Below are 57,671 nucleotides of genomic sequence, written 5' to 3'. Positions count from 1 at the left end.
AGGCGCTGGCGTTCAAGGCGATCCGGCGCCTGTATCCCGATTATGATCTGTGGCGCGACTTTCCCTATGAATACGAGTTCGACCGGCTGGCGATCGACGTGATCAATGGCGGCCCGGACTTGCGCGAATGGGTCGACGATCCTGACGCGACGCCCGCCGACCTCGACGCCATCGCGTCGCGGGACGAGGCGGCATGGCGGGACGAAATCGCGCCGCTGCTCCTTTATTGAACTAGCCGCGCTTTCGGCTCAACTCGCGCATCGCATCCTCCAGCCCCTCCATCGTGAGGGGGTACATGCGGTCGTTCATGATGTCGCGGATCATGCGGTTCGATTGCGTATGATCCCATGCGCGTCGCTCCTCCGGATTGAGCCACACCGCCGCGGGATAGGTATCGACCACGCGTTTGAGCCACACGCCGCCGGCCTCGGGGTTCATATGTTCGACCGAACCGCCCGGATGCGCGATTTCGTAGGGGGACATGGCCGCATCGCCGACGAACACGATCTTGTAATCGTGGCCATATTTGTGAAGCACGTCCCATGTCGGCGTGCGATCGGTCCAGCGGCGGCGGTTTTCCTTCCACACCCCCTCGTACAGGCAATTGTGGAAGTAGAAGAATTCAAGGTTCTTGAACTCCGCAGTGGCCGCGCTGAACAATTCCTCCACGTCGCGGATATGCGGGTCCATCGAGCCGCCCACGTCGAGGAACAGCAGCAATTTCACCGCATTGCGCCGTTCCGGACGCATCTTGAGGTCGAGATACCCTTGTCGCGCGGTGCCGCGAATTGTCGCATCGAGGTCGAGCTCGTCCGCCGCGCCCTCCCGCGCGAACCGGCGCAGGCGGCGCAGTGCCATCTTGATGTTGCGCGTGCCAAGCTCGTGCGAATTGTCGAGATCGGCGAACTCCCGCTTTTCCCAGACCTTGATCGCGCGGCGGTGCCGGCTCTTGCCGCCGATGCGGATGCCGGCGGGGTTGTAACCCGAATGGCCGAATGGCGAGGTGCCGCCCGTGCCGATCCACTTGTTGCCGCCCTCGTGACGCCCTTCCTGTTCCTCGAGTCGTTTCTTCAACGTCTCCATGATCTCGTCCCAGTCGCCGAGCGCCTCAATCTTCTCCATTTCTTCGGGCGACAGATATTTTTCCGCAATCGCGCGCAGCCAGTCCTCGGGAATGTCCACCGCGTCCTGTCCCATGTCGGCCAGAACCCCTTCGAACACCTTGTGAAACACCTGGTCGAAGCGGTCGAGAAGGCCTTCGTCCTTCACATAGATCGCGCGGGACAGGTAATAGAACGCCTCGGGCGTGCGGTCGATCACATCGCGGTCGAGCGCTTCGAGAAGAAGCAGATGCTCCTTCAGGCTGGCCTTGATTCCTGCTGCGCGCAATTCGTCGAGAAAGCCCAGAAACACGTTTTCACCGCTCCCGCCGGGCGAGGAAGGCCAGCCTTTCGAGCAGCATCACATCCTGCTCGTTCTTGAGCAGGGCACCGTGCAGGGGAGGGATCGCCTTTGCAGAGTCGCGGCTTTGCAACACGTCCATCGGCATGTCCTCGACCAGAAGCAGTTTCAGCCAGTCGAGCAGTTCCGACGTGCTGGGCTTCTTCTTCAGGCCCGGAACCTCCCGCAATTCGTAGAAGATTTCGAGCGCCTCGCTCACCAGGCGGTTCTGAATATCCGGGAAGTGGACGGCGATGATCGCCTCCATCGTCTCCCGGTCCGGAAACTTGATGTAGTGGAAGAAGCAGCGGCGAAGGAACGCGTCGGGCAGTTCCTTCTCATTGTTCGAGGTGATGACCACGATGGGGCGTTCCTTCGCCTCGACCCGCTCGCCGGTTTCGTAAACGTCGAAGCTCATCCGGTCGAGTTCCTGAAGAAGGTCGTTCGGAAACTCGATATCCGCCTTGTCGATCTCGTCGATGAGCAGCACGGGGAGGTCCGGGCTGGTGAACGCCTCCCACAGCTTGCCCTTGCGGATGTAATTGCCGATGTCGTGCACGCGCTCGTCGCCAAGCTGTCCATCGCGAAGGCGGGCGACGGCATCATATTCATAAAGCCCCTGCTGCGCCTTCGTCGTGGATTTGACGTTCCATTCGATGAGCGGCGCACCGGTAGCCTTGCTTATTTCATGGGCGAGCACGGTCTTGCCCGTGCCCGGTTCCCCCTTGATGAGCAGCGGGCGGCGCAGCGTCACCGCGGCGTTGACCGCGACCTTGAGATCGTCGGTCGCCACATAGTTGCTGGTGCCTTCGAAACGTTCTTTCATTGCCTGTCCTGCCGATCGTGTGTTCGTGTTCGCGTGCCTTCGTGCCACGGTCCCGGCCATTGGGACAAGCCCCGCCGTATCTTGGGGCCCGCGATCAGGCGTCGATCATGTCGCGGTCGAGTTCGCCGGCGCGGTTCTGAATGAAGTTGAAGCGATGCTCGGGATTGCGGCCCATGAGCTGATCGACAAGCTCCTTGACCGCGGCGCGCTGCTCGAATTCGGGGGGCAGGGTGATGCGGATCAGGCTGCGGCTTTCGGGGGCCATCGTGGTTTCGCGCAATTGCTGCGGATTCATCTCGCCAAGGCCCTTGAACCGGCCGACATCGACCTTCCTGCCCTTGAACACCGTCGCCTCCAACTCGGCCCGATGGGCATCGTCGTGGGCATAGCGGCTCTCCTTGCCCGCGGTGAGCCGGTAAAGCGGCGGCTGCGCCAGATAAAGGTGACCGCCGCGCACGATGTCGGGCATTTCTTGAAAGAAGAATGTCATCAGCAGCGTCGCGATATGCGCGCCGTCGACATCGGCGTCGGTCATGATGATGATGCGGTCGTAACGCAGATTGTCCGGGTCGCAATCCTTGCGCACCCCGCAACCGATGGCGAGCATCAGGTCCGCGATTTCCGAATTGGCGCGGATCTTGTCGAGGCTGGCCGAGGCGACATTCAGGATCTTACCGCGAATGGGCAGAATCGCCTGCGTCTTGCGGTCGCGCGCCTGCTTTGCGCTGCCGCCGGCGGAGTCGCCTTCGACAATGAACAATTCGGTGTCGCGGCCGGGTTCGCCCGAACAATCGGTCAGCTTGCCGGGAAGGCGCAGTTTTCGCGCATTGGTGGCAGTCTTGCGCTTGACCTCGCGCTCCTGCTTGCGGCGCAGGCGTTCGTCCATGCGCTCCATCACCTGGGACAGCAGCGCCTTGCCCCTGTCCATGTTCGCGGTGAGGAAATGGTCGAAATGGTCGCGCATCGCGTTTTCGACCAGCCGCGCAGCCTCCGGCGAGGTCAGGCGGTCCTTCGTCTGCGACTGAAACTGCGGGTCGCGGATGAAGAGCGAGAGCATGATCTCGCTGCCATTGGTGACATCGTCGGGGGTGATGTCCTTGGCCTTCTTCACGCCGGTCAGTTCGGCAAAGGCGCGCAATCCCTTGGTCAGCGCGGCGCGAAGACCCTGCTCATGCGTGCCGCCGTCGGGCGTCGGGATGGTGTTGCAATACCAGCTGTAGGAACCATCGGAATAGAGCGGCCAGGCGATCGCCCATTCGACGCGCCCCTGATCCGAACCGTCCTCGCCCTTCGGAAAATCCTGACTTCCGGCAAAGAAATCGGTCGTGGCGCATTCGCGGCTGCCGATCTGTTCGCGCAGATGGTCGGCAAGCCCGCCGGGAAACTGAAACACCGCCTCCTGCGGTACATCGTCGCTCGCCAGCGAAGCCGCGCATTTCCAGCGGATTTCGACCCCTGCGAACAGATACGCCTTCGACCGGGTCAGGCGGAACAGGCGCGCGGGCCTGAACTGCTGCTTGCCGAAAATCTCGGTGTCGGGGGTAAAGCTGACCGTGGTGCCGCGGCGGTTGGGGGCGGCGCCGATCTTTTCAAGCTTGCCCTGCGGCAGCCCGCGCGAAAATTCCTGTGCGAACAGCTCCTTGTTGCGCGCGACCTCGACCCGCGTCAGGCTGCTGAGCGCGTTGACGACCGACACGCCGACACCGTGGAGGCCGCCGCTCGTCGCGTAGGCCTTGCCCGAAAACTTGCCGCCGGAATGCAGCGTGGTCAGGATCACCTCGAGCGCGGATTGCCCCGGATATTTGGGGTGTTCGTCGACCGGAATGCCGCGACCGTTGTCGCTCACCGTCAGGCGGTTGCCTTCCTCAAGCGTGACCTCGATCCGGTTGGCGTGGCCGGCGACCGCCTCGTCCATGGCGTTGTCGATGACTTCGGCGGCGAGATGGTGCAGCGCGCGTTCGTCGGTGCCGCCGATGTACATGCCGGGGCGCCGGCGCACCGGTTCCAGCCCTTCGAGCACCTCGATCGAGGAGCCGTCGTAGTTTTCCCCCGAGGGCGAGGGCGCGTTTTCGAAAAGATCGTCGTCTGACATGGCCATCAGACTAGCGGCCCGAACGGCGCACTGGCAAGCGCGCCGTTCGGCTTATGTCCCGTTTTGGCCGCGGTCCGTCGGACGCCGCATCGCATCAAAAGGCGGTGGGTGCCTCCGACACGACGCGCATGCCGTTCGCGGTGACTTCGCGCACTTCGAACATGCGTTCGATCTCGCCGTCGCGATCGAAACGGAACGCCCCGTCAAGCCCGATGAAACCGCCTTCGTCCTCCAGCTTTTCAAGCGGGAAGCGCGTGCCGACGGGCCAATCCTGCGCGATATTGATGGCGAGCAGCACCGCATCGTAGCCCAGCGTCGCCACGCGATAGGGCGCACTGCCGAAGCGGGAGCGATAGCTGTCGCTGAACCGGCGATAGCGTCCGTCCGAAATGGCGGAGAACCACGCACCGCGCAGCGCCCTGCTTTCGGCGATGTCCGCCTCTCCGCTCCACAATTCGGTGCCGAGGAACCGGGCCGAGGCGTTCCGGTCGCGCAGCAGGGGCGCCGCGCGCACCGCGACACGCGCACCATCGGCGATCAGCACCGCGCCGAACCCGCCCTGCGCCGAAAGGCGATCGGCAGCCGCCGTGATGGAGCTCGCGCTGCGGTCGTAGGTTTCGACGCCGGCGATCCGCACGTCGAGATCGCGCGCGGTGCGTACCATCGCCTCCGACGCGCGGCGGCCATATTCCCCTTCGGGAACCAGCGCCGCGAAATCGCGCACGCCTTGCCCCGCGGCATAGCGCATCGTGCGGTCGATCGACTGTTCCGGCACCTGTCCCATGATATAGACGCCGCGGCCCGAAGCCTGGCTGTCGTTGGAGAAGCTGATGATCGGCACGCGCGCGGGGCCGGCGACGCGGGCGATATTGTCGATATTGTCCGAAAGAAGCGGGCCAAGGATGAGCCGGTTGCCATCCGCGATCGCACGCTCCGCCGCAATGCCGGGCTGGCTCGCCGTGTCGTAGGTTGTGATGCGGATGTTGGACGTATTGGTGTCGAGCAGCGCCATCGTGGTCGCATTGGCGATGGATTGGCCCACCGCCGCATTGTCGCCGGACAATGGCACGAGCAGGGCGACGCGGTGCCGATCCTCGTCCGCGTCGGGGAGGCGTTCGGCGGTCGGCCCCGTATCGCTTGGCGGCGGGGGCGGGGGCGGGGCGCGGTCGCTGCCCGGAATGATGCCCGCGCACCCGGCGAGCGAAAGCGCAAGCGCGCCCGTCAGCCCGCGGCGAAGGAACGCCCCGCGCGTGAGCGTGCCGGGGCGTTCCCCTGCCGCCGGCTTGTCCGCCAGATTGGCTGCGGCCCGTTCAAACATTGCTTGCAACTCCTCGATATACACGTGCATCACGATGCCATGACCGAAAATGCCGTTCCCGGCCAGCATGATGGCAGGCCCCTTTCTCCGGGTCTTTATATTGTCGCCACGCCGATTGGCAATCTTGGCGACATGACAATTCGCGCCGCCGATGTGCTCTCCCGCTGCGACGCTGTCGCGTGCGAGGATACGCGCGTCGCGGGAAAACTGCTCCACCATATCGGGGTGAAGAAGCGGCTGTTGCGTTATGACGATCATGCGAGCGGGGACACGCGCGACTATCTGCTCGGGCTGATGACGGACAATGCCGTCGCGCTGGTGTCGGACGCGGGAACGCCGCTGATCTCCGACCCGGGATACAGGCTGGTGCGGGCGGCGCGCGAGGCGGGTCTTCCCATCACCAGCCTGCCGGGGCCGAGCGCGGCGGTGGTCGCGCTCACCCTGTCGGGCCTGCCGACGGACCGGTTCCTGTTCGCTGGGTTCTTTCCGGCGAAGGACAAGGCGCGCGCCGACGTGCTCGCCGAACTGGGCGCGGTGGAAGCGACGCTGGTGTTCTACGAAACCGGGCCGCGGCTGGTTTCGGCGTTGGGTGCGATCGCGGCCACCTGCCCGGAGCGGGAAGTCTCCGTCGCGCGCGAACTGACCAAGAAGTTCGAGGAATGCCGCACGGCATCGGCCGCCGCGCTGGCCGATCACTACACCGCGCACCCGCCCAAGGGGGAGATCGTCTTGATGATCGGCCCGCCGGTGGCGACGGCGGCGCAGGATATCGACGTCGATGCGGCCCTTCGCGCCGAAATGGCGCAGCGCAAGCCGAGCCAGGCCGCCGCCCATGTCGCCAAGGCGCACGGCCTCGATCGCAAGGCGCTCTATGCCCGCGCCATGGAATTGAAATCATCATGAAGCGGCAAATCGCCGAAAAGCGTGGCCGCACCGCCGAACGCAGCGCCGCGCAATATCTGCAATCGAAGGGGTATCGCATCCTTGCCGAGCGGGTCCGAAATGCGGGCGGCGAAATCGACATCGTCGCCCGGCGCGAAACCATGGTCGTGTTCGTGGAAGTGAAATGGCGTGCCCGCGCCGCCGATCTCGACACCGCCATCGATGCACGGCGCCTTTCACGGGTCAGCGCCGCCGCCGCGATCGCCATGCACGACTATATGCAGGACGGCGACGATTGCCGGATCGACGTGCTGCTCCTTGCGCCCGGCCACATGCCGCGCCATCTGGAAAACGCGGGGCAGTTCTGATCTGCCGAAAACGCCCGAAGCTTTGCGGAGAATTGCCCAGTGTCCGAACAATTGCGCGTCGCCGTCCAGATGGACCCGATGGATTCGATCAACATCGCAGGCGACAGCAGCTTTGCATTGATGATGGCGGCGCAGGGCCGGGGCCATACGCTGTTCCATTATGACGTGCGTTCGTTGAGCTGGCAGGACGGGCGCGTCACCGCCTTTGCCGCGCCGGTGACGGTTCGCGATGTTGCCGGCGCTCATTTCGACATGGGCGATCATCGCACGATCGACCTTGGCCGCGATGTCGATGTCGTGCTGATGCGACAGGATCCGCCGTTCGACATCGGCTATCTCACCGGCACCTGGCTGCTGGAGCGGATTGCGGGTGAGACGCTGGTGGTGAACGACCCGGTTTCGGTGCGCAATGCGCCGGAAAAGGTCTATGTTCTCGATTACGCGCGCTTCATGCCGCCCACGCTCATCACCCGGCGGATCGAGGAGGTGCGGCGTTTTCAGGAAAAGCACGGCGCGATCGTGCTCAAACCCCTGCACGGCAATGGGGGGAAGGCGGTGTTCCGCGTCGATGCCGATGGCGCGAACCTTTCCGCATTGATGGAAATGTTCAATCAGACCTGGCCCGAACCGCACATGGTGCAGCCCTTCCTTCCCGAAGTGGCGAAGGGCGACAAGCGCATCGTGCTGATCGACGGGGAGGTGGCCGGCGCCATCAATCGCAAGCCGGGCGAGGGGGAGTTCCGATCCAACCTGGCGCAGGGCGGTTTTGCCGAGGCGGCGGATCTGACCCCGCGTGAGCGTGAGATCTGCGATGCGATGGGGCCGGACCTGCGTGAAAAGGGGCTGACGTTCGTGGGCATCGACGTGATCGGCGGCGAATGGCTGACCGAGATCAACGTGACCTCGCCCACCGGCATCGTCGCCATCGACCGTTTCAATAACAGCGATTGCGCCGGCATGATCTGGACCGCGATTGAGCGCCGGATCGCCGCGCGGGCGCGATCCTGATTTCCGCACGAGCCGGGTGTCGGAGCTTTTGCCGGTTCCAGGGGTTGGGGTACCGTTATGGACCAACAGGCATGAATGACGCTTCGGCATCGGCGATCGCGGGATGAGCGACTGGATCGTCTCGATCATCGAGGGTGGCGGCTATGTCGGCATCGCGTTCCTGATGGCGCTGGAAAATATTTTCCCGCCCTTGCCGAGCGAGGTCATCATGGGCGTCGCGGGCGTCGCCGTGGCGGAGGGGCGGATGGCGTTCTGGCCCCTGCTCGTGTGGAGCACATTGGGTGCGACGCTCGGCAATTATGCGTGGTTCCTGCTCGGCGACAGGTTGGGATATGAACGCATGCGCCCGTTCGTCGACCGGCACGGACGCTGGCTCACCATGGACTGGCGGCAGGTGGAGGCGACGAGCCGATTTTTCCGCCGCTGGGGCCAGTGGGTGGTGTTCTTCCTGCGGTTTTCGCCCTTGATGCGCACGATCATCTCGCTGCCGGCCGGTCTTGCGCATATGGGGCACTGGAAATTCCTGATCTACACGCTGGCGGGGACGGCAATCTGGAATGCGGCGCTCATCTGGGGTGCGGGGTTGATGGCGCGCTGGTTCCGGGAATTCGAACATTACATGGGCGATGCGGTTCTCGTGCTCGTCGTGGTGATGACCGTGTTCTACATCTACCGCGTGATGACGTGGAAGGCCGTGAACCACGATCCACGCGATCCGCCGACGTGATCGGGTTGATATGGCTCACCGCCCGGCGTATCGAGGCGACATGATCCCCGATATCCTCGCCGTGAATACGCAGATCGCCTCCGACCTCGTGTCTCGCACCGCCAGCACGGCGCGGGTCCAGCAGATCCTGCAACTGTCGCTGGCGCCGGCGTTCCTGCTGGCCGCGGTGGCGGCGATGCTGAACGTCATGAATCAGCGGCTGACATGGATCGTCGACCGGGTCGAACGGCTCGAACGCAGGGCAGAACGCGGCGGGCTCGACCGGGAGGTGCAGGAATTGCCGGCCCTTCTGCGGCGGCAGAAATTCGCGCATGTCGCCATTAATTTCAGCACCGGGTCCGCGCTGATGATCTGTATCGTGGTCAGCCTGATGTTCGTGTCGGCCTTCATCCGCCCGCCGCTCGGCACATGGGTTGCGGCGGCGTGGATCGCGGCGATGATGGGCGTGTTCGTAAGCCTGCTCTATTTCCTGCTCGAAACACAGCTTGCGACCCGCTCGTCCCGCGACCGGCGCCGCATCTCGCGCGAATTGCGCCGCCGGGAGGATGATTAGCCGCCCTCGCGCGCCTGTCCCTCGGCGGTGCGTTCGCGCTGGTGCGCCTCGCGATAGATGTCGAGCATGGTCGCTGCGTCCACCTTGGTATAGATCTGCGTCGAGCCAAGGCTCGCATGGCCGAGCAATTCCTGCAGACTGCGCAGATCGGCCCCCGCGGCGAGCAAGTGCGTGGCGAAGCTGTGGCGCAGCGCATGGGGCGTGGCCGATGACGGCAGGCCCAGCATTTGCCGCGCAGCCGCCACCGTCTTCTGCACGACGCCCTGCGACAATCGCCCCCCTTTCGCCCCGCGGAACAGCGGATCGCGGGGCCGCGCCGGCCATGGGGAGCGGGCGAGGTAATCCCCGACCGCGTCGCGCACAATGGGTATAATGGGCACGACCCGCTGTTTCCGCCCCTTGCCCATGACGGTCAGCGTGTCCCCCGGCGGCCATGCCCCGCAATCGAGCGCGAGCGCCTCGCCAATGCGCAGCCCAGCGCCATAGAGCAGCAACAGCACCGCACGGTCGCGCGCCCCGATCCAGTCTTCGTCAGACGCCTGCGCGACCATGTGCGACAGGTTCACCGCCTCGTCCGGGGTGACGGCGCGGGGAATACCTTTCTTTACCCGCGGCGCCCTGAGGCGAGGCGGCGTTTCATGCTCGATTCCAATGCGTTGACGGGCAAAGGTGATAAACGCCTTCAGCGCGGAAATTTCCCGCGCCGCCGATGCATTGGACAAGCCGTCACCGCGCCGCCGCGCCATATGCCCGCGCAGGGTCGTCGCATCGCATCGGGCCAGCCGTTCCCATCCCACATCGCGGCCGAGATAATCGAGCAGGCGCTTTGCCGCGGCCTGATACGCGCGTACGGTGTGCGCGGAACGGCGCAGATTATGCGTTTGGTGCGCGTGCCATTCGGCGAGCAGATCGGCCGAATGCGTCACGACAGCAGCAATTCAGGCTGCACCAGCTCGCCCAGCAGGCCGTCGAGCAGCACCATCCCCCGCGCCGTCACGGTGAGCCGCGACCCATCGAGCGTGACGAAACCGAGATCGCGGTACAGCGCCACTTGCCGCATTGCCACTAGCCCATCCATCGGCATGCCGAACCGCGCCGAAAGCCGGTCGAGATCAACGCCTTCATCCAGGCGCAGCCCCATCATCAGCGCCTCTGCCGCCTGCTCTCCGCGCGGGAGGTCGTGCGTTTCGCAAATGCCATGGCCTGCCGCAGGACGGCGGCGAGGTAATTCTACGGCTTTCGATGCCGCTGCGTCGCGGTGGCGCAGCGCCGGCCATGCGCGCCGGGACCGACGCCCGCATAATCGCCATAGCGCCAGTAGGTGAGATTGTGGCGGCTTTCCTGCCCCGGCCGCGCATGATTGCTCACCTCATATGCGGGCAGCCCCGCCGCCGCCGTCATCGCGCGCGTCATGGCGTATAGCTCGGCGGACATATCCTCCTCCGGCATGGCGAAGGCGCCCCGGCGCAGGTCGGTGGCAAAACGGGTGCCAGGCTCGATCGTGAGCTGATACAGCGAAATGTGCCCGGTGCCGAAGCCGAGCGCGCGGGTCAGCATGGCGTGCCATTCGTCCTGCGTCTGTCCGGGGAGGGCGTAGATGAGGTCGAAACTGACCCGTTCGAAATGCGCCTGCGCTGTGTCGAGTGCGGCAAGCCCCTCGGCCGCGCCGTGCAGACGTCCGAGGAACTTCAATGCCTTGTCATCGAAACTTTGCAAACCGAGCGAGGTCCGGTTGATGCCCGCCTGCGCCAGGTCGGCAAAGCGCGACGCCTCGACCGAGGACGGGTTGGCCTCCAGCGTGATCTCCACATCATCGGCAAAGGACCAGTAACGTCCCGCCGCCGCGATCAGCCGCTCGACCAGTTCGGGCGGCATCAGGGACGGCGTGCCGCCCCCGAAAAAGATCGAGGTCAGGGTGCGCTGTCCTGTCTGCTCCGCCTCGAACGCCATGTCGGCGAGCAGCGCCGTCTCCCATGCGGCGGCGTCCACCGTGTCGCGCACGTGGCTGTTGAAATCGCAATAGGGGCATTTCTTTGCGCAGAAGGGCCAGTGGATGTAAAGCGCCAGTGTCATGCCGTTATTTCAGCGCCGCATTGCCCCCCGAAGTCAAGCCCGCCGAACGCGCCGGCCCGCCCGATGGCGCTTCGGTTCAGGAACACGGGTTCAGGGGCACGCCAGTTCAGTCGCCAAACTGATCGCGACGCAATTTGGCGAAGGCGTCGGCCCGGTGGCTGATGCGGTGTTTTTCCGCAGGGTCGATCTCGGCAAAGGTCAGGTCGCGGCCTGCGGGCACGAATACGGGATCGTAACCAAAGCCCATATCCCCACGCGGCGGCCAAGTGAGCGAACCGTCGACGCGCCCTTCGTACACGGCCTGCCGCCCGTCGGGCCAGGCAATGGCAAGGACGCAGCTGAACCATGCATCGCGCGCCACGTCGGGCCCGCGTTCGGCCAGCATGCCCTCCACCTTGCCCATCGCCATGTACCAGTCGCGCCCGGCATCGCCCTCGAACCATTGCCGTTCGGCCAAGTCGGCGGTGTAGACACCGGGCCGCCCGTCCAGCGCGGCGACCGACATACCGCTGTCGTCGGCAAGCGCCGGCAATTGCGATGACTTTGCCGCCGCATGCGCCTTGATCAGCGCATTTTCGACAAAGGTGGTCCCCGTCTCCGACGGTTCCGGCAGGCCCAGCGAACCTGCCGAAAGACATTTCATCCCATAAGGTTCGAGAAGCGCGGAAATCTCCTTCAGCTTGCCCGCATTATGGGTGGCGATGACCAGCGAACCGGCGCCGAGACGGGGATTGTCACTCATGTCATGCGTCCTTTATGCGACGGCCCTCTTCACGCAACGGCCCTGTTCACGCGACGGCCCTATTTACGCGACAGCCTTGTCCTGCGCGGCGAAAATTTCGCCGCAACCGGTGCGGGCGAGGCGCAGCAGGCGCAGCAGGGCCTCCTCGTCATAGGTTGCGCCTTCTGCGGTGGCCTGCACCTCGGCGATGTGCCCGCCTTCGATGAGGACGAAATTGGCATCGGCGTCGGCGTTGGAATCCTCCGCATAATCGAGGTCGAGCACCGGCGTGCCATCGAAAATGCCGCAGCTTACCGCCGCGACCTTGCGGGTGAGGGGATCCTGCCTGATCGCGCCTGCATCCATCAATCCCTTGACCGCCAGCTTCAGCGCGACCCAGGCCCCCGAAATCGCCGCCGTGCGCGTGCCGCCATCGGCCTGAATCACGTCGCAATCGAGCGTGATCTGACGTTCGCCCAACAGCTTCATATCCGTGACGGACCGTAAGGAACGACCGATAAGGCGCTGAATCTCCTGCGTTCTTCCCGACTGCTTGCCCTTGGCGGCCTCACGCGATCCGCGGGTGTGGGTGGCGCGCGGAAGCATCGAATATTCGCCCGTGACCCAGCCTTCGCCCTTGCCGCGCAGCCATGGCGGAAGGCGTTCCTCGACACTGGCGGTGCACAGCACGCGCGTATCGCCGAACGCGATCAGGCACGAGCCTTCGGCATGCTTGGTAAAACCGGTTTCGATCGAGATCGCCCGCATTTCGTCGGGGGCGCGGCCGGATGGGCGCATGAATGTCTTCTCCTGTGGTGGTCTTCACGCGGTCTTACGGATGGCGCGGCGCGGCGCAAGGGCCATCGGCAGCGAATCCGGTAAAGCGGCGGCCCGCACCCCGGCCGATCCGACCGGGCAACATGCCCCGAAACGCTTGAGCATGGCCGCATTGCGCCTTATCTCACACATCATGACTTCGCCGCCCATCACCGAATTGACATCGCGAACGCGCGAAATCTTTCGCCTCGTGGTCGAAGGATATATCGAGACGGGCACCCCGGTCGGCTCGAAATTGCTGTCCGGCGCGGATGGCGTGAACCTTTCGCCCGCGTCGATCCGGTCGGTCCTTGCCGATCTGGAGCGTGCGGGGCTGTTGTCCGCCCCGCATACCAGCGCGGGGCGCATGCCGACGGAAAGCGGGCTTCGCCTGTTCGTGGACGGCATGATGCAGGTTGCCGAACCCACCGAACAGGAACGCGCCACGATCGAGCGCGAGCTTGCCAATCCCGGCCCTGTGGAAACCGCGCTTTCGCGAACGAGCGAGGCATTGTCGAACCTGTCCGCGTGCGCCGGGGTGGTGATGGTCCCCCCGCGCGAGCCACGGCTCGACCAGTTCAGCCTCGTACCGCTCGCGCATGGGCGCGCACTCGTCGTGATGGTGGGCGAGGATGGGGGAATCGAGAACCGCGTGATCGAAATTCCTGCCGGCGCCGGTCCCTCCGCGCTCGAACAGGCGGCCAATTTCATCAGCGCGCAATTGCAGGGCCGCACCCTGCCCGAGGCGTCGCAGGCCGTGCGCCGCGAACTGGACGCCGACCGGGCGAGCCTCGATGCTGCGGCGCGCGACCTTGCCGAACGAGGGCTTGCCATATTGAGCGAGGATGCCGCGCGTCGCCCGGTGCTCATCGTGCGGGGACAGGCGCGGCTGCTCGACGACGGGGCGGTTGCCGACCTTGAACGCGTGCGCTCGCTCATCGACGATATCGAACGCTCCGAACAGGTTGCGCGCCTGCTCGACAGTGCGCGCGATGCGCAGGCGGCGCGGATATTCATCGGGTCGGAGAACAAGCTGTTCTCGCTTTCGGGTTCGTCCGTCATCGCCTCGCCCTATCGCGACCGCGAAGGGCGGGTGATCGGCGTGGTGGGGGTGATCGGCCCGACGCGGTTGAATTACGCGCGGCTCGTCCCCATGGTGGATTTCACGGCCCGGTCACTGGGTCATTCGCTGGGCAATCCGCGCGGATGACCGATGGGGCAATCGCCGGTGCGCGGCAAAAATCGCGCCCGGTTTCATCACCGGACAACAGGACATGGAAACGTCAATGAACGACGAAGGCACTCACGACGAAGCGGTGGAACACGAACTGAAAGGCGTGCCCGAAGACATGCTGGACGATGGAACGCCGGAGGAAGCGGGCGAGGCGACCGGCGGCGACCGCGTCGCGGAACTGGAAAACGAGCTTGCCGAGGCGAAGCAGCAGGTGCTCTACGCCCGCGCCGAAACGCAGAACGTGCGCCGGCGCATGGAGAAGGACATCGCCGATGCCCGCGCCTATGCCGCGACCGGTTTCGCGCGCGACATCCTCTCGGTGTACGACAATATGCAGCGCGCGCTGGAGGCGATCCCGCCCGCCATGCGCGAGGATGAGAAGATGAAGGGCCTCGTCGCCGGGCTTGAGGCGACGGGACGCGAGCTCGACAAGATCTTCGGTCAGCACGGCATCACGCGCATCGCGGCAAAGGGGCTCCCGCTCGACCCGAATCAGCATCAGGCCATGATCGAGGTCCCTTCCGACGAGGAACCGGGCACGGTCGTGCAGGAGATGCAGAGCGGATGGATGATCCGTGAGCGTCTTCTTCGCCCCGCCATGGTGGGTGTTGCGAAAAAGCCGGATTGAGCGCCCGTCGTCCCGATTTGATTTTCGCCGGAACGGTTCGTGCGCTCAACCGTATCATGCAGCGGAATGAAACAGGGGCGGACAAGGAAAGTTTTGCTATGAATACGATGAAGATGATTGCCCTGCCGATGATGGGTGCCGCCGCGCTTTCGATGGGCGGCTGTGCCGATAATTACGCGGCCGAAGGTGCCGGCATCGGCGGTGCGCTGGGTGCGGGCGTCGCCGCCGTGACCGGCGAGGATCTCGTGACCTATGCGGCGGTCGGTGCGCTTGCGGGCGGACTTGCCGGCACGTTCAAGGACAAGAACGACGATTGCGATGGTTTCCGCGACCGTAACGGCAATCGTTACATCGACGAGGATTGCCGGAACGACGATCGTTATCGCAATTATTTCTGATCGCGATCCATCCTTCCGGGGATGAAAGGGGCGTCGCCGCCGGGCGGCGTCCTTTTTCGATTTAGGGCCGGGGGCGGCTGGTGAGCGGGCACGCGCCACCATCTGCGGATGAACACACAGGGGGCAAACATGCGCAAGGGCTTGAAATGGTTTCTGGGGATCGTGGCGGCGGTTGGCCTGCTGCTGACGCTGGTATCGCTGATCCCGAGCGATCAATGGTTCATCCGTGCGCTCGACATGGCGCGGGAGCCGGTCATGTGGGCGGCCATTATCCTCGCCATCGTGGCGGTGATCGTCCTGCGCGCCGGTCGATGGGTCGTGTCAGGCACGTTCGTTGCGATCGCGATCATTCAGTTGCTGCGTATATGGCCGTATAACCAGCTTGCCGGCACCGATATCGCGCTGGCCGATCCCAACGATGAAGGCGCGCAATGCGTCACCGCGCTCGCTGTCAATGTAAAGGTGAAGAACGATGGCTATGCCGCGGTGATACAGCAGATCGAACGCGTGTCGCCCGATCTCCTGTTGCTGATGGAAACGGATGAGACGTGGGAGCGGCAGCTCGATCCCGTGCTGCGGCAGTATGATTACCGGACGCAGGATATTCAGCCGCACGCCTTCGGCATGATCTTCGCATCGCGCATTCCGGTGTCCGGTGCGCGCATGGTGGAAAATACCTCGCGCGATACGCCGACGCTGTACGCCACGGTGGCGCTGCCCAACGGGCGCCGGTTCGATTTCATTGGCCTGCACCCCAAACCGCCCATTCCGGGCATGGATACCGAGGAGCGTGACGCCAATATCGTGCGGGCAGGAACGGAGACGCCGAACGGCCTCCCCGATGCGCTGGTCATGGGCGATTTCAACGACGTGCCGTGGTCGAACACGACGAGCAGGTTCCGCAAGGAAGGCGACTGGCGCGATCCGCGGATCGGGCGGGGCACCTATCCGACCTTTCCGGCCGACATGACCTGGCTCGGCTGGCCGCTCGACCAGGTGATGGTGCGCGGCGACATGGAATTGCGCGATTTTACCGTGATGCCGGCGAACAGCTCCGATCACCGGGCCGTCCGCACCACCGTGTGCCTCGGCGACCGCACGGCGGGGTGAACGCTATACCGGGGTGAAGGGCAGGATGGATTCCAGCTGTTCGCGCGGCGGCGCACCGATCAGCGGGAAACCATGGCGCAGCAAAAACGCATGGCGCACGATTTCGGCCTGCTGCTCGATCCCGTATTGCGTCAGGCGACGGCCCGGCATCACCGCATAACCATAGCGGCAAAACGGGTGCCGCATCATCACGAGCCAGTATTTGCCGCGCTGCTGCGATTGCCAGACATGCGTCATTTCATGCAGGAACAGCCCCTTGAGCCAGAGCGAGGCATGGGCGAAATCGTCGCAATAAAGCCGGGTCCGCGCGGGAAAGTGGATATGCCCGGTCGGCGCCATCAAGGTGTTGACGGGTTGGAACGGAAACCATTTGCGCCGCTTGATCCGCACCGGCGCGGGGTCGAGCGCGCCGCCGAAAACTGACGCGACAAGCGCCTTTTCCCCGTCGGTCAGACCGCGCTCCCCGCCCACCGGACAGGCGCCGGGGGCAGAACGGGGGGCCACAGGATCGGGCGCCGGGTTCAGCGCATCGCCTCCATCCCGCCCATCTCGCCGCTATCGCCCAGGCCGCCGGGGCTTTCGCCGGGTTTCAGGATGGGGGCGGCGAACGACGCCTTGTCGCCATTGTCGAACGTCACGGTCAGGTCGGTGGTGGTGCGCGCCATGATCGCGGGATCGAGATCGAACAGCATCACGTGATAGCCGCCCTGTTCGAAGGCGACGGTCTGACCCGGCTGTATCGCGATTTCGGTAACCGGCTCCATCGACGATACGCCGCCCTCCTGCATCGTGCGGTGCATTTCGGTGCGACCAACGTTCACGAGCGAGACGGAGGCGATATTGCGCACGCTATCGCCATTGTTGACCACATTGAAATAGGCAACGCCGGGCCGGCCATCCACGGCGGGAAGGCGAACATAGGCATCGGTGAGCTGAATGCCTTCGGGCGTGTCGGGGTCGGTTGCCTCCTCGATCAGCTCGTCGGCGGGCGGTGCCTCGGTCGTGTCGCCGCATGCGGACAGCATCAGGACGGCGGGAACGAGCGGGGCAAAAATCGCAAAACGGCGCATGGGTGTGTTTCCATCCTCATCATGGCGCGGCCGATAAAGCCTGCGCGTTTCTCAACCGTCGATAGGCGCTTTCAAACCCTTGTTCCATGAAAAACCGCCCCTATATCGCGGCCTGTTACTGAGCCGCGCGGCGGGTTTGCCCGTGTGGGGGGCCCCATAGGCGCGGTGTCCAATGCAGAAGAGGTGGGAACACTTAAAATGTCTAAAGTTATCGGTATCGACCTTGGCACGACCAACAGCTGCGTCGCGGTGATGGATGGCGACAAGCCGAAGGTTATCGAAAATTCCGAAGGCGCGCGCACGACGCCCTCGATCATCGCCTTCACCAAGGATGGCGAACGCCTCGTCGGGCAGCCGGCCAAGCGGCAGGCCGTCACGAACGGCGACAACACGATTTTCGCGGTGAAGCGCCTCATCGGCCGCCGCTTCGACGACCCCGTGACCAAGAAGGACACCGAGCTCGTCCCCTATTCCATCGTCAAGGGCAAGAACGGCGATGCGTGGGTCAACGCCGGCGGCAAGGATTACAGCCCGTCGGAGATCAGCGCCTTCACGCTTCAGAAGATGAAGGAAACGGCCGAAAGCTATCTTGGCGAAACCGTCACGCAGGCGGTCATCACCGTTCCGGCATATTTCAACGATGCGCAGCGTCAGGCGACCAAGGACGCCGGCCAGATCGCGGGTCTTGAGGTATTGCGCATCATCAACGAGCCGACGGCGGCGGCGCTGGCCTATGGTCTCGACAAGGCGGACGGCAAGACGATCGCGGTCTATGATCTTGGCGGCGGCACGTTCGACGTGTCCATCCTCGAAATCGGCGATGGCGTGTTCGAGGTGAAGTCCACCAATGGTGACACGTTCCTCGGCGGTGAGGATTTCGATACCGCGGTGGTCGAATATCTTGCCGACAGCTTCAAGAAGGACGAAGGCATCGACCTTCGCGGCGACAAGCTCGCGCTGCAGCGTTTGAAGGAAGCGGCCGAGAAGGCGAAGATCGAGCTGTCCTCGGCACAGAGCACCGAGGTCAATCTCCCCTTCATCACCGCGGATCAGAACGGTCCGAAGCACCTTGTGAAGACGATCAGCCGGTCCGACCTCGAAAAGATGGTCGGGAACCTGATCGAGCGCACGAAGGAGCCGATGAAGAAGGCACTCGCCGACGCGGGCGTCACGGCCAAGGAGATCGACGAGGTCGTCATGGTCGGCGGCATGACCCGCATGCCCAAGGTGCGCGAGGCGGTGAAGGATTTCTTCGGCAAGGAACCGCACACCGGCGTGAACCCCGATGAAGTCGTCGCCATGGGCGCGGCCATTCAGGCCGGCGTGCTGCAGGGCGATGTGAAGGACGTGCTCCTTCTCGACGTGACGCCGCTGTCGCTTGGGATCGAGACGCTGGGCGGGATCATGACCAAGATGATCGACCGCAACACCACGATCCCGACGAAGAAGAGCCAGGTCTACTCCACCGCGGACGACAACCAGCAGGCCGTGACCATTCGCGTGTTCCAGGGCGAACGCGAGATGGCGAGCGACAACAAGATGCTGGGTCAGTTCGATCTGGTCGGCATTCCGCCCGCACCGCGCGGCGTTCCGCAGATCGAGGTGACGTTCGACATCGACGCCAACGGCATCGTCAACGTGTCGGCCAAGGACAAGGGCACCGGCAAGGAGCAGCAGATCCGCATCCAGGCATCGGGCGGCCTGTCCGACAGCGACATCGAGCAGATGGTGCAGGACGCCGAAAAGTTCGCCGAGGAGGACAAGAAGCGCAAGGAGCAGGCCGAGGCCCGCAACCAGGCCGACAGCCTCGTCCACTCGACCGAGCAGCAGCTGTCCGAAAACGGCGACAAGATCGACGCATCGATGAAGTCCGACATCGAGGCCGCGGTGGCCGAGGTGAAGACCGCGCTCGAAGGTGAAGACATCGACGCGATCAAGTCCAAGAGCGAGGCGCTCGCGCAGAAGGCCATGCAGATGGGCCAGGCAATGTACGAGCAGCAGCAGGCCGAAGGCGCGGCAGCGACCGACGGTGCCGCCGCCGGTTCCGAAGCGGGCGGCGCGGAAGAAGACGTCGTCGATGCCGAATTCTCGGAAGTGAACGAGGACGAAAACAAGGGCTGAAACGCCCGATGAAACCGGACGCTGCCCGGCTGATGCGCAGGGCGGCGGCGGACCCCAAGGGAAGCGGTCGGCGTTAGCGAGAGTTCGCCGCCGGCCGCTTCGACATATTTAGGCCGCGCGCGCGGGCCGGTTCATCCGGCACGATGACATGCGCGGCGTATCGCAACGGCGGGATGGGCCATGGAAACCGAAATCGACTTTTACGAACTGCTTCAGGTCGAACGAAGCGCGGACGACAAGACGATCAAGTCCGCCTATCGCAAGCTGGCGATGAAATTTCACCCCGATCGCAATCCGGGCGATGCGGAGAGCGAGGCGAAGTTCAAGGCGATCAGCCGCGCCTATGACTGTTTGAAAGATCCGCAGAAACGCGCGGCCTACGACCGCTACGGCCATGCCGCCTTCGAACAGGCGAGCAGCGGCGGCGGCGGCGGGCAGGCCGGATTTTCCGACATCGGCGACATATTCGAAACGATTTTCGGACAGGGTTTCGGCGGCGGCCGCGGGGCCGGACCACGCCCGCGCCGCGGCGCCGATCTGCGCTATGACATGGAAATCGCACTCGAGGATGCGTTCCACGGCAAGGATACCGAGATCACGATCGAGGTGTCGCAGGCCTGCGAGCCGTGCGAAGGCACCGGCGCGGAACCCGGCACGGGCAAGCGGCGATGCCCCATGTGCGAAGGGTACGGCAAGGTCCGCGCACAGCAGGGCTTTTTCATGGTCGAACGCGCCTGCCCGACCTGCCACGGGCGCGGCGAGGTGATCGAAAGCCCATGCCGCAATTGCGGCGGCGAGGGCCGGGTCGACAAGCCGCAGACGCTGGAGGTCAATATACCGCCCGGCGTGGAAACCGGCACGCGCATCCGTCTTTCGGGCAAGGGCGAGGCGGGGCCATATGGCTCACCGCCGGGCGATCTTTATATCTTCCTGCACGTCAAACGCCATTCGGTGTTCGAGCGGGAGGGCACCACCTTGCTGACGCGCGTGCCGATCACCTTCACGACGGCGGCATTGGGCGGCACGGTCGAATTGCCGGGCATGGACGATGAATGGATCACCGTCACCATCCCCGCCGGGGTGCAGTCGGGCGAGCAATTGCGCAAGCGCGGCGAAGGGATGCCGGTGTTGCAGGGACGCGGGCGCGGCGATCTCGTCGTGGAAGTCAATGTCGAAACCCCCCGCAAGCTGAGTGCGAAGCAAAAGGAATTGCTGCGCGAATTTCAGGAGACCGAAACCGGCGCCGAATGCCCGGATTCGCGCGGGTTCTTCGAACGTATCCGCGACAGCTTCACAGGTTGAACGCCGGATTTACGTGTCGAACTTTTCGGCGATTTCCGCGCGTAGCCGGGCGATGAGGTCGGCATTGCAATTGCCGTCCTTGTCCTCCTCGTCGAGGATCGCGTCGAACGTTTCGCGCTTCAGATCGCGCAGCATCCGAGGCGGCAGCGCGTGGTCCGCATCCAGCGTCGAGGCGGTGATGTCGATCAGGCGGTCGGCCCCCTGCAACCGGCCCCACAGATAATCGTTTTCGCGATAGGTGCGGGAAAAGAACGCGCCGAAGCGATAGAATTCGACGCCGCGCAATGTCTGCGCCGCGCCGCCCGAACGGATGGCATTGGCGTCCTCGGGAGAGATCCGGTCCACCTTGATCGGGTCGAATTCGTCGGGTCCGCGCCCGCCCAGGATGGGAAGCGTGGCGATGTCGTAAAAGGGAAAGCCGAGATAGCTCAACAGCAGCGTCCGGCGCACGTCGCGCGGCAATTGCGCCATCGCATCTGCGAGCATTGCATCGACCTCGGCATCCGTGCGCCTGAGATCGCGCCGGTCGGCGAGCCGGGCCATGACCCGTTCCGGGTGCCGAAGCGCATCGGCGGCCAGCACGGCGAAATCCTCGCCCAGCGTTTCGATCTGCTCCAGCTCGCCATAAAGCGCGAGTGCCTTGAACACGGTATCGCGCGCGTCCTCGCGCTCCGCCGCGGTAAGCTGACCGCCGATCCCGCTCTCTCCCACCGGTAGCAGCCGCCGCGCCAGCAGGCGAAGCCGCCGCACGCGGAACGCGATGTCATAGGTGCGGAAAAAAGAGATGGCCGCCTCGCTCGCCCCGCCGCCATCGCCGGCAAGCCGGTCGAGCCCCGCCGCATCGAAATGCCGGGTCAGCGTATCCACGATCACGTCCCGCGGCGGTGCGTCGTCCGGGTTGGCGCGGCGGATCGTTTCGGCCAGCGTATCGAGAATGCGCGTATATTTGGCCTTCGCATAGCCGTGGAAGGCAAAGCCGGATTGCCTGGCTGCGGCCTGCTGCGCCTTGTTGCGCCATTTGCCGAGCCGCGCCGGCGTCGGCCGGTCGAGGAACAGTGTGCGGCCGAACAAGCGGTCCACCACGGCCTCAACCTCGGGACGGAGCGCGTCGACGATGGCGCGGGCGCGTTCCGCCTCCTGCGAATGCTGCGCGATGCGTTCGATGTCGTCGCGGATCGGCTGTTCGCGCGGAATGGAGGACAAGGCGCCGAAGATCGTGCTGAAGAAACCGGTGCTGCGCGACTCGGATTTTGCATCGGCGTGTTGCGGCGGGTGCGGATCGATATAGACGAATCGCCGATCCACCTCCCGCATGGAGGGCCGGTTGTCGAGCGCGCCGATCGCCTCTGCAAACGGACGTCCGGCAAGGACCGCGCCGTCGATGAGTGCGACATCCTCGACATTTCCGCTCGCGATATGTTGCGGCATGATCCGGCGCACGAACCGTTCGCGGCCCGGCCATTCGGCACCGCGTTCCTGCAAAAGCGTGTCGATCTCGCCGATGCGCAGGGGTGGGAAGGCGCCGGGAAAGCTCGCTGTGGCGCGCGCGGCAAAGACCAGCTCCGGCCGCGCGGCCAACCGTCCGTCGCCGCTCCGCGCGCGGAACGAAATCGGCAGGCGATGCTCCGCCTCGACCGCGAAATCGGGGCTGTGCAGTTTCAGAACGCTGCGATGGCCGTGAAAATCGGTCGCGGTCACGAACAGGTCGATCGGATGGCGCGGCGGCAACAGCGGCGGCCCCGCGGGCTGTGCATCCATGGCCAGCAACGCATCGTCGATGAGCCGGGAAAAACCGATCCCCGAAAACGGCGGCGCGAACCATCGCGAGCGCATGAGCCGCGACAGTTTCTCCCGCAATTCCGCCCGCGTTTCGGGTGCCACGGTGCGGTTGATGGCATTGCCCGGACGTTTCAACGTCCATTTGACGAGCGGCGTCGCCCAGAACTTGGAAAGCCGGTTGCGCGCCATCGCATCCGGCGCGATCAAGAGGTCGCTATCCGCCTTTTCCAGCCACAGCCGCGTCAACGGATCGAGCGAGCGCCCGCTCACCAGCGCCTCTGCCAGAAACACCGCGTTCATGCCCCCCGCGCTCGCCCCCGACAGGATGTCGGGCAGCACGCGCAGCCGCGTCTCCCCCTTTTGCGCGATCATCGTCAGCAGGCGATGATAGGCACGCTGCGACCCGGTTTGCGGCGGTTCGTCGAGGCGGAACGCGCGGCTCGCCTGCGCCAGTTTCCAGACCTCTTTCGTGATGCCATGCATATAGACGGCGAGGCTGACGCCGCCATAGCACACGAGCGCGATCCGCAGTTCCTTTTCCCGCATGGCAACCGTGATGGCAGGCCGGCGCCGCGATGAAAAGACCTGCATCAAAACGTAGGCGCAGCTTTACCGCAATGCGGTTGTGTTCCTGTCCTGTTCCGGGTAGGCGAGGCCATGGCAAAGACAAAGCGCAAATATGTATGCCAGGCCTGCGGCAGCGTATCGCCCAGATGGCAGGGACAGTGCAGCGATTGCGCCGAATGGAACAGCCTTGTCGAGGAGGCGGCGCCGACCGTCTTTTCCGCAAAGCACGACCTTTCCGGCGGCGGGCAGACGATCCGGTTCGTGCCGCTCGACGCGCCGGTCCCGCTTCCGCAAAGGCGGGCCACCGGCATGGCCGAGTTCGATCGCGCGCTGGGCGGCGGGTTCGTGCCGGGCAGCGCGATATTGATGGGCGGCGATCCGGGGATCGGCAAATCGACCCTATTGCTGCAGACCTGCGCGACCGTGGCGCGCTCGGGCGGACGCGTCGTCTATATCAGCGGGGAGGAGGCGGCGGGGCAGGTGCGGCTGCGCGCCGAACGACTCGGCCTTTCGGACGCGCCAGTGAGCCTTGCGGCAACGACATCGGTGCGCGATATCCTGACGACGCTGGGCGATATGGATCCGCCGGCGCTGCTCATCATCGATTCCATACAGACCATGCATTCCGACCAGATCGAAGGCGCGCCCGGAACGGTGAGCCAAGTGCGCGGCTGCGCGCTCGAACTCATCCGCTATGCCAAGCGGAACGGCGTGGCGATGGTGCTGGTCGGGCATGTCACCAAGGATGGCAATATCGCCGGGCCGCGCGTGCTCGAACACATGGTCGATGTCGTGATGAGCTTCGAAGGCGAGCGTTCGCATCAATATCGCATCCTGCGCGCGTTGAAGAACCGGTTCGGCGCGGTGGACGAAATCGGCGTCTTTTCCATGGAAGGCGCCGGCCTCGTCGAGGTGACGAACCCGTCCATGCTGTTCCTGTCGGGCCGGGATGAACCATTGGCGGGGAGTGCGGTGTTCCCCGCGCTCGAAGGGACGCGCCCGGTGCTGGTGGAGATTCAGGCGCTCATCGTTCGGTTGCAGAGCGGGGCGACGCCGCGCCGCGCGGTCGTGGGATGGGACAACGGGCGCATGGCGATGCTGCTTGCCGTGCTGGAGGCGCGGTGCGGGCTGAATTTCTCCTCGGCGGAGGTTTATCTCAACGTCGCGGGGGGATACCGTCTGACCGATCCGGCGGCGGATCTGGCCGTGGCGGCGGCGCTGGTATCCGCATTGTCGGAACGGGCGTTGCCGGCACAATCGGTGTGGTTCGGGGAGGTGTCGCTGGCCGGTGAGATTCGGCCCGTGGCGCATGCGCCGCTGCGTCTTCGCGAATCGGTAAAGCTTGGCTTCGATCGTGCGTTCGGCCCGGCATCGGTTGCGGAAAAAGGTGAAAAGGTCGCGGGTGCGCGCTTTCAACCGATGCGGCAATTGCCAAATCTCGTTGACCATGTGGTGGGGAGCCAATAGCGGATAACGTCATGACGGCATTCGATCTCGTGGTGATTATCATCGTCGGATTTACGGCGGTGGGCGGCTTCATGCGCGGGTTCGTGCACGAAATACTGGCGCTTGCCGCGTGGATCGCCGCGATGATCGCGATTTCCGCGCTGCATACGCCGCTGACGCAGTGGATGCTGCAATATATCGACACGCAGGCGAGTGCGGCCGTGCTCGCATTCGCCGTATTGTTGATGGTGCCCTATCTCATCGTGAAGCTGATTGCGCGGTGGGCCGGGTCGCGTGCGCGCAATTCGGTGCTCGGCGCGGTAGACAGGATGCTGGGCCTGGGCTTTGGCATCGTGAAGGGGCTGATCATGGTGGTGCTGGCCTTTTCGGTGCTGGTGCTGGGCTATGACACGATCTGGGGCGTGGAGGGTCGGCCCGACTGGATCGCCAAGGCCCGCAGCTATTCCTTCGTCAACGCGGCGAGCATCGCGCTCGTCGAGGATATCGAGCAGCGCCGCGCCGCCTTTCGCGAGCAGGCGGAGGCCGAGGACGAGGACGAAACCGGGGACGACGTGGAACGCGTGAGCGGCGAAGTGGACGAAGCGATCCGATGAACGCGCACCGGCTCTATACGCCCGCCGTGCTTGCCGCGGCGACCCGGCTTGCATCCTTTACGCTGGATTCGCGCTTCTCCATTCGCGGGGAGGCGCGTTCGCCCAGCTGCGGCAGCCGGGTCGAGCTGGGCCTGCTGCTCGGCGAGGGCGGCAAAATCGCGGAGGTCGGCATTGCGGCCCACGCCTGCGCCGTGGGGCAGGCGGGCGCCGCGGTGTTCGCAGAAGCGGCCGCGGGTCGCGACGCGCAGGACATCGCGGCGGCAAATACGGCGATGGAGGAATGGGTGCGGCGCGACGGGCCAAGACCCGATTGGCCGGGGCTCGACCTCATTGCGCCGGCGCGTGCCTATCCCGGGCGTCACGGTGCGATGTTGCTGGCATGGAACGCGGCGGCGAACGCGCTTCGCCCGATGGTTCGGGAAGGGTGACGGGCGTGGCTGCGCCGCAATCGAAGGGCGATGGGGGCGGACCGGCGGTGCCGCTTCCGCCACCTGCCTTGCGCCTTTCCTTCGATGAGGATGCGCTTGCCGCGAACTGGCGCGCGCTGGACCGGTTGTCAGGACGGGCGATGGCCGGGGCTGCGGTAAAGGCGGATGGATACGGCACCGGTGCGCGGCGGGCGGCGCGCGTGTTGTGGGCGGCAGGGTGCCGCAATTTCTTCATCGCGCACTGGCAGGAAGCGCCCGACGTTCTGGCCTCCGTTCCGGCCGATGCGATTTCGGTCCTCCACGGCCCGGCGACGGAGGATGAGGCGCGCTATGCCCGGGCGACGGGATTGCGGCCCGTGCTCAACAGCCTGGCGCAGGTCGAGCGCTGGCTCGCGTCGGGGGGCGGGCCATGCGATCTCATGATCGATACGGGGATGAACCGGCTGGGTCTGCGTCCCGACGAATGCGGCGATGCAAGGTTGCAGCAATTGGAGGTCGGCGCGCTGATGTCGCACCTCGCCTGTGCCGACGAGGATGACGGGGCGAATGCGCGGCAGCGCGCTGCGTTCGCGAGCCTGTTGCAACAGATTCCGCACCAGCGCGCGAGCCTTGCCAATGGTGCGGGGATCGCATTGGGCGCGGATTACCACTTCGATCTGACGCGGCCGGGCCTTGCGCTCTATGGCGGGGTGCCGCGTCCCGAGCTGGCCGCGCATATCCGGCAGGTCGTCACGCCGGAGGCGATGATATTGCAGGCCCGCCATGTCGCGGCGGGTGATACAATCGGTTATAACGCGACCTTCACCGCACCGCGCGACATGCGCGTGGGCATCGTGTCGCTGGGCTATGCCGACGGGTATCTGCGATGCTGGAGCGGGAAGGGCGGGTTCGTGTCCGATGGCCGGATTCTCCCGGTTCTTGGCCGCGTGTCGATGGACATGACGGCGATCGACCTCGGCGATGCGGGCATCGGCGAAGGCGACTGGGTCGCGGCGCGCTATGCCCTGCCGGAGGCGGCGCGCACCTGCGGGATGTCGCAATACGAACTCCTGACCGTATCCGGGCCGCGCCTGCGGGGATAAGCGATGCTTGCCCCTCCAATGTTGCGCATGCTAAGAGCATGTGCAGCAACGTGAAAATCCGCAATTCGGCGGGGTCGTTCAGTAGTGATGGGCATGGATATGGCGGAAAAGAAGCGCGAGGATGGTGTCATCATCATCAAGAAATACGCCAACCGGCGCCTGTATAACACCGACAGCTCCAGCTATATCACGCTTGATCACCTGTCCAAGATGACGCGCGAAGGTGTCGAGTTTCAGGTCGTCGATGCCAAGAGCGGCAATGACATCACGCATCAGATCCTGACGCAGATCATCATGGACGAAGAGGCCGCGGGCGGATCGCAAATGCTGCCGGTGAGTTTCCTGCGCGATTTGATCTCGATGTACGGCAATTCGATGCAGTCGATGATTCCGCATTATCTCGAAATGTCGATGCAGCATTTTCGCGAAAATCAGATGAAGATGCGCAAGACTTTCGAGGAAAGCCTCGGCTCCAATCCGCTGGCAAAGCTGGCGCAGCAGAACATGGCGATGTTCACCGCCGCGACCAATGCGTTCATGCCCGGCGCCGCGCAACCTGGCGCAGCGGCGCAGGGCGATGAGCGGCCCGACGGCGACGCGGATGCAACCGGCGACGAACGCAAGGACGCCGAGCTTGAAACGCTGCGGCGGCAAATGGCCGAGATGCAAAGCCAGCTCAACAAGCTCATCAAATAGCACGCCACGCTTGGCAAATGGAACGCTTGGGAATAGGGCGTTCCCGACAGGGGTGCGGCAGGACAGCCGTCACCCCTTTATTGATATGCTCTATACCCGAGGTACGCAGTGGCCGCCAAGACCGACGCCCAATTTCCGACGATCCGCCATGCGCTGGACATCAAGCGCGAGGATGATTTCGCCGCCTGGTATCAGGCCGTCGTGTCTCAGGCGGATCTGGCCGAGGAATCGGGCGTGCGCGGATGCATGATCATCAAGCCGTGGGGCTGGGGCATCTGGGAGCGGATTCAGCGGCTTCTGGATGAGCAGATCAAGCTGACCGGTCATGACAATTGCTATTTCCCGATCTTCATCCCGCTGTCCTATTTCGGGAAAGAGGCGGAGCATGTCGAGGGTTTCGCCAAGGAAATGGCGGTCGTCACGCATCACCGGCTGAAGGCGGAGGACGGCAAGCTTGTCGTCGACCCCGATGCCGAGCTTGAGGAACCGCTCGTCGTGCGACCGACGTCGGAAACGGTGATCGGTCAGGCGATGCACCGCTGGGTGCAAAGCTGGCGCGACCTCCCGCTCAAGATCAATCAGTGGGCCAATGTCGTGCGCTGGGAGATGCGCACCCGCATGTTCCTGCGCACGAGCGAATTCCTGTGGCAGGAAGGGCACACCGCCCATGCCGACAAGGCCGACGCCATGGACGAGACGCTGAAAATGCTCGAAGTCTATCGCGCCTTTGCCGAGGACGTGCTGGCCATGCCGGTCATCGCGGGCGAAAAGCCGGAGAACGAGCGTTTTCCGGGCGCCGATGCAACCTTCAGCATCGAGGCGATGATGCAGGACGGAAAGGCGCTCCAGGCGGGCACGTCCCATTACCTCGGCACGACCTTCGCCGAGGCCGCCGACATCCGGTATCAGGATAGCGAGGGGCAGCAGCAGCTTTGCCACACGACCAGCTGGGGCGTGTCCACCCGCATGATTGGCGGTGTCATCATGACCCATGGCGACGATGACGGGCTGGCCGTGCCGCCGCGCGTCGCCCCGCATCAGATCATCATCCTGCCCCTGCTGCGCGGCAAGGACGAGGACGCCGACATCATCAACTATTGCGAGGAAGTGCGTACCGCGCTCATCGGGCAGGACGTGTTCCGCGAGCCGATCCGCGTGCTGGTCGATCGCAAGCCGGGCAAGACGGCGGTGAAACGCTGGGGCTGGGTGCGCAAGGGCGCGCCCGTCATCATCGAGGTCGGCCCCCGCGACATGGAAGGCGAAAAGCTTTCGGTCCTGCGCCGCGACGCGCTTTGGCGCGAGGACGATGGCAAGCCCGATTTCGCCCTGCAGGACCGCCACGATTTCGTGTTCTGCGCCGGCGGTATCCTCGCGGAGATCCAGCAGACGTTGTTCGAACGCGCCCGCGAACGGCGCGACGCCGCCATCCGTTACGACATCACCGATTTCGATACGCTGGCCGAACATTTCCGCGAAAGCGAGACGAAGCCCGGCTGGGTCGCGGTGCCGTGGTCGCGTCCGACCGGCGCCGCGCTCGACGCGATCGTGGAAAAGCTGAAAACGCTGAAAATCACGATCCGCAATTCCGCGCTCCACGCCGACGTTCCCGATGCGCCGTGCTTCTTTACCGGGGAAAAGGCGGTCGAGACGATCTATATCGGTCGTACCTACTGAGCCGGCGGGGCGGCGCGCCGTTCCCTCTTGCCGCGGGGCGAATTGGCGGGCAACGTCGTACGATGAAAACCATCGCGCTTCTCTCCGCCCCGCTTTTGGTCTCGCTCGGCGCCGCCCCGGCGTTTGCGCACGAGCCATCGTCCGGAACGTCCGTTGCCGCCCCCGTGTCGGCCGACCGCCTGCGCGCCGATGTCGAAAGCCTCGTCGGGTTCGGCACCCGCCACACGCTTTCGGAGCAGGACAGCCCGACCCGCGGCATCGGTGCTGCCCGCCGCTGGGCCGAGGCGGAATTTCGCGAGGCGAGCGAGGCGTGCGGCGGCTGTCTCTCCATCGTGACGCCCGAACGCATGGTATCGGGCAATCGCATCGAAACGCCGGTGCGCCTGGTCAATGTCGTGGCGATTCAGGAAGGTTCCGAGCGCCCGAACGAAGTCGTCATCGTGCAGGCCCATATCGACAGCCGCGCAAGCGACGTGATGGACTGGAAAAGCGACGCGCCCGGCGCCAATGACAACGCATCGGGCACCGCGCTCGTGCTGGAGGCGGCGCGCACGCTGTCGCAGCATCGATACCCCACGACCATCGTCTATGCCGTGCTTTCGGGTGAGGAGCAGGGCCTTTACGGCGGCACGCTGATGGCGGATTATGCGCGGGAGCAGAACTGGACCGTGAAGGCGGTGCTCAACAACGACATCGTCGGCGGTTCGCGTGGTTCGGACGGAAAGGCCGACGATACGCATGTCCGCGTCTTTTCGGAGGCGCTGCGCTCCGATTCCACCGAGGAACTGCGCGATGCCATGCGCCGCAACGGGGGCGAGAACGACAGCCCTTCGCGCAACCTCTCGCGCTATATCGCCGGGATTGCGGGCGTGGATGCGGACGATACGCTCGCCGTTCGACAGATCTATCGCGCCGACCGCATGGGGCGCGGCGGCGATCAACTGCCGTTTCAGGCGATGGGCTATCCTGCCATCCGTTTCTCGGTCGCAGTGGAAGATTACGAGCATCAGCATCAGGATCTTCGCACCGAGAATGGCGTGACCTACGGTGATACGGTTGGGGAAATGGATTTTCCCTATCTCGCCAAGGTCACGCGGCTGAACGTGGAAACGCTGGCCGCGCTTGCGCAGGCGCCGATGCCGCCGCGCGTGTCCGCCGAAGCCGCAGTACAGACCTTTACCACCGTGCAATGGACGCCGAGCGAAGGGGCGACAGCCTATCGCGTCTGGCGCCGCCGGACCGATGATGCACGGTGGGAAATGCTGCGCGAAACCGATGGCGCGACGCATATGGTGACGCTCGACGGATTGCGCGGCGACGACTGGATCGTCGGGGTCAGCGCGCTTGCCGGCGGTGCGGAAAGCCCGGTTGCCGCGGCGGTTCCCGGTGGCGCGTTCTACCCGCTCGACAATTCGGAGATGGAGTGAGCATTCGGGTCACGAATTGGCGCGACCGGATTTTTGGTCGATAGCGCGAGCGCCCAGAGTTCGCCGAGAGCGAGATCGGTCGCATCATCGTGAAACCGGTCCAGGCCCGATCCTGGATAGAAGCAGAATTCGCCGAACACCGGGCATCCGTGCAGTTCGTAAAAATCCACGCGGACGAAAGGCATCGCGCCCGACAGCGTTTCGGCCGCCTCGATCATCGCATCGAGACTGCGCGGCCGCAAAAGCGGTTCGCCCCCGTCGACCCGTTTCCAGTCCCGGTCATGCAGATGCCAGCGATGCCGCCACCCGCCGCGCCCGGTGTGCACCTGCACATGGGTGGCCGCACCTCCGAAAACATAGATCTTGTAATCGACCGGAAGGGTCTCGCCATCGCCGAGCCACCCCTCGATCATCAGGCCGCGGGGAACATCGCGATAGCCCCACTCGTCCAGCCATGCGCCATAACGCGAACGCAGCCAGCGATGCGCGTCGCGGCGCGTGCCGTCCCACCGCCCCTGTGGCATGGAGGGGTAGAGCGCGCGATACTGGTTGCAGCCGTGACGGGATTTGAGCATCGCGCGACCCGATACGGGCGGCCGCGCCGGCAATGCCGTTCCCTCCCACGCGAGCGGCGCCACCCATTCGGAGCCGAGGCGGCCAGCGACAAGCCGTTTGGCATAAAGCTTGTCGAGCAGGCGCGGCATGGCGGGATCGCGGTCGTAAAGCTTGCGCCGTTGCACGAATTCGGTGAAGCGGCGGGGGTTGTCCACCGCACATGACCGGCCCATCCGCGCCGCATAGCACAGCGCGATGCGCAGCCGCGCGCCGAACGCTGGCGTAACGTTCACATCGGCGGGGTTGGCGTCCATCCCCGTCAAAACCGCCAGCGGGTCGCGGGTTCCCTTATCCCGCGTCGTCGTCGCTCGCCGCGCGATAGAGGGCGAAGGGGTTGTGCACCGCCAGGCCGAGCGCATCCTCGAACGCGTCCTGCGCCGAGCCGCCCGTGACCGCGCCATTGCCCGTATCCGCGCCGAGGTTGGACTGAAAGATGCCGGCTGCGCTTACGGGGAGGAAATCCTCGTAGGTGATCGGCTGTCCGCCGTGGAAGAAAGCGAGCGCCTCGTCGCGCATCGCGTCCAGATCGTCGGGAAAGCGTGCAAAGGATTCGCGCAGCGCCGCGTCGTAATCGCCGCCCGCCGCCCGCGCATCGGCAAGGCATCGGTCGTAGAGCGCGCGCCCCTTGGGGGTAAGCGCGGCACCGCGTTGTTCGATCTCCCCGAAACGGGCGGTGTGGGCGCCTGCGTCATCGCCGCCGAAGGAGACCGTTTCGGACAATGCCTTGAAGCTGGTCTGGCGCAAAAGAATGGGGCACGCGCGGCGCGGCGGGCCTTCGATCTGCTCCTTGGCATCGATATTGTGCGCGATCATGTCCGACTGCGCCGCATCGATGTCGAGCGTGCGCGGCGTCAGATGGTTGATATGCGGCCCCTGAAAGCTGACCACATCGGCGATCAGCCGGTGCGCATCGTGCAATTGCGCGTAGGTCCGCGCATCGACCCGCGCGGCATGATGCCAGCGAAAGACATTCAGCCCTTCGCCCAGAAACGCCTCCGCATCCGCATGGTTCAGCCCGCCTTCCTCCTCCGCCTTCGCGATCAGCTCCATGAGCCGCGAGGAACAGATCTGCCGGGTTTCGAGAATGTCGGCGGCACGTTCGCGCAGGCCCGCATCCTCGATCAGTTCGAGCCGGAGCAGCGAGCAGAACATCCGGAACGGATTGGCCTCCATCCCCTTTGCCGTGATGGGGCGGAACGCGGTGGAATGGACCGGCACACCGGCCACCGAGAGATCGTAATAATCGACAGGCTCCATGCCCATCACGGCAAAGAACCGCCGCATCGCGCGCAGTTCCGCCGCCGTGCCCACGCGGATCGCGCCGTGGCGTTCCTCTCCCAGTCGCCCGCCATCGCGTGGCGCCGCGCCGCCCGACCGCGCATTGACCGACGCCACGATGTCGAGCAATTCGCCGTAAAGCGGAACCTCGTCCCGGTACATCGCCGACATCGCGGCGGAGAAACGGGCGCGCAGCGTATCGGGCGAAACGAATTGGGTCATGGGTCGGCTCCGTTCGGCAGGTCTTGCCGGGTGATAGGGCACACGGTTGCATTTGCAACCGGGCGAACGCGCTTGCGTATCGCCGGGCTGCGGCCCACATGGGATGCATGAACGAAAAATCGAAGAAATTTCAGGGATTGCCGTCGAAAGACCAGATTCTGGAGTTCGTGAAGACGAGCGAAAGCCCCGCCGGAAAGCGCGAGATCGCGCGCGCATTCGGCCTCAAGGGGCAGGAAAAGATCGCGCTCAAGGCGCTGCTGCGCGACATGGCCGAAGAAGGCCTGATAGACGGAAAGAAATCCGCCTTCCACAGCATGGGCGGACTGCCGCGCGTGACCGTGTTGCGCGTGGCGGATATCGACGATGGCGTACCGATCGCCGTTCCCGAAAGCTGGTCGCCCGACAGCGGGGCGGCGCCGCCCCGGCTGCGCGTGGTGGATCGCAAGCAGACGGGCGGCAAGGGGAAGGGCAATCGCGCCTTTCCCGCCTTGCGAAAGGGTGACCGCGTGCTCGCTCGCACGGAGGAGACCGGCACGGGCTGGCTCGCTCATGTGATGAAGAAGCTGCCCGATGCGCAGACCGCGATGATGGGCGTCGTCGAGATCGACAGGACGGGGAAGGGCTGGCTCGCCCCGATAGAGAAATCGGTCCGCAATTCCGCCGCCATTGCCGATCTTGGCGGGGCGGAGGAAGGCCAGCTCGTGCTGGCCGAGCCGACCGGCAAATCGCCGCGCGCGGGCGTGAAGGTGACGCAAATCCTCGGCGATCCGCTGGAGCCGAAATCGTTCAGCCTGATCGCGATTGCAAAGCACGAAATCCCCTTTCACTTTGACGATGCGGTGAAGGATGCGGCACAGGCGGCGGCGAAGCTGCCCGTGTCCGCCGACAGCCGCGAGGATTTGCGGCATCTGCCCATCGTCGCCATCGACCCGGCCGATGCGCGCGACCATGACGATGCGATCTGGGCCGCGCCGGATGACGATCCCGCCAATGCGGGCGGGTGGAAGGCGATCGTCGCCATCGCCGACGTATCCTATTACGTGCGGCCGGGCAGCGCGATCGACCGCGAGGCGAGGAAGCGCGGCAATTCCGTCTATTTTCCGGACCGTGTCGTGCCGATGCTGCCCGAAATCCTGTCCGCCGACGTGTGTTCGCTGGGCGAGGGGGAGCCGCGCGCCGCGATGGCGTGTCACATGACCGTCGATGCGAAGGGCAAGATCAGGGACTGGCGCTTTACTCGCGCCATCGTCAAGATTTCCGAGGTCATTGCTTACGAAGATGCGCAAAACCGCATCGACGATGACAGCGCGGATGAAAGTCTTCGCAATCTTTGGGCCTGCTGGAAAGCGCTCAACGCCGCGCGCGATGCCCGCGATCCGCTCGCTCTCGATCTGCCGGAACGGCGCGTGGTGCTGAACGAGGCGGGGCGGATCGAGGAGATCGCCGTGCGCGAACGGCTCGACGCGCACCGGGTGGTGGAGGAATTCATGATCGCCGCCAATGTCGCGGCGGCAAAGGCGCTGGAGAGCAAGGTCGCGCCCGTCGTCTACCGCATCCATGAAACGCCGAGCCGCGAAAAGCTCATGGCGCTCAAGGATTACCTTGCCACTTACGACCGCAATTTCACGCTGGGGCAGGTGATCACGCCGGGCATCTTCAACCGGCTGATCAAGGATACCGCCGACGATGCGGAGCGCGCGCTCATCATGGAGCAGGTGCTGCGCAGCCAGACGCAGGCGTATTACGGGCCGCAGAATGCCGGGCATTTCGGGCTTGCGCTGGGCAGCTATGCGCATTTCACCTCGCCCATTCGCCGCTATTCCGACCTGCTCGTGCACCGGGCGCTGGTCGATGCGTTCAACCTCGAACAGCCCAGGCCGCAGGACCGCGACATTCCCGCGCGCTCCGGCCTGTCCGACAAGGATCGCGCCAGCCTCGAATCGATCACCGACGCCATCAGCAAGACCGAGCGCCGCGCGATGGAGGCGGAGCGCGACACCATCGACCGCTATGTCGCGGCCTGGCTTTCGGGGAAGGTCGGCGAGGTGTTCGACACCCGCGTGACCGGCGTGCAGAAATTCGGCCTGTTCGCGACGACCCTCAATTTCGGGGGCGATGGGTTGCTTCCCATTTCGACGATCGGCGACGAATATTTCGTCTATGAGGAAAAGGCGCAGAAACTCGTCGGCAGCGACACCGGCACCGAATACAAGGTCGGTGATCGGCTGAAACTCCGGCTGGCGGAGGCGAACCCGCTGAGTGGTGCGCTGAAATTCGAATTGCCGGAGCAGGAAGGCAAGGTCGAACCGCGCGGCAAGAAGATCGTGCACAAGGGCAAGGCGCGCACGAAGGATCGCGGCCCGAAAAAGGACGCACAGGGCAAGCACATGGTCGGCAGGCGCGGTCGGCCCGGCAATATCCGGCACCAGGGGCGCAAGAAGAAATAGGCAGGCTCAGCTCAGCGCGTCGATATCTTCCTCGCTCAGTCCGCCGGGCACGATCATGAGTGGGCATGGGAGCTGCCCCGCCTTGTGATTGGCGAAATGGTGCACCAGCGGCCCCGGCGACCCTTCTGCCGCCGCGCCGAGGACGAGCGCTGCGATCTGCGCGTTTTCGGTGAGATAGTCGTGCACCACCTTCGCCCCGTCACCGACGCGCACGGAGATGGAGGGCATCCGCCCGCTTTCGGCGAGCAGGCTTCCTGCCGCCGCCATGACGAGCACTTCGGCCCGGCTTTTCGCCTCCTCCTCGATCGTGGCCTGAACGCCGCCGAACGCGACGAAGGCCTGTTTCGGGACGAGCGCGATGAGATGCACCGAACCGCCGGTTTTCGCCGCGCGGCGCGATGCGAAGCGCAAGGCGACCTTTGCCTCCGGCGTTTCGTCCATGATGACGAGATATGTGCGCATGTGGCGTGGTGTCCCCTCTGTGCCCTCGGGCCTAGACTGGGCCATGAACGCAATATTGGCAAGTCGGCGGCTTACGCCCTTGACCCCGGCGGGCGGTCGCCCCAACAAGGCGATCAAATGTGAGATCAAGGATCGCGAAGGAAGCCCATGTCGATCGAAATCAAGATGCCCGCCCTGTCCCCGACGATGGAAGAGGGTACTCTCGCCAAATGGCTGGTCGAGCCGGGACAGAAGGTGGAACCCGGCGACATCATCGCCGAAATCGAAACCGACAAGGCGACGATGGAGTTCGAATGCATCGATGAGGGCACGATTGCGGCCATCGCGGTGGAGGCCGGCACCGAAAATGTGAAGGTCGGCACGATCATCGCCATGCTGGCCGAAGAAGGCGAGGACGCCGATGCGATTTCGGCGCCATCCGCGCCCGCGTCCGATGCCGGAACCGATGCGACGAAGGTGGAGACACAGGACCGCCAGGAAAAGGTCGAGGGCGAGAAGACCCGCACCAGCGCGGCGCCCGCACCGGCTCCTGCTCCCGCTCCCACCCCCGCCCCCACGGCGCAGAATGACGGCGACCGTATCGTGGCATCCCCGCTCGCAAAGCGGATCGCGGCGGAAAAGGGCATCGACCTGTCGGCCATCAGCGGCAGCGGACCCAATGGCCGTATCGTGAAGGCCGATGTCGAGAATGCGAAGCCGGGACAGCACAAGGCCGCCGCCGAAACGGCCGCGCCCACACCCACGCCCGCGCCGAAAACCGACGCGCCCGACATCCCGCACGACGCGGAAAAGCTTTCGGGCATGCGCAAGACCATCGCGCGCCGCCTCACCGAATCGAAGCAGCAGGTGCCGCATATCTACCTGACCGTGGATATTCGCCTCGATGCGCTGCTCAAACTGCGGGGCGAGCTCAATGCGACGCTGGCCGCGCGCGATGTGAAGCTTTCGGTCAACGATCTGATGATCAAGGCGCTCGCCCGCGCGCTCGAAATGGTGCCGAAGTGCAATGTGCAGTTCGCAGGTGACGAGCTTTACACCTTCAAGCGGTCCGACATTTCGGTTGCGGTTTCGGTTCCCGCCGGTCTCATCACGCCGATCGTCACCGATGCGGGCGGCAAGTCCGTCTCCAAGATTTCGACCGAGATGAAGGATCTCGCGACGCGGGCCCGTGACGGCAAGCTGCAGCCGCATGAATTTCAGGGCGGCACGGCATCGCTGTCCAACATGGGCATGTACGGGATCAAGCAGTTCGAGGCGGTCATCAACCCGCCGCAGGGCATGATCATGGCGATCGGCGCAGGTGAGAAGCGCGCCCATGTCATCGACGATGCGTTGCAGATCGCCACGGTGATGAGCGCCACCGGCAGCTTCGATCACCGCGCGATCGACGGCGCGGATGGCGCGCAATTGATGGCCGCGTTCAAGGATCTCATCGAAAATCCGCTGGACCTTCTGGCCTGATGGCGGGCTCCGACATCGCCGAAGCTCAGCCCGACGGCGAACCGGTCATTCGCATGACCGCGATGCCCGCCGACACCAATGCCTATGGCGATATTTTCGGCGGCTGGCTGATGAGCCTCATGGATATGGGGGCAGGGCTCGTCGCCTCGCGACGGTGCAAGGGGCGCGCCGCGACGGTTGCGATGGACGGGATGCAGTTCCACGAACCGGTCGCGGTCGGCGACGAGGTTTCGGTCCATGCCCATATCGAGGGCGAGGGCCGTACATCCATCAAGATCGCAGTAGAAGCGTGGCGGCGTCACCGCCATGAAGAGACATGCGTAAAGGTGACCGAGGCGCGGTTCACCTTCGTTGCAATCGACGATAACGGGCGTCCGCGCCCGGTGAGTGGTTAGGAGTTTTTCAGTGGCTGACAGCTATGACGTGATCGTTCTGGGTTCGGGGCCGGGCGGCTATGTGGCGGCGATCCGCGCCGCGCAACTCGGGCTGAAAACCGCAATCGTGGAACGCGAATTGCTGGGCGGGATCTGCCTCAACTGGGGCTGTATCCCGACAAAGGCATTGCTGCGTTCGGCCGAAATCCTGCACTACATGCACAATGCGAAGGATTACGGTCTCGCCGCAAAGGAAATCGAGGCCGATCTCGACGCGGTGGTGAAACGTTCGCGCGGGGTGGCGTCGCAGCTCAACAAGGGCGTGACGCACCTGATGAAAAAGAACAAGATCGCGGTGCACATGGGCACCGGCAAGGTCGCCGCAAAGGGCAAGCTTTCCGTCACCGACAAGGATGGCAAGACGCAGGAACTGTCGGCAAAGCACATCATCGTCGCGACCGGCGCCCGCGCGCGCGAGCTGCCCTTTGCCAAGGCGGACGGGAAGCGGATCTGGACCTATCGCCATGCGATGACGCCGTCCGAAATGCCGACGAAGCTGCTTGTCATGGGGTCGGGCGCGATCGGCATCGAATTTGCCAGCTTCTACAACGACATGGGCGCCGATGTGACGGTGGTGGAGATGCTCGACCGGATCGTGCCGGTGGAGGATGAGGAAGTATCCGCATTCCTTCAAAAGGCATTGACGAAGCAAGGCATGAAGATCGTCACGGGCGCGGGTGTCGAAGCGCTCGACGTCGGCGCGAACGGCGTCAAGGCGAAGATCAAGGGCGCCGACGGCAAGGTCACCGAAACCGAATTCAGCCATGTCATCTCCGCCGTCGGCATCGTGCCCAATACAGAGGATGTGGGCCTCGCAAACCTGGGCGTGAAGATGGAGCGCGGCTTCATCCAGATCGACGATTTCGGCCGCACCGGTGTCGATGGCATCTGGGCGATCGGCGATTGCACGCCCGGCCCCTGGCTCGCGCACAAGGCCAGCCATGAAGGCGTCGCCGCCGCCGAATCCATCGCGAAGGAACTGGGCAACAAGGAGGTTCACCCCCACGGCCTCGACCGGAACAATATTCCGGGCTGCACCTACTGCCACCCGCAGATCGCGAGCGTCGGCATGACCGAGGCTAAGGCGAAGGAGGCCGGTTACGAAGTGAAGGTCGGCAATTTCCCCTTCATCGGCAATGGCAAGGCGATCGCGCTGGGCGAGGCGGAAGGGTTCATCAAGACGGTGTTCGATGCGAAGACGGGCGAATTGCTCGGCGCGCACATGATCGGCGCCGAGGTGACCGAGCTCATTCAGGGATATGTCGTTGGAAAGACGCTCGAAACGACGGAGGCGGAATTGATGAACACCGTGTTCCCGCATCCCACGCTGTCCGAAATGATGCATGAAAGCGTCCTGTCCGCCTATGGCAAGGCGGTACATATCTGAGGCGTGATGGAACGGGGCGCAGTTTTCGACCGTTGATCGTGCAAAGGAGACATTGCATGAGCGACGACGAATACACCCCCGTTCCCAAACGCCCGGATCCGGCCAAGGAAAATGCCGCCAACCCCGAGAGCATCCCGGGGGGCGGCAAGTCCGCGCATTCGCCGAACAAGGATCCGGACGACATGCCCAAGGCAGAGCGTCCCCGCAACAATAGCCAGTTGCACAATACGGCGAAGTTCAATTCCGAAGTTACCCCGGAAGATTATCCCGAAGACGAACGCCAAGCGAGCCAGCTGACCGGGCGGCCAAAGAAATAAGCGAGCAGGCCGGTAAAGGGCGGGCGGGTTACGACGTGCGCCCCTGCTGCCCCTTGCCCGGCTCGCCGTCGTGGGATAGCGGCGGTTTCGTGACCGAACATACGCAAGAAAACGCATTTCCGCAGCCGCGCCCGCATGGCCTTGCGGAGGACATTTACGGGCTCGTCACCGGTGCGCTTTTGATGGCGATCGGGCTGACCTTGATGAAGGCGAGCGGGATCGTCACGGCGGGCATGGGCGGTGTCGCCTTGTTGATGACCTATAAGGTGGGATGGACCGTCGACGGGTGGTTCTGGACCTTGAACCTGCCGTTTTTCGTGCTTGCGCTGTCGGCGATGGGGCGCGGGTTCCTGATCAAGTCGATCGCGGCCGTCACGCTGGTGTCCGTGTGCGCGGCGGTTACGCGGGTATCGCTCGACATCTCCGCCATTCACCCCGCCTTTGCCGCGGTGGGCGGCGGGACGGCGGCGGGCGCCGGCATCCTCGCCATGTTGCGGCACAAGGCCGGCGTCGGCGGGGTGACGATCCTTGCCATCTTCCTTGAAAAGAAGTTCGGCTGGAATGTCGGCTGGTTGAGCTTCGTACTCGACGCGTCGATCATCGCGGTCGCGGTCACGGCCATTCCGTCGGAACTCGTCATATATTCCGTATTGTCCGTCGCCGCAGTCAGCGGGATATTGATCGCCTATCACAAACCCGGGCGATATACGGGATATTAAGTGGCTGGGCGGTCATTCGCTCGTCCGCCAATAACCTAGCTCGTGATCTCTCTCAATTTCGGGAAGCAGGCCCTTGCCGTAAGTGTCTGCGGAAAACCGGGCGCGAGTTCGGACAGAACCGAACGGAACGGCACCTCGATCCGGACGCTATGCGATTCGGCGAAACCCTTGCATGTGCCTGTATCGCTGGCGACGATACGGTCGGCCGGAACCGCGATGCCATAGGCGGCGGCCCGCTCCTTTGCATAGGTGCCGCGCGTCTCGATATCCTCGCAGGTCAGGCTCACGCTGATGCAGCGCGCGGTGCTGTATGCGACCTCGTCGATGGTATGCTGCGTCCAGAACAGCCGCCCTGTCTCGATCACGCCGAAGATCATCATGATCATGATCGGCGCCAGAAGGGCAAATTCGATCACCGCGGCGCCGGCTTCGTCGACCAGGAGAGCGCGTATCTTCATTCCAGCCTCAGCGTCGTTGCGCGGGTTACGGTTTCGCCGCCAAAGGCACGCTGCGGAACGATGAGCGCCTCGATCGGGGCGGTCGCCTCCAGCGTCATGTAATAGCCTGCACGTGCGCCATTGTTGGGGCATGCCGCCTTGCAGGTATACGTAACGTACCCGCCGTCTGCGGAGATGCAGGCACAGCTGCGATCCATGTTGGTGCATCCGTTGGCCGCACCGTTACAGCTCAGCGTCACGCGCGTCGCCGCGTCGTCCGAAAGCGCGCGGACATAGGCGGGAAGCTGATCGAAGCGGACGTTTTCGCGATTGTCGAATGCGACGATGGCGCTGGCCGACAAGGCTTCGTCGAGCTTGCTACGCTTCATGAAAAAGGATCCGATGTCGAGCGCACTCGCCACGACCATGAAGAACAGCATCGACCACAACGCGAATTCGACCGCGACCGCACCCGCCTCATCCTCGCGCAGGGAACGGATCATCGGACCAGCCTGATCCGGCTGTTGGCGCTGCTCTCGCCGCCGCTCGACCCTGCCATCAGACATTTGGTCCCGGCGGTGGCGCCGCCCGCCGCCTTGATCTCATCCGCGATCAGCATGAAGCACGTGCCGCCATCGGCGGTCGAATTGCCCCCAGACATGGTCACCGATGCGTTGGGGAAATGGATCGTTCCTGAAAACACATTGCCCGATCCGCCGGTCCAGTTCGACGCACCGCTCGCGGCGGAATGGAAGAGAAGTTGCGCGATCTGTGCGCCCGATTGCGAATAGCTCGACGCCGAAAGCTTGGTCAGCGCGCCGCCTGCCAGCTTGAGGAGGCCCGCCAGAACGAAGGTCACATCCTGCCCGGCCATGTCGAAGCCGGCGGCATCGCTCCCGTAGGTTTTGCCGGTCAGCGACGAGGTATAAGGCCAAGTCGTACCGCCCGTTCCATTCACGAAATCGCCATTGACGGTATATCGCCCCGCGCCAAAATACACCGAACCGCCGAAATCCATGTCGCCATCGATGAAATGGTTTGCCGTGTCGCCAAAAACCATCCGGCTGCCGCCCATCGTCTTGATGCCGCCGCCGATCGACGTGCTGCCGTCGCCCATCAGGAACCGTGCGCTTCCCGAAAGCGACACGGCCGCGCCGTTTTTCGGTGTGCCGATGATGACATTGCCGTTTCCGATGGCAAGCTCGCTGTCGCCCTGCACGTCGATGGATTCCGACACGACGAAATCGCCATCCCCCATTATCGTGTCGCCGCCGCCGCCCAGCTTGATTGAGCGGAAATAATGGTCGCCAGCGCCCATGAGCAACGACTGCCCGCCCCCCAGATTGAGCGTGTCGTTGATTACGACCTTGCCGTCGCCCTTGCGATTGGCGCCCAGGAAATCGATCTTCCCATCGCCGATCCACAGCGTGCCATCGCCGAAGGTGACGCCGTTCGATCCGCTGTTGAAGCCGCCATTGATGTAAACGTCGCTATCGCCGAAATTGACGGAGGATCCGCCCCCGACCGCGACGCCGTTTGACACCGTGATCCTCGATCCCGACTGAAACACGACATCGATGCCGCCGCCGACCGTCAGGCTGGAGATATCGTAATTGCCGGCGGGAATGACATAACGGTTCGTGTCGCCAACCCGGTATTGCTTTACCGCGTTGCTGGGCTTCCACGACAGATCCCATTTGTCGCCGCCCGGCGTGACGGGATTGAACAGTTCCGGCGGCGGGGTGGAAGAACCCAGCTTGCTCTCCGCTTCCGCAATTTCGAGGTTGTCTTTCCATGGATCGAAGAGTTCCGTCTCGGCATTGTGGCGACCTGCAGCAGAAGGGAGCTGATTATTCCACTGCGGCACTTTCAACTCGCCGCCGTAACGCAGGGATTCCGCCTTCAGCCAGCCGTGATTAAGCGTGATGTCGCCCAGCCCGGCGACAATCTGCGACGCTTCGATCGTGTCGCCTTTGTTCGCGAGGCTGCCGATCGCCGCGACCGAGCAGCCTGGCGCACTGATCGACGCGCCGCCATTCACCACGAGCGCGTCCTTACCGGTACTCAGCGCGAGAAAGCAGGGTGTGTCGTAGGGAGATTCGCTTTCCACGACGGCGGCCGATACGGCCGAAACGGTGAAATCCCCGCCGAGCCCGACCGCCGCGGCGAGAAGATAGGGCACGTCGCGCGTGATGGTGACCTCAACCGACTTGTCCCCCTCGTACGGGTAATCGTCGACCAGCTTCGCCTTGACCGTTACACCGTCCAGCCGGTTCGCGGTGGCGACGACCGCCGCGGCGCCTTCCAGATCGACGGACTTGTTGTCCTGATACTCCAGCGCCACGCTCAGGGCCGCCATGTCGGCGACGCGCTGATTGACGACTTTCTGCCCGTATCCGCGACTGAGATCGAAGGCCAATCCTGCGCCGCCCAGCATGACGGGCAACGAAAGGGCGGCAAGGGTGGTCACCGATCCGCGCTGATCGCCGATGATTGTGCGCAAGAATGAAAGAGATATGCGTCCGGCCATGATGCGAACCATGATCGAAATGCGTTAAAAAATCATAAACCGGAATTCATTTGGGGGCGCCAGGCTCGCTCTCGCCTCCTTGCACGGCGCGTCAATGCGTCGTCCCATATCGAGACGCGCTCCTCAGCGTCCCAGATCGGTACGCGACAATCGCTGTCCCAAAACGGGACGCGGGCGAAGCATGGAAATTTAACCAGATATGAACCCGTAGCGGCTCTGGATGAACAGTGTGCCGGGATCGGGAAATTGTTCCGGGGTCGCATTTCACAGGATGACAGTCCGGCTTCGCAAACGAAGCGGGACAGGTGGGGGCGCCGCATCCTTTACAGGGGGCTGAATGGGGACGGATATTGCGAATTTGCTGTCTAGGTTGGACAGACCATCGTTTCTTTATCGTGAGTTTGGTGAAAGATTTGGCGACATCGAGCTATGGCCTTTGTTCGAGGTCATATTGAAGGATGAGCGGATTGTCGGGGCGGGGCTTTCACGCCGCGACGGTGCCACGCTTTCCGATCGCGCCGCGCCGGGGCGCAATGGCGTCGCCGGTCCGGCGGTACGGCAACACGACGAGACCTCAGACGCCGACGAACTTGCCCGCATGCGAGAGCAAATCCGCGTGCTGACCGAAACGCTGGAGCGGATCGCCCCAGGACAGGTCCGGCGATGAGCGTCATTCTGTTTCATTCGCCGAAAGGGGGGGGTTGGAAACAGCTTTCTCGCCGCCCTTTGTGCGATGGAGCTTGCTCGCCGCGGGGTTGAGACGACCGCGATCGATTGCACCGCGCAAAAGGCCCTACGCTATTATTTCGGCCTCGATACGAGCCAGGATCTGTTGCGCTTCGACGCTTCGGGGGAAGAGCCTTTCGCCGTATCGGGCGTTTCGCTGCGCGATGGGCATGCCCCTGGCGAAGCGACCGAGATCGCTGCGAAAATCGAAAATCTGCGGAATCGCGGCGGCGGGGCCGTCATTGTCGATGTGGCATCCGGCGACATGGCGCTTCTCGATGCGCTTCTGCCCATTGCCAACCTTCGCGTATGCATGATCGATCCCGGCCCGGTGGCGCTCAATGCGCTGATCCATCTCGGGCAGGGGGTTCCCCTTCTCGATCTGGAGCGCACGGCTCTCGTTCTCAATCTGCGCGACGATACGCGCAAGCTTTCCCGCCATATTCACATGCTGTGCAATTCCGCGTTCGCGCCTTTGATGATCGGGTCGGTTCGCCGCGACGAATGCGTCAACGAAGCGGTCGCAAAGCTCGATCCTTTGCCAAAGGCATATCCTGCGAGCCCGGCCCTGAAGGATATCGAACAGCTTGCGAGCCGCATCATGGATCGTATCGCGACCGGTGTGCATGAGCAGGAGGCGGCACGATGACCGGCCGGCGAACCATTGCCAATGCGCTGCTTGCAATTGTCGCGTCGATCCTTGTCATTCTGGTCGTGGCGGTTCCGCTCGACCTTCGTTCGCAATGGGTGTTCGCCTTCGTGACCGTTGCGGGGGCGATCTGGCTGGCCAGCCGTCAGAATGCGAAGGCTTTGCTGACCCTTGGCTTGCTTTCCATCGTGGTGTCGACGCGTTACATCTTCTGGCGCACGACCCAGACGCTCGATTTCGAAAGCGTTACCGGCGCGGTTTTGGGCGGAACCCTCTATGCCGCCGAGCTTTACGCCTACCTCATCCTCGTCCTGGGTTTCCTGCAAACGGCCTATCCGCTCGACCGTCCGATCGTGTCGATGAGGGGAGAGCCTGAGGACTGGCCCACCGTCGACATCTTCGTCCCGACTTATAACGAAGACCTCGACATCGTGCGCAATACGGTGTTCGCGGCGATGGACATCGACTACCCGGCGGACAGGTTCCGGGTTTATATTCTCGATGACGGAAGGCGCCCGGAATTCCAGGCTTTCGCCCGCGAGGCGGGATGCGGCTATCTGACGCGGGCCGACAACAAGCATGCCAAGGCCGGCAATCTGAACATGGCCATGCGCAAGACCGAGGGCGAACTGATCGCCATATTCGATTGCGATCATGTGCCCACGCGCGCATTCCTGCAGACAACGCTCGGCTGGTTTCAACGCGATGCGAAGCTCGCCCTTTTGCAAACCCCCCATCATTTCTATTCGCCCGACCCGGTTCAGCGCAATCTCCAGACGGTTGAAGACCTGCCGGGGGAGGGGGATCTGTTCTATGGCCCGGTTCAAAAGGGCAATGATCTTTGGAATGCCGCGTTCTTCTGCGGTTCGTGCGCGGTAATCCGGCGCGATGCGCTGATGCAGACGAATGGTTTTGCCGGCGAAACCGTGACCGAGGATGCGCATACCGCGCTCAAGCTTCAACGCATGGGCTGGAACACTGCCTATATCGACACCCGGCTTTCGGCGGGGCTGGCCACCGAACGGCTCGCTTTGCATGTGGGGCAACGCATTCGCTGGGCGCGCGGGATGACGCAGATCATGCGTATCGACAACCCGCTGACCGGTCGCGGGCTGAACCTGCGGCAGCGGCTCTGCTACCTCAATGCGATGCTCCATTTTCAGTTTCCGGTGCCCCGGATCGTGTTTTTGATAAGCCCGCTTGCCTATCTTTTCTTTGGCGAGAATGTGATTGAGGCATCTGCATCCCTGATCTTCGCCTATGCCTTGCCACATCTGTATTGCGCGATGGTGTCGGGTGCGATCATTCACGGGCGCAACCGTCGTCCGTTCTGGAGCGAGATCTACGAAACGCTGCTGGCCTTCCATCTTGTGAAGCCGACGATCGCGACCCTGTTTCAGCCGCGCAAGGGCAAGTTCAACGTGACCGACAAGGGCAGCTCGTTGCAGGATACCTATTTCGATTTCAACATCGTGCGGCCGCATCTGATCTGCATCGCGCTCGTGCTGCTCGGCATTGTCGTGGGGGCGGTGAAACTTGCGTATTTCCCCCATCTTTTCGACATTCAGGCGGATTCGTTCGCGCTGAACACCGCATGGGCGAGCTTCAGCCTGATCATCCTCATCGCGTCCGTTTCGGTTGCACGCGAAACGCGTGAGACGCGGCGGAATATCCGCATTCCCGCCAAATTGCCGATCACCGTACATTTCGACAATGGGCATCTTATCGATGCGACTTCGCAGGAGATATCGATGGGAGGGCTGTCGGCGCAATTCGATCAGGATACCCTGCCCGATCATTCGGGATGGGCGGCGACGCACGTTTCGCTCCCGCTCGAAGATCATACGCTCACCCTTCCAGCCGACATGCTGACGATGAAAGGCGGGCAGATCACGATGATGTTCCACACGATGGACATGGTGCAGACGCGGCAATTGGTCCGCAGCCTCATGGGGCGGGCCGATGCCTGGATCGATGCCAATAATTTCCCGCGTCAGTCGGCGTGGAAAGCGATGAAGGACATTCTCGTCATCGATTTCCTGACGATCAAGCGTATCCTGCGCCTGAATTTCGCCGAACGCGCGGACGAGCGGCGGGCCGTGCGCGAACGGAGTGAGGCGGCGGCCCGTTGGCAGCGCGCATCGGCCTTGGCACACGCGGATGCCCCTGCGCAGCCATCTTTGGATACGGGGCCGGACGAACGGTCGAAAGCCCGGTCGCCTGCACGCCGGATGAGCGGCGCGATCGCCGCGCTCGCTTTGGTGGCGAGCCTTGGTGCAGCGCTCATCCTCGGCGCGGGACAGGCCGCGGCGCAGACGACGGCCACCGACCCCGTGCAGCAGCGCGCGCGCACGAGCGAAGGGGGGGCGATCACCCGCGAACTGACCCTGCGCGACCTTCAGATCCCCGCCGTGATACGGCTGGAAGGGGTGTCGGGCGAAATCGGCATTCCCTTCGGACTCAGCCGCGACGAGGTGGTAACCGATGCCACGCTGCGGCTCTGGCTCGACTGGTCGCCCGCGATGCTCGGCGATCTCAGCCAGCTTGTCGTCCTGGTCAATGATGAGATCGTGCGCACCATTCGCCTTCGGCCCGGCGACGCTGGCGGACGATATGTCGATATCGATGTCGAGCCCGCCTTGTTCCTGCCCGGCGACAACCGGATGAACTTTCGCCTGGTCGGGCACTATACGCGCGATTGCGAGGATCCCTTTCACAGCGCGCTTTGGGCCGCAATCAGCAACCGGCGTTCCTCGCTGCAACTCACGGTTCAAAAGCTCGCCTTCGATCCCGATCTGTCGCGCTTGCCGCGTCCGTTCTTCGATCCGGCGCAAAATCAACCGCTGCGCCTGCCCTTCGTTTTCGCAGCGACGCCCACGTCCGGCGAAATCGAAGCGGCGGCGAGCATGGCGTCGTGGTTTGGTGCACTCTCCAGCTACCGGAGGTTTTCCTTCCCTGTCGCTTTGGGGCAACTGCCGCGCGGCAACGCCGTGGTCTTCGTGCGGCAAGGTCGATCGGTCGCGGGGGTGGACGCCAATCTTTCCGGACCGTTCGCGCGCATCATGCGCAATCCGCGCGATCCGTTCGGTCAGCTCCTCGTCATCAGCGGAGCGACGGAACGCGATCTCAAATTCGCGGCCGCTGCCGTTGCCAATGCAAACGGGGCGTTGAGCCGGCAGCAGATGTCGCTCTCCGGGGCGACGATTCCGCAATACCCGGCCTATGGCGCGCCGCGGTGGATCCGTACCGACCGGCCGGTCAAACTGGCCGAGATCGTCGATCCCCTCTCGCTTCAGGGACAGGGGATTCGTCCCGGCCCGCTGTTCGTGCGGTTTCGTGCGGCGCCCGATCTGTTCTTCTGGCCGCGCAACGGGGGCGTGCTCGATCTGAATTACCGCTATCCGGTGGCAAGCTGGCTCGACCGGCGCGCGTCCCGGCTCGACATTCTGCTCAACGGACAGTTTCAGAAGACCTTGCCGCTGTCCGACACGAACTGGCTGTCCTCGCTCATCGGGAACGACGCGGCCCGGTCGAGTGAGAGGTCGCAAGACGTGGTCCTGCCGCGATACGACCTTTACGGGCAGAACGAGCTGGTCATGAATTACGACCTCATTCTTTCCGAAAAGCGCCGATGTGTCGCCACTCCACCGGGCGACGTGCGCGCCAGCATCCTTCCCGATAGCGAGATCGACCTGTCCGGTGCCTATCACGCGCTGCGGATGCCCGATCTCGCCAGCTTCGCCAGCGCCGGCTACCCCTTCACCATTCACCCCGATCTCGCGCGCACGGTGGCGGTGATGTCGCCCCGTCCCACGCGCAGCGAAATCGAGGCGTTCCTGATGCTGATGGGGCGGTTCGGCGACTCCACCGGTGCGGTCGTTTCCCGAATGCGCGTCGTGCAGGATGCGCTCGCCGCCGATCTCGATGGCAGCGACATCATCGCGATCGGCAACACGCAGGATTTGCTCGCCAATCCTCTTTTCGAAAACGGGCCGGTATCACGCGGGGAGGGCGGTTTGACCGTCAGAGGGGGGAGCGCCCTCACACGCGTCATGGAAGGTGAATGGCCATTTCGCGAGGATGACACGCGTGCGCAGAACGCCGCGACCCGCGCCGCCGATTTTCAAGGCATCCTTTCCTTTGAATCGCCGTTCACCCCGGGCCGGACCGTGGTTGCCGTGCTCGCCAGCGATCCGGGGCAGCTTCCTGAAATGATTGCGAACATGGCCGAGCCGAAATTCAACGCGGGCATTCAGGGCGATCTCGCGATTGCCGACGGCACCAGCGTCGAAAGCTTTCTTGTCGGGCCGACCTACTGGGTCGGGAGCCTGCCGTGGTGGATGCATATTGCCTACTGGTTTGGCGGGCACCCGCTTATCCTTGCAATCGGCGGCCTTCTTGTGGCGTTTCTTCTTGCGGCGCCGATCTATCTTCTGCTGAAGCGGCAGGCGCGCAGCAGACTCGGCAGCGAGGATGCGGAATGATGCGCTACGGCTCCGTATCCCTTGCCGTGATCGCATTTGCGACGCTGGCACCCGCCGCGCAAATTGCCAGGGCGCAGCCCGCCGGTATCGAGGCTCTGCTGGAACAGGCACGCTATTGGCAGGCACGTGGCCGCGCCGACCGTGCGCGCGAAGCCTATCTGCGCGTTCTGGCGCTCGACCCCGATAATGCGGAAGCGCGGCGTGCGGTGAGCAGGTCGGAAACGCGCGCACCGGCGGCGAGCACGGAGGCCCCCTACGCGGCGGCATCGCGAACCGATGATCGGCGCAGCGGGCCATCTGTGCGCCGCAATGCACCGACCGCTGGCGGTACGGCACGCTCCTCTTCCTATGCGGATGCGCGCGCCGCCGGTTTCAGGCAGCTTGAAGCCGGCGATCTGGAGGCGGCTGCGCGCAGCTTCAATACGGCTCTTTCCGGCGGCAGAAACGATGGGCAGGCCGCGGGCGGGCTCGGTATCGTGCGCCTGCGGCAGGACCGCTTTGCCGAAGCGCGCGACCTCCTCGAACGTGCATCGCGCCTGACCGGTCCGGATCAATGGCGCGAGGCGCTGTCGTCGGCGCGCTATTATGCCGCGCTCAACGAGGCGCGCAGCCTTCTGCGCGATGGCGATACGGCGCGTGCCGAAGGGGTCGCGGCCAATCTGGTCCGATCGGGCGAAGGGGATCCGGTCGCGGCGCAAACCCTCCTGGCCGAGGTCTACGAGGCGCAGGGGCGCTACGGCGATGCCGCCGATGTGCTCGATCAGGCCGGCGAAGCACCGGGCGAGGAGCAGAACCGGCTTCGCAGCCGCGCGGCGCGCAACCGCGCGCTCGATGCGCGGGCATCGGGTGCGGATGGCGTGGCCGAACGCGAATTCCTGGCCGGGATCATGCTCGATCCGACGGACCCCTGGCTCCGGTACGAATTTGCCCGCTTCATGGATGCACGCGGCCGCGTGGCGGAGGTGGAATCGACGCTCGACCGGCTTTCATCGCAAGGGGATCCGCAATCGCTTTACGCCGCGGCGCTTCTCTACGACGAATTCGGCAACCGCGATGCCGCACAGCGCATAATCGACCGCATCGCGCAGCGCGATCGCAGCGCGTTCATGTCCGGGTTCGCGCAGCGGCTTGCCTACAGCCGCAGGCTCGACGATGTGCGCATGGCAATGGACCGCGGACAGAGGCGGGAGGCGATCGCGCTTTTGCGCGGCGTGACGGCATCGGGCAACGTACCCGCCAGTGCGCAGGCGGAGGCGGCCGGCCTTGCGCTCGAACTGGGCGATGTCGATGGGGCCGTCGATGCGGCGCGCCGCGCTCTCGACGGGCCGTTGACGGCCGCCGGATCCTACGAACCTGTGGTACGGGCGTTTGCGCGCGCGGGCTTGCTATCCGATGTGCAGCAGGCGGTGCAGGCTGCCTCTCGCGTTGCTGACAACACGCCGAGCGGGCGGGCCATGATCGAACGGTTGAATGCCATCGCGGCGGCATCGCGCGCGGACATGATGCGCGAACAGGGCAGGTTCGCCGATGCGTTCGACACGTTGCAATCCGCATGGCAATCCGCGCCCGATGACAGCGAAATCCTCTTTCAACTGGGCCTGCTTTACCAGACGGGAGGAATGCCCGCGCGGGCGGCACAAACCTATCAAATCGTGCTCAACACCGAATCCGACAATGAAAGAGCGATGCTCGGCCTTATCCGTACCGCGGCCGAGGCGGGGGACGCAGCATTGTCGGATGGCGCATTCGATGCAGCGCGCAGGTCTTCGCCCGACAGTTACGAAGTCTATCTCGCGGCGGCGGATGCGCAGCAGGCGCTTGGTAATGACGGGCGTGCACGGCGCTATCTGCTCGACGCGCGGGCGCTGTACGAGGCGCAAACCGGCTATGGCAGCACCGCGCTTGCCAGCGGAAATCCGTTCGACGGCGGCATGGCGAACAACCCGTTTCGCAATGCCGCACCCGCGCCCGAACCCGTTCGGATCAATCCGTTCGCCCTTGGCGACGACACGCGCATTCCGGACCGGAGCGTCCGCAGGGCCGATAATGCGCGAACGGGCGGATTTGGCGCGCGCGGTGCAGGCTATGCGCCGGGCGCATCCGGCTATTCCCCCCCGCCGCGGCGGCAGGGGGCGATTTTGCGCAAGCATCGGTCGGTTATCCACCAGCCGGAGGGTTTGCGCCGCCAACCGTTTCCTCCTCGCGCGCGCAATCACCCTATCGCAGCGGCGATCCCGTTCTGGCGTCCATCGATACGCGGATCGACACGCTTTCACAGGGTCGCGGGCCGCGCGGTGATGTCGATGCGCTTTATCGTTCGCGTTCGGGCGAGGCGGGGTTAAGCGAACTCAAGGATCTGCGGGGCAGCGCGCAGGTTTCGACCGATCTCGCCGATGGGCGCATCGCGCTTGGCGCAGAAGCGGTGGTACTGGATTCCGGTGTTCCCGGGGGCTCCGCTCTCGGGCGGTTCGGTCGCAATCCCACGATCGAGGCTCAGGCGATCGTCGATGAACTCCCCGCCGGACTGGTCGGTGTCGAAACACAGCAGGAAAGCGGCGTCGCGCCATTCCTTTCCTATGAACAAGACGATGCGGAGCTGCGCATCGGTACGACGCCGCTCGGTTTTCCGGAGAAGGACATTACCGCAAAAGCGCGCGGTGAGATGCGGCTGAGCAACGAGACGCTGCTGGGTATCGAGGTTGAACGCGAGGCGGTCACCGACAGCATCGTATCCTTTGCCGGCACCCGCGATCCGGTCACGGGCGCCTATTGGGGGCAGGTCATGCGCCTGCGCGCCGGGATCGACTTTTCCTATGACGAGCGTGGCGATGGTTTTTACGGCACGCTGGCCGTCGCACGTTACGACGGGCACAACGTGCCCGACAATCGCAGCTACGAAGCCAATCTGGGCGGTTATCTGCTGCTGAGTGAAACCGCGCGTTCGCGCCTGACCCTTGGGTCGAACATCAATTATCAGCGATACGACAACAACCAGAATTTCTTTACCTTCGGCCAGGGCGGTTATTTCAGCCCGCAGGGGTTCCTGTCGATCGGCTTCCCCATTCGGTATACCTATCGCGACGACAGGCTCGACCTGACCGCGACAGCGACGCCGGGCTATCAAAGTTTCAATCAGGACGCCGTGCCGGTCTATCCGACCGACCGCGGCGCGCAGGCGGAACTCGATGCGCTTCGCGTGCTGAACCCCGACGTTCGGGCATATTTCGACAGGTTGAGCAAGACAGGCGGCGCGTTTTCGGCAGGCGTCACCGGCTCCTATGCGGTCAGTGCGGGGACGCGTATCACCGGCGACGTGCTGTATGACAGTTTCGGCAATTATAACGAGTTCCGTTCGCTAATCGGGCTGAGACAGCAGATCGGTTCGGGCAACTGATGTCCGCGCCACAATCTGCCGTGCTTCATCTTGTGGACATCAAACGGCGTTCAGGACGACACGCATGAAACTCAACCGACGATCGTTCTGCATCGCGTCGGGCGCGGTCGTCATGGCGTCCTGCGCCGGACCCCGTTCCCCTTATGGCATGACGCTTTCCCCCGAATGGGCCGGGTTCAAGAGCCGTTTCATGGATCCGACGGGGCGCATAGTCGACACGGGCAACAACAACATCAGCCATACCGAGGGGCAGGGATATGCCATGGTCCTCGCCGCTCAGAACGGTGACCGGCCTGCTTTCGAACAGATTTGGAGATGGACGAAAAGCAATCTTCAGCGGCGCACGGATGCGCTGTTTTCCTGGCGATATGTCCCGTCGGCAACGCCGCCCGTCGACGATCCCAACAATGCGACGGATGGCGACATCCTGATTGCATGGGGATTGCAGTTGGGGGCCGATGCGTTCGACCATCCCCCCTATGCCATGGAGGCGGAGCGGATCCGCGCCGCGATCCTGCGGCTGCTGACCATCCCATACGCGGGAATGACCGTGCTGCTTCCCGGGATCGAAGGGTTCCGGTTCGACGAAAGGGTCAAACTCAACCCCGCCTATTAAGTCTGGTCCGCGCTCGAATCCTTCGCAGATGCCGCGCCCGATGAGGGGTGGCAGGACGTCATCCGCGACGGCACCGCATTCGTCACGTCGGCTCGGTTCGGATCTCATGACCTTCCGGCCGACTGGGTCGATCTTGCCGCCGATGGAACGATGAGCCCGGCCCAAAATCACGAACCGCGTTTTGGCTATGACGCGATTCGCGTGCCCCTTTACGCCATGATGAGCGGGCGTGACGGGCTTGTCCGGCCAGTGATCGAATTCTGGTCCGGACTGATCGCGGCGAAGCGGCCGATCCCGGCGTGGGTGAATGTCGAAACCGGCGCGTTCGCGGATTATGCGGCGGGCCCCGGGCTTTCCGCGATCGTCGCCGCCGCGACCGGGACGGCCCTTCCGCGTGTGCGCGGCGACGCGGATTATTATGATGCGGTGCTTGCGATGATGGCGTCGGGATTGGACCGCACCAGCCGGTAGGCGTGCGCGTGCGGCGACAATGCCTGTGCGATAGCGCTTTGGCCTTTCGTCTTGTAGGTGGGCGTCATGACCTTGTTGATCTTCTACGTCGCGCTTGCGCTCGTCGTGTCGTTTTTGTGCTCGCTTCTCGAGGCGTCCTTGCTCACGATCACGCCGTCCACGATCCGTTCGGCGCAGGATCATGGCGCGGGCTGGGCGGTGAAGCTGAAAAAGCTGAAGGACGATGTGGAGCGTCCGCTCGCCGCGATCCTGACGCTCAATACCGTGGCGCATACGATGGGGGCGGCGGGCGCCGGCGCGCAATATGCGAAACTTTACGGCGCGGGGAGCGAGGCGGTGTTCGCGGGCGCGCTGACCCTTGCCGTGCTGATCGTGACGGAGATCATTCCCAAGACCATCGGCGCACGCTACGCGCCGAGGCTTGCGCCCTTTACCGCCTGGCTGCTTCCCATCCTGATCCTGGTTCTGGCGCCGCTGGTATGGGCATCGCGGCAATTGACGAAGGCGATCACGCGCGGGCGCCCGGCCGAAATGCCGCATCATCGTGACGAATTGCTGGCGCTTGCGAGCCTTGGCCATGCATCGGGTCAGATCGAGAGCAGCGAGGTGCGCTTTGTTCAGAACATGCTGCAACTCCACCGGGTCAAGAGCGCCGACGTCATGACCCCCCGGATCGTCGTGTCGAGCCTTCCTGTGGACCTCCCTCTGTCCGAACTCGCGACGAGGATACGGGACGTTCCCTATACGCGCATTCCTCTTTTTGTCGAAAAGCCGGACAATATCTGCGGTTTCGTGATCAAGCATGAGGTATTCGCCAGCCTGTCCGACGACCCGCCGACACAGGATGTCCAACCGCTCATCCGCCCGCTGCCCGGCGTGCTGGACGAGGTGACGGTGGACCGTCTTTTTCGCCGTATGATATCCGATCACCACCATATTCTCGCGGTGGTCGACGAATATGGCACGTTTCTGGGGTTGGTCACGCTGGAAGATGTGCTGGAAACGATCTTCGGGTTCGAGATCGTCGACGAGCTTGATGAAATCGCCGATCTTCAGGAATATGCACGCGAACTCGCACGGCGCAGGGCATCCGCATCGCGGCCGGCGCGCGAAAACGCAACACTGCCGGGCGATGATGCCACGGGCGGGTGACTTAATTATCGGGCACGGGGACGCGGGCCGCCATCGCGCCGCATCATGGTGACGGGGGCGGGCCTTCTCGCGCGTCGTTGCGGGAGACGGACTTGGCCGCACCGTCCTGATCGGACCGGATAGTATGATGCCCTTGTTGAAAACGCTTGTCCGGGATTATGGCTGGATACACACCGGGCTCGGCGTGCTTGGCAATGCGACCTTCGTGATCGGAAGCGTGCTCTTTCTCCCGCAATTCGAACAGTTTCAGCGTTTGGCCGTCTGGTGCTTCATCGTCGGATCGGCATTGATGCTGGTGGGCGCGCTGGGGAGCCTGGCCGTGAAACTTTATGACGATGAGTAGCCATACGTAACCCGTTCACGCCTGCCCGCGCGCAAGGACCGCCTTCCAAAAATCGGTGTTCGCGATGTAACGTGTCAGGATTGTAGGCGCCGCCATCTGGTTCGGGTGCAATACTTCGAAATCGGCCGATGACGATGCGAAAAAAGCGCACCGCCAAACGCGATGGCGCCGTCGCGGCGACTCCGGCACGATAAAGCGGCCAATCCCGGTTTGTAAGGCCATGGTATCGCAAAGAACCGGAAATCTGCCGTTCCATTTCGGTCGGCATACCACCGGTGGCATGTGGCGGAAGCGGTGGGTTTCGATCTGTATATATATATCTTTGAACTAAAACATCATTTTATGGGCGAATCAAAAATATACCCCGGCTTATACCCCCTCGGATTCTCCCTCAAAATTTACGGAACTGCTGTGTTTCTCGTGGAACGAACGCAAGCACATTGGTCGTCGGATTGATGAACCATCGAACGCGAAATTTTTAAAATGGGTGAGAATGTGTCGCAAAAGGCGTCGAGCGGGTTGGGGAGAGAGGATACCCGACCTTTTTTCGATCGCGACTGCAAACGCGCAGAATATAGCTGTTTCAACGCTTCAGGTTGAAGCGTGTGGCACAATCTGTGGCACAATTTGTGGCACATTGCGAGAATGATTTGGAATCAAAGTCTAGTTCGTCTCAGGCCCGATTGATTTCACGTGGTCCACGTCAGTTTTGCGCCCCAACTCGGTCATCCAGACTATCTCCGCGCGAGACTGAAAGCGAACGTTCGTTCACTCCCACGCTTAGCGTCTGGGAAGAGCTATTTCGCTGCAGTTCGCGTTGGCGATTTCGATTCAATTGGAAAGTGTAACAGGAAGCTTCTGATCGGTACCGGGACCGCAGCAATAGGGCTTATTGGTACCGCGGATCGTCGCGATCATTCTAGGTTGCATCTCGCCTCGCGGTCACTCCGACCAAACGTTGGCCGTCTTCATCATCGGGACTTTTTTTTAGCAATGCCTCCGCGACATCGCCGGCATCTCCGATGACGATCGTCTCGGGATTCCCGAGTTGGCAATAGCGTATCGCATCTGACTTCGCGATGATCGAGCGGACACGGCGATCGAGTTCCCCCGGACGCATACCCGTTTCTCGGATCACTGCCTGCTTGATCCGATCAAGCCACTCGGGATCGGGCGCGTTGATCAAGCAATTTCCATAGGTTCCAATGCGATGATATTGCTCTTCGTTGATCAGATTTTTAGCCAGAAGGTCCATGATCAAGTCGCTTAGCACGGTCATTCTGAGCAAGCCTGTGACCATCTCTGACCAGAGAATACCGCGACCATACTGCCGGATCGCGGCCGGCGCGAACTCTGCAATTCTGAGCATCATGCGCGCTACCAACACTGCGGCGTCAACCGCATCGATTGGCAGCAGGGTTCCAAGCACGGTGCGGGCACCGATAGACAGGAACCCGTTGGCGGCCGTCGCGTGGGAACCGCCGAGAGACTGAGTGTCGCACGCACTTAGCATGACGATTGGCGGGATGCGCATAACATTGCGCAGACTCCAGATATCAACCGGAGTCTCGCCGATCATCAGATAGCCGACGTTAGTGTTGCCTTCGTGCTTGCCATGTCCGTCGAAGATCGCGAGTGGGCCGCTGAACGCATTGAACGCTGCAACAAGGTCATCAACATTCGCGACGTCGACGACCTTAATGTTTAGGCGGTCGCGCGACCAAGCCGGCGCCATTTGCTCGATCGACTTCTGCACCAAGCCGCCAATTCGATCATCTTTGGTGTAGGACGAGACCACTAAAATTTCCCGGAAAGCTTCGACCGGGATGCTGATGGTGTCGGTATCGAGCAGCTGACCCATCAGCAAATCGCCGGGGGTTGATGTCAGGCGAGACGTGACATGAGCCAAGCCGAGTGGAAGATCACCGATCGGAAGCCATTCGAGAGGTGCGTCGCTTATGAGCTTCACGCCATGAGCGGCCTCGTCGATGCACCGCAGGAGGTCTGGTCCGACGGCCTTCTTAAGATGCGATTGAACGCTCGCGAACGTCTTCTCCAGATCAGTGCGATTGCGCAGCTGTTGCGATCGAGCGAGCCGCCCAAGCTGGCCGAGCAGACCGCGAGCACGGTTGACAGCAGGAGGTACGCGAACCACCGCGCTGAGAGTTGACGCTGCCCGAATCCCGACCGCGATCGCGAACAACGTTAGTTCCCCAATCCGCTCGCGCAGCAAGCGTGCGGCAATCGGACTGGCTCGAAGCGCCTCCTTAGTTCCGTAATTTCTACGAAACCCCGCCTGTCGCTCGAAGCCGTTTAACAAGTTTCGGACCGCCGAGCGCTGCTCCGTCGGGGCCGTCGATGCTAGCCTCGACCATCCGACCTGGTAAAGGGCTGGCGCGACGACAAGCACGTCGGGCTGGGCTGGGGCGACACGGTGTAGCGGTTGAAAAGGAATGTCATCGCGTAGCGCCTGGACGGCGTCATAGGACTTAACGATCTCGGTAACGTAAGCCGCCTCATCGCGCCCCGTCCAGCGCTCGTCAGATTGAGGTTCATCGGTCCCGGCAATCCCACCTGCCGCCAGCGACAACACATTTGGCAAAGTAATCAAGTGTGAGACGAGGTCATAATTCGGGGCAACGATTTCGCGCTCGTTCCATGTCTCCACGATCTTCCTCAGTCGGTCGACCGGCTCGGAAGAGAAATGGTCGACGAGGGCGTCAAGTACTTCCAGAACATGATGCTGAAGTCGGGTTTGGTTCAGTTCTGCCGACGATATCGCGCCGTTGTGGGGACCGAGTGCAACTTGCAAGATCGGTACCGGTAACGACGCCGCCCAGGTTGCGACTGTATCGGTATCATCATTGGTCGCCGTGGCAACGACGAGGAACGGCCTCTCCAGTATGGCTGGGCCATCGACTTTGACAAGCGACGGAAGTGACACCGGGGTCACCATCCATGAACTTTGTCCAGCGGCATGTAGTGCAAGTCGGATAGGTCGTGGAAGACTTGGATAAAGAAGATTCGGCGGCAAGGCGACTAGCCCGTCGTATTCACCAAACCGGTCCTAAAGGGTTAACGGGAGTGGCCTAAGCCTCTGATCTGAATTAGGAACTGGGTGTCTAAG

Annotated in this window: 49 protein-coding genes and 2 pseudogenes (1 of these 51 running past the window's edge); 33 read left to right on the top strand and 18 right to left on the bottom strand. The window is 63.6% G+C overall.

The features are described from left to right. On the top strand, positions 1–230 hold the end of the coding sequence (locus tag K4G67_RS05735) for an exo-beta-N-acetylmuramidase NamZ family protein (RefSeq protein ID WP_239805426.1). 970 nt of this gene lie to the left of the window's left edge; the window shows 230 of its 1,200 coding nt (coding positions 971–1,200); the start codon falls outside the window, past its left edge; its stop codon occupies positions 228–230. 1 nt (position 231) lies between these two features. Here the strand turns inward: K4G67_RS05735 and K4G67_RS05730 are convergent, their stop codons facing one another. The 4 genes from K4G67_RS05730 to K4G67_RS05715 all read right to left on the bottom strand — a co-directional run bounded on the left by K4G67_RS05730 (position 232) and on the right by K4G67_RS05715 (position 5,745). Beyond that, positions 232–1,413, bottom strand: coding sequence for a vWA domain-containing protein (locus K4G67_RS05730; protein ID WP_239805425.1), 1,182 nt, complete (start codon positions 1,411–1,413; stop codon positions 232–234). 4 nt (positions 1,414–1,417) lie between these two features. Further along, positions 1,418–2,266, bottom strand: coding sequence for an AAA family ATPase (locus K4G67_RS05725; RefSeq protein ID WP_239805424.1), 849 nt, complete (start codon positions 2,264–2,266; stop codon positions 1,418–1,420). Between the two features lie 94 nt (positions 2,267–2,360). Further along, positions 2,361–4,358: a DNA topoisomerase IV subunit B gene (gene parE, locus K4G67_RS05720; RefSeq protein WP_420829998.1), complete on the bottom strand. Its 1,998-nt coding sequence runs from the start codon at positions 4,356–4,358 to the stop codon at positions 2,361–2,363. A 94-nt stretch (positions 4,359–4,452) separates the two neighbouring features. Next, the gene (locus K4G67_RS05715) at positions 4,453–5,745 is read right to left on the bottom strand and encodes a penicillin-binding protein activator (RefSeq protein WP_239805422.1); all 1,293 of its coding nucleotides are present in this window, start codon (positions 5,743–5,745) and stop codon (positions 4,453–4,455) included. Between K4G67_RS05715 and rsmI the strand changes: the two genes are divergently transcribed. From rsmI to K4G67_RS05690, 5 genes are all read left to right on the top strand, one after another. Next, positions 5,716–6,579 (top strand): 16S rRNA (cytidine(1402)-2'-O)-methyltransferase, encoded by an 864-nt coding sequence (rsmI, locus tag K4G67_RS05710; RefSeq protein WP_239805421.1) that lies wholly within the window; start codon positions 5,716–5,718, stop codon positions 6,577–6,579. The genes K4G67_RS05715 and rsmI overlap by 30 nt on opposite strands. Further along, complete coding sequence (locus K4G67_RS05705) at positions 6,576–6,926, top strand: YraN family protein (protein WP_239805420.1); 351 nt, start codon at positions 6,576–6,578, stop codon at positions 6,924–6,926. The genes rsmI and K4G67_RS05705 overlap by 4 nt, the downstream gene beginning before the upstream one ends. A 39-nt stretch (positions 6,927–6,965) precedes the next feature. After that, positions 6,966–7,934 carry a glutathione synthase gene (gene gshB / locus K4G67_RS05700; protein WP_338026396.1) on the top strand — a complete coding sequence of 323 codons (969 nt, stop codon included), beginning with the start codon at positions 6,966–6,968 and terminating at the stop codon, positions 7,932–7,934. A 103-nt stretch (positions 7,935–8,037) separates the two neighbouring features. After that, complete coding sequence (locus K4G67_RS05695) at positions 8,038–8,661, top strand: DedA family protein (protein WP_239805419.1); 624 nt, start codon at positions 8,038–8,040, stop codon at positions 8,659–8,661. A gap of 40 nt (positions 8,662–8,701) precedes the next feature. Beyond that, complete coding sequence (locus K4G67_RS05690; RefSeq protein ID WP_239805418.1) at positions 8,702–9,214, top strand: DUF2721 domain-containing protein; 513 nt, start codon at positions 8,702–8,704, stop codon at positions 9,212–9,214. On the opposite strand, the gene K4G67_RS05685 is transcribed toward K4G67_RS05690, so the two are convergent. From K4G67_RS05685 to rph, 4 genes and pseudogenes are all read right to left on the bottom strand, one after another. Continuing rightward, positions 9,211–10,140, bottom strand: coding sequence for a tyrosine recombinase XerC (locus K4G67_RS05685; protein ID WP_239805417.1), 930 nt, complete (start codon positions 10,138–10,140; stop codon positions 9,211–9,213). The two genes, K4G67_RS05690 and K4G67_RS05685, sit on opposite strands and share 4 nt — an antisense overlap. Then, a pseudogene (gene hemW, locus K4G67_RS05680) lies at positions 10,137–11,287 on the bottom strand (radical SAM family heme chaperone HemW). Before hemW ends, K4G67_RS05685 begins: the two are co-directional and overlap by 4 nt. 106 nt (positions 11,288–11,393) lie before the next feature. Further along, positions 11,394–12,029, bottom strand: a complete 636-nt coding sequence (rdgB, locus tag K4G67_RS05675) for an RdgB/HAM1 family non-canonical purine NTP pyrophosphatase (protein WP_239805416.1) — start codon at positions 12,027–12,029, stop codon at positions 11,394–11,396. Positions 12,030–12,092: 63 nt separating this feature from the next. Further along, complete coding sequence (rph, locus tag K4G67_RS05670) at positions 12,093–12,806, bottom strand: ribonuclease PH (RefSeq protein WP_239805415.1); 714 nt, start codon at positions 12,804–12,806, stop codon at positions 12,093–12,095. A gap of 172 nt (positions 12,807–12,978) precedes the next feature. Here rph and hrcA point away from each other — a divergent pair, with 172 nt between their 5' ends. The 4 genes from hrcA to K4G67_RS05650 all read left to right on the top strand — a co-directional run bounded on the left by hrcA (position 12,979) and on the right by K4G67_RS05650 (position 16,194). Beyond that, positions 12,979–14,034, top strand: coding sequence for a heat-inducible transcriptional repressor HrcA (hrcA, locus tag K4G67_RS05665; RefSeq protein WP_239805414.1), 1,056 nt, complete (start codon positions 12,979–12,981; stop codon positions 14,032–14,034). A 76-nt stretch (positions 14,035–14,110) separates the two neighbouring features. Continuing rightward, entirely contained in the window at positions 14,111–14,686 is a 576-nt protein-coding gene (locus tag K4G67_RS05660; protein WP_239805413.1) for a nucleotide exchange factor GrpE, read from the top strand. 98 nt (positions 14,687–14,784) lie between these two features. Beyond that, the gene (locus K4G67_RS05655; protein ID WP_338026395.1) at positions 14,785–15,084 is read left to right on the top strand and encodes a glycine zipper domain-containing protein; all 300 of its coding nucleotides are present in this window, start codon (positions 14,785–14,787) and stop codon (positions 15,082–15,084) included. 129 nt (positions 15,085–15,213) lie between these two features. Beyond that, positions 15,214–16,194 (top strand): endonuclease/exonuclease/phosphatase family protein, encoded by a 981-nt coding sequence (locus K4G67_RS05650; protein WP_239805412.1) that lies wholly within the window; start codon positions 15,214–15,216, stop codon positions 16,192–16,194. Positions 16,195–16,197: 3 nt separating this feature from the next. On the opposite strand, the gene K4G67_RS05645 is transcribed toward K4G67_RS05650, so the two are convergent. Both K4G67_RS05645 and K4G67_RS05640 read right to left on the bottom strand, forming a co-directional pair. Next, on the bottom strand, positions 16,198–16,698 hold the full coding sequence (locus K4G67_RS05645) for a vgr related protein (protein WP_239805411.1): 501 nt from the start codon (positions 16,696–16,698) through the stop codon (positions 16,198–16,200). Between the two features lie 17 nt (positions 16,699–16,715). Next, positions 16,716–17,264, bottom strand: coding sequence for a copper chaperone PCu(A)C (locus K4G67_RS05640; protein WP_239805410.1), 549 nt, complete (start codon positions 17,262–17,264; stop codon positions 16,716–16,718). 198 nt (positions 17,265–17,462) lie between these two features. Between K4G67_RS05640 and dnaK the strand changes: the two genes are divergently transcribed. Next, positions 17,463–19,385 (top strand): molecular chaperone DnaK, encoded by a 1,923-nt coding sequence (dnaK, locus tag K4G67_RS05635; protein ID WP_239805409.1) that lies wholly within the window; start codon positions 17,463–17,465, stop codon positions 19,383–19,385. A 180-nt stretch (positions 19,386–19,565) separates the two neighbouring features. Beyond that, the gene (gene dnaJ, locus K4G67_RS05630) at positions 19,566–20,687 is read left to right on the top strand and encodes a molecular chaperone DnaJ (protein WP_239805408.1); all 1,122 of its coding nucleotides are present in this window, start codon (positions 19,566–19,568) and stop codon (positions 20,685–20,687) included. 9 nt (positions 20,688–20,696) lie between these two features. On the opposite strand, the gene K4G67_RS05625 is transcribed toward dnaJ, so the two are convergent. Beyond that, positions 20,697–23,057 carry a patatin-like protein gene (locus K4G67_RS05625; RefSeq protein WP_239805407.1) on the bottom strand — a complete coding sequence of 787 codons (2,361 nt, stop codon included), beginning with the start codon at positions 23,055–23,057 and terminating at the stop codon, positions 20,697–20,699. Positions 23,058–23,123: 66 nt separating this feature from the next. Here K4G67_RS05625 and radA point away from each other — a divergent pair, with 66 nt between their 5' ends. The 7 genes from radA to K4G67_RS05590 all read left to right on the top strand — a co-directional run bounded on the left by radA (position 23,124) and on the right by K4G67_RS05590 (position 30,400). After that, on the top strand, positions 23,124–24,500 hold the full coding sequence (gene radA, locus K4G67_RS05620; protein WP_239805406.1) for a DNA repair protein RadA: 1,377 nt from the start codon (positions 23,124–23,126) through the stop codon (positions 24,498–24,500). An 11-nt stretch (positions 24,501–24,511) separates the two neighbouring features. Continuing rightward, a complete protein-coding gene (locus K4G67_RS05615; RefSeq protein ID WP_239805405.1) occupies positions 24,512–25,093 on the top strand; it encodes a CvpA family protein in 582 nt (193 codons plus the stop codon). Next, positions 25,090–25,521, top strand: coding sequence for an iron-sulfur cluster assembly scaffold protein (locus K4G67_RS05610; protein ID WP_239805404.1), 432 nt, complete (start codon positions 25,090–25,092; stop codon positions 25,519–25,521). The genes K4G67_RS05615 and K4G67_RS05610 overlap by 4 nt, the downstream gene beginning before the upstream one ends. Continuing rightward, positions 25,473–26,603, top strand: a complete 1,131-nt coding sequence (alr, locus tag K4G67_RS05605) for an alanine racemase (protein WP_239805403.1) — start codon at positions 25,473–25,475, stop codon at positions 26,601–26,603. The genes K4G67_RS05610 and alr overlap by 49 nt, the downstream gene beginning before the upstream one ends. A gap of 99 nt (positions 26,604–26,702) precedes the next feature. Then, positions 26,703–27,299, top strand: coding sequence for a polyhydroxyalkanoate synthesis repressor PhaR (gene phaR, locus K4G67_RS05600; RefSeq protein ID WP_239805689.1), 597 nt, complete (start codon positions 26,703–26,705; stop codon positions 27,297–27,299). Between the two features lie 141 nt (positions 27,300–27,440). Beyond that, on the top strand, positions 27,441–28,973 hold the full coding sequence (proS, locus tag K4G67_RS05595) for a proline--tRNA ligase (protein WP_239805688.1): 1,533 nt from the start codon (positions 27,441–27,443) through the stop codon (positions 28,971–28,973). A gap of 62 nt (positions 28,974–29,035) precedes the next feature. Next, entirely contained in the window at positions 29,036–30,400 is a 1,365-nt protein-coding gene (locus K4G67_RS05590) for a M28 family metallopeptidase (protein WP_239805402.1), read from the top strand. On the opposite strand, the gene K4G67_RS05585 is transcribed toward K4G67_RS05590, so the two are convergent. Together K4G67_RS05585 and K4G67_RS05580 are read right to left on the bottom strand one after the other, a co-directional pair. Continuing rightward, entirely contained in the window at positions 30,370–31,269 is a 900-nt protein-coding gene (locus K4G67_RS05585; RefSeq protein WP_239805401.1) for an ATP-grasp fold amidoligase family protein, read from the bottom strand. The genes K4G67_RS05590 and K4G67_RS05585 overlap by 31 nt on opposite strands. 34 nt (positions 31,270–31,303) lie before the next feature. Then, complete coding sequence (locus K4G67_RS05580; protein ID WP_239805400.1) at positions 31,304–32,515, bottom strand: VOC family protein; 1,212 nt, start codon at positions 32,513–32,515, stop codon at positions 31,304–31,306. Between the two features lie 98 nt (positions 32,516–32,613). On the opposite strand from K4G67_RS05580, the gene rnr reads away from it, so the two are divergent. Next, positions 32,614–34,962: a ribonuclease R gene (rnr, locus tag K4G67_RS05575; RefSeq protein ID WP_420829997.1), complete on the top strand. Its 2,349-nt coding sequence runs from the start codon at positions 32,614–32,616 to the stop codon at positions 34,960–34,962. 6 nt (positions 34,963–34,968) lie between these two features. Here the strand turns inward: rnr and K4G67_RS05570 are convergent, their stop codons facing one another. Continuing rightward, complete coding sequence (locus K4G67_RS05570; RefSeq protein WP_239805687.1) at positions 34,969–35,424, bottom strand: universal stress protein; 456 nt, start codon at positions 35,422–35,424, stop codon at positions 34,969–34,971. A 147-nt stretch (positions 35,425–35,571) separates the two neighbouring features. On the opposite strand from K4G67_RS05570, the gene K4G67_RS05565 reads away from it, so the two are divergent. From K4G67_RS05565 to K4G67_RS05545, 5 genes are all read left to right on the top strand, one after another. Next, positions 35,572–36,885: a pyruvate dehydrogenase complex dihydrolipoamide acetyltransferase gene (locus tag K4G67_RS05565; RefSeq protein WP_239805398.1), complete on the top strand. Its 1,314-nt coding sequence runs from the start codon at positions 35,572–35,574 to the stop codon at positions 36,883–36,885. Continuing rightward, positions 36,885–37,280, top strand: a complete 396-nt coding sequence (locus K4G67_RS05560) for an acyl-CoA thioesterase (RefSeq protein WP_239805397.1) — start codon at positions 36,885–36,887, stop codon at positions 37,278–37,280. Before K4G67_RS05565 ends, K4G67_RS05560 begins: the two co-directional genes overlap by 1 nt. Positions 37,281–37,290: 10 nt before the next feature. Then, entirely contained in the window at positions 37,291–38,706 is a 1,416-nt protein-coding gene (lpdA, locus tag K4G67_RS05555; RefSeq protein ID WP_239805396.1) for a dihydrolipoyl dehydrogenase, read from the top strand. Between the two features lie 56 nt (positions 38,707–38,762). Next, complete coding sequence (locus K4G67_RS05550) at positions 38,763–39,023, top strand: hypothetical protein (protein ID WP_239805395.1); 261 nt, start codon at positions 38,763–38,765, stop codon at positions 39,021–39,023. A gap of 89 nt (positions 39,024–39,112) precedes the next feature. Then, positions 39,113–39,742, top strand: a complete 630-nt coding sequence (locus K4G67_RS05545; protein ID WP_239805394.1) for a YitT family protein — start codon at positions 39,113–39,115, stop codon at positions 39,740–39,742. 35 nt (positions 39,743–39,777) lie between these two features. On the opposite strand, the gene K4G67_RS05540 is transcribed toward K4G67_RS05545, so the two are convergent. From K4G67_RS05540 to K4G67_RS05530, 3 genes are read right to left on the bottom strand one after another with little or no spacing between them, the layout of a single operon-like run. Beyond that, positions 39,778–40,200 carry a TadE/TadG family type IV pilus assembly protein gene (locus K4G67_RS05540; RefSeq protein WP_239805393.1) on the bottom strand — a complete coding sequence of 141 codons (423 nt, stop codon included), beginning with the start codon at positions 40,198–40,200 and terminating at the stop codon, positions 39,778–39,780. Further along, positions 40,197–40,682 carry a TadE/TadG family type IV pilus assembly protein gene (locus tag K4G67_RS05535; protein WP_239805392.1) on the bottom strand — a complete coding sequence of 162 codons (486 nt, stop codon included), beginning with the start codon at positions 40,680–40,682 and terminating at the stop codon, positions 40,197–40,199. The genes K4G67_RS05540 and K4G67_RS05535 overlap by 4 nt, the downstream gene beginning before the upstream one ends. Next, positions 40,679–42,682 carry a pilus assembly protein TadG-related protein gene (locus tag K4G67_RS05530; RefSeq protein ID WP_239805391.1) on the bottom strand — a complete coding sequence of 668 codons (2,004 nt, stop codon included), beginning with the start codon at positions 42,680–42,682 and terminating at the stop codon, positions 40,679–40,681. Before K4G67_RS05530 ends, K4G67_RS05535 begins: the two co-directional genes overlap by 4 nt. A 397-nt stretch (positions 42,683–43,079) precedes the next feature. Here K4G67_RS05530 and K4G67_RS05525 point away from each other — a divergent pair, with 397 nt between their 5' ends. The 8 genes and pseudogenes from K4G67_RS05525 to K4G67_RS05490 all read left to right on the top strand — a co-directional run bounded on the left by K4G67_RS05525 (position 43,080) and on the right by K4G67_RS05490 (position 54,544). Further along, complete coding sequence (locus tag K4G67_RS05525) at positions 43,080–43,376, top strand: hypothetical protein (protein ID WP_239805390.1); 297 nt, start codon at positions 43,080–43,082, stop codon at positions 43,374–43,376. 15 nt (positions 43,377–43,391) lie between these two features. After that, the gene (locus tag K4G67_RS05520; protein ID WP_338026401.1) at positions 43,392–44,084 is read left to right on the top strand and encodes a cellulose synthase operon protein YhjQ/BcsQ; all 693 of its coding nucleotides are present in this window, start codon (positions 43,392–43,394) and stop codon (positions 44,082–44,084) included. Beyond that, a complete protein-coding gene (bcsA, locus tag K4G67_RS05515; RefSeq protein ID WP_239805388.1) occupies positions 44,081–48,568 on the top strand; it encodes a UDP-forming cellulose synthase catalytic subunit in 4,488 nt (1,495 codons plus the stop codon). The genes K4G67_RS05520 and bcsA overlap by 4 nt, the downstream gene beginning before the upstream one ends. Then, positions 48,565–50,910: a tetratricopeptide repeat protein gene (locus K4G67_RS05510; RefSeq protein WP_239805387.1), complete on the top strand. Its 2,346-nt coding sequence runs from the start codon at positions 48,565–48,567 to the stop codon at positions 50,908–50,910. Before bcsA ends, K4G67_RS05510 begins: the two co-directional genes overlap by 4 nt. Further along, positions 50,808–51,962, top strand: coding sequence for a cellulose synthase subunit BcsC-related outer membrane protein (locus tag K4G67_RS05505; RefSeq protein ID WP_275588765.1), 1,155 nt, complete (start codon positions 50,808–50,810; stop codon positions 51,960–51,962). Before K4G67_RS05510 ends, K4G67_RS05505 begins: the two co-directional genes overlap by 103 nt. A 64-nt stretch (positions 51,963–52,026) precedes the next feature. Further along, positions 52,027–53,049: pseudogene (locus K4G67_RS05500) on the top strand (family 8 glycosyl hydrolase). A 66-nt stretch (positions 53,050–53,115) separates the two neighbouring features. Then, on the top strand, positions 53,116–54,201 hold the full coding sequence (locus K4G67_RS05495; protein WP_239805386.1) for a CNNM domain-containing protein: 1,086 nt from the start codon (positions 53,116–53,118) through the stop codon (positions 54,199–54,201). Between the two features lie 136 nt (positions 54,202–54,337). After that, positions 54,338–54,544, top strand: coding sequence for a YrhK family protein (locus tag K4G67_RS05490; protein WP_420829996.1), 207 nt, complete (start codon positions 54,338–54,340; stop codon positions 54,542–54,544). Between the two features lie 919 nt (positions 54,545–55,463). Here K4G67_RS05490 and K4G67_RS05485 read toward each other — a convergent pair. Further along, the gene (locus K4G67_RS05485) at positions 55,464–57,500 is read right to left on the bottom strand and encodes a CHAT domain-containing protein (RefSeq protein WP_239805385.1); all 2,037 of its coding nucleotides are present in this window, start codon (positions 57,498–57,500) and stop codon (positions 55,464–55,466) included. Between the last annotated feature and the right edge of the window lie 171 nt (positions 57,501–57,671).

This window comes from Croceicoccus hydrothermalis, from assembly GCF_022378335.1.
GTDB classification, from domain to species: domain Bacteria; phylum Pseudomonadota; class Alphaproteobacteria; order Sphingomonadales; family Sphingomonadaceae; genus Croceicoccus; species Croceicoccus hydrothermalis.
Note: the sequence above shows the minus strand (reverse complement) of the source record. Positions and strands in the feature narration are given on the sequence as shown.

Excerpts from the sequence above, each read along its gene's own strand:
- K4G67_RS05725 (WP_239805424.1), bottom strand. The coding sequence starts at position 2,266 with ATGAAAGAACGTTTCGAAGGCACCAGCAACTATGTGGCGACCGACGAT.
- parE (WP_420829998.1), bottom strand. The coding sequence starts at position 4,358 with ATGTCAGACGACGATCTTTTCGAAAACGCGCCCTCGCCCTCGGGGGAA.
- rsmI (WP_239805421.1), top strand. The coding sequence starts at position 5,716 with ATGACCGAAAATGCCGTTCCCGGCCAGCATGATGGCAGGCCCCTTTCT.
- K4G67_RS05715 (WP_239805422.1), bottom strand. The coding sequence starts at position 5,745 with ATGCTGGCCGGGAACGGCATTTTCGGTCATGGCATCGTGATGCACGTG.
- K4G67_RS05705 (WP_239805420.1), top strand. The coding sequence starts at position 6,576 with ATGAAGCGGCAAATCGCCGAAAAGCGTGGCCGCACCGCCGAACGCAGC.
- K4G67_RS05695 (WP_239805419.1), top strand. The coding sequence starts at position 8,038 with ATGAGCGACTGGATCGTCTCGATCATCGAGGGTGGCGGCTATGTCGGC.
- K4G67_RS05690 (WP_239805418.1), top strand. The coding sequence starts at position 8,702 with ATGATCCCCGATATCCTCGCCGTGAATACGCAGATCGCCTCCGACCTC.
- rdgB (WP_239805416.1), bottom strand. The coding sequence starts at position 12,029 with ATGAGTGACAATCCCCGTCTCGGCGCCGGTTCGCTGGTCATCGCCACC.
- rph (WP_239805415.1), bottom strand. The coding sequence starts at position 12,806 with ATGCGCCCATCCGGCCGCGCCCCCGACGAAATGCGGGCGATCTCGATC.
- hrcA (WP_239805414.1), top strand. The coding sequence starts at position 12,979 with ATGACTTCGCCGCCCATCACCGAATTGACATCGCGAACGCGCGAAATC.
- K4G67_RS05660 (WP_239805413.1), top strand. The coding sequence starts at position 14,111 with ATGAACGACGAAGGCACTCACGACGAAGCGGTGGAACACGAACTGAAA.
- K4G67_RS05655 (WP_338026395.1), top strand. The coding sequence starts at position 14,785 with ATGAATACGATGAAGATGATTGCCCTGCCGATGATGGGTGCCGCCGCG.
- K4G67_RS05650 (WP_239805412.1), top strand. The coding sequence starts at position 15,214 with ATGCGCAAGGGCTTGAAATGGTTTCTGGGGATCGTGGCGGCGGTTGGC.
- K4G67_RS05640 (WP_239805410.1), bottom strand. The coding sequence starts at position 17,264 with ATGCGCCGTTTTGCGATTTTTGCCCCGCTCGTTCCCGCCGTCCTGATG.
- dnaK (WP_239805409.1), top strand. The coding sequence starts at position 17,463 with ATGTCTAAAGTTATCGGTATCGACCTTGGCACGACCAACAGCTGCGTC.
- dnaJ (WP_239805408.1), top strand. The coding sequence starts at position 19,566 with ATGGAAACCGAAATCGACTTTTACGAACTGCTTCAGGTCGAACGAAGC.
- K4G67_RS05625 (WP_239805407.1), bottom strand. The coding sequence starts at position 23,057 with ATGCAGGTCTTTTCATCGCGGCGCCGGCCTGCCATCACGGTTGCCATG.
- radA (WP_239805406.1), top strand. The coding sequence starts at position 23,124 with ATGGCAAAGACAAAGCGCAAATATGTATGCCAGGCCTGCGGCAGCGTA.
- K4G67_RS05615 (WP_239805405.1), top strand. The coding sequence starts at position 24,512 with ATGACGGCATTCGATCTCGTGGTGATTATCATCGTCGGATTTACGGCG.
- K4G67_RS05610 (WP_239805404.1), top strand. The coding sequence starts at position 25,090 with ATGAACGCGCACCGGCTCTATACGCCCGCCGTGCTTGCCGCGGCGACC.
- alr (WP_239805403.1), top strand. The coding sequence starts at position 25,473 with ATGGAACGCGGCGGCGAACGCGCTTCGCCCGATGGTTCGGGAAGGGTG.
- phaR (WP_239805689.1), top strand. The coding sequence starts at position 26,703 with ATGGCGGAAAAGAAGCGCGAGGATGGTGTCATCATCATCAAGAAATAC.
- K4G67_RS05590 (WP_239805402.1), top strand. The coding sequence starts at position 29,036 with ATGAAAACCATCGCGCTTCTCTCCGCCCCGCTTTTGGTCTCGCTCGGC.
- K4G67_RS05585 (WP_239805401.1), bottom strand. The coding sequence starts at position 31,269 with ATGGACGCCAACCCCGCCGATGTGAACGTTACGCCAGCGTTCGGCGCG.
- K4G67_RS05580 (WP_239805400.1), bottom strand. The coding sequence starts at position 32,515 with ATGACCCAATTCGTTTCGCCCGATACGCTGCGCGCCCGTTTCTCCGCC.
- rnr (WP_420829997.1), top strand. The coding sequence starts at position 32,614 with ATGGGATGCATGAACGAAAAATCGAAGAAATTTCAGGGATTGCCGTCG.
- K4G67_RS05570 (WP_239805687.1), bottom strand. The coding sequence starts at position 35,424 with ATGCGCACATATCTCGTCATCATGGACGAAACGCCGGAGGCAAAGGTC.
- K4G67_RS05565 (WP_239805398.1), top strand. The coding sequence starts at position 35,572 with ATGTCGATCGAAATCAAGATGCCCGCCCTGTCCCCGACGATGGAAGAG.
- K4G67_RS05560 (WP_239805397.1), top strand. The coding sequence starts at position 36,885 with ATGGCGGGCTCCGACATCGCCGAAGCTCAGCCCGACGGCGAACCGGTC.
- K4G67_RS05550 (WP_239805395.1), top strand. The coding sequence starts at position 38,763 with ATGAGCGACGACGAATACACCCCCGTTCCCAAACGCCCGGATCCGGCC.
- K4G67_RS05540 (WP_239805393.1), bottom strand. The coding sequence starts at position 40,200 with ATGAAGATACGCGCTCTCCTGGTCGACGAAGCCGGCGCCGCGGTGATC.
- K4G67_RS05535 (WP_239805392.1), bottom strand. The coding sequence starts at position 40,682 with ATGATCCGTTCCCTGCGCGAGGATGAGGCGGGTGCGGTCGCGGTCGAA.
- bcsA (WP_239805388.1), top strand. The coding sequence starts at position 44,081 with ATGACCGGCCGGCGAACCATTGCCAATGCGCTGCTTGCAATTGTCGCG.
- K4G67_RS05510 (WP_239805387.1), top strand. The coding sequence starts at position 48,565 with ATGATGCGCTACGGCTCCGTATCCCTTGCCGTGATCGCATTTGCGACG.
- K4G67_RS05495 (WP_239805386.1), top strand. The coding sequence starts at position 53,116 with ATGACCTTGTTGATCTTCTACGTCGCGCTTGCGCTCGTCGTGTCGTTT.
- K4G67_RS05485 (WP_239805385.1), bottom strand. The coding sequence starts at position 57,500 with ATGGTGACCCCGGTGTCACTTCCGTCGCTTGTCAAAGTCGATGGCCCA.